Below are 56,734 nucleotides of genomic sequence, written 5' to 3' on the forward strand. Positions count from 1 at the left end.
CCCGGAATACACCATCGCCTACACCGGAAATTACACCACGAGCGCGGACGCTAACGACAATGCCCCCGAACCCCGATCGTCGGCGTGCAGCCTAGGACTGTAAGCGGGGCGGCAAAATTGCACCTTGGGAGGATGGGGCGGCACGCCCCTGACCTCCCCTTACTCCCCGTCACCCTGAACTTGTTTCAGGGTCTATCGGGCCGTTGCAACCGGAGGGGGCAGGTCACCAACCGCATGAGTGGTTTGCTGCCGCATCTCCCGTGGCAGGCGGCACAATGGACCCTGAAACAAGTTCAGGACGGTGTGTGGTGACGGGAGGGAAGTGCCTGCATCGCAACCGGTTCGGGGGGCGCCGGTCGCAGTCGGCACCCCCGTCCCCCTCCGGAACTTTACGAGGTCTGCGAGGCCAGCGCGGGTTTCCACTCGACGCCGTACCGCGCGAAGATCGCCTTCATGCGGCCGTCCTTCGCCATCGCGGCGAACTGTTCCTCGATGGCGAAGCCCAGGTTGCGGCTGTTTTCCTTCACCGCGATGCCGATGTCCCAGCCGGGCGAGAGCATTGCGGGCAGGAAACCCTTGCGGCGCGCGATGCCCGCGTCGGGCGCGTCGTGCAGGGCGGCCTCGATCTGCGCGGTGCTGGCGACGGCGGCGTCCGCTTCGCCCTTGCCGACGGCCATGACCGCCTCGTAGCCGGTGGGGACGTGGACCACGTCCTTCGACAAGGCCCCACCCGCATGGCCGAGCAGGTAGAAGTCTGGGATCGAATCGAGTTCCGCCGCGATGCGTTTGCCCTTCCAGCGCACCGGCATCGCCTCGCAGTCCGCTGCCTCACCGCAGGCGGCGCCGAAGCTCTCGCGGTAGTAGGGGGCGAGGAAGGTGACGTTGTCCTCGCGCGCCATCAGCTGGCGGTCGAAGGGGACGTGCAGCATCACGTCGCAGGGCTGGAAGCCGAGCAGCCCGCCGCGCCAGATGACGTTGCGCAAGTCGTCGGACAGATCCTCGTCCGCCGTGAACAGCGCGATATCGGCGCGCACGCCCAGCTTCTCGGCAAGGGCATGGGCGAGATCGACGTCGATGCCGGCCGGCTTGCCGCCATCCTCCCACGACCATGGGCGGTTGTCGGTGTAGAGGCCGACGCGCAGCACGCCCAGCGCCTTCACCTTCTCCAGCGGCGCGGCGAGAAGCGACGCGGGCCGCAGGGACGCTATCGCCCCTGCGGCCCCGAGACCCCTGAGGAGGGACCGGCGGTCCACCGCTTATTCGTCCGTGTGCTTGGATTCCAGCCAGGCGCGGATCGCCCAGCCGGCCTTCTGGCCCAGCACGTCGCCGAAGGGCGGCATGTAGACCTTGCCGTCATGCGCCGAGCCGTGGCGGAAACGCTCGACGAACCATTTCTGAAGCGCCTGCACGAAAAGGGCATTCTCAGCGACGAGGACTACACCGAGCTGCTCGCGCAGGAGCAGGCCGAAGCCTCCGCGCCCGCTCCGGCCTCGGCACCCGCCGCAGCCGCGCCCGCCGGTGACCCCGGCCTCTACGTCAAGCGTACCGAGAGCGGCATCGGCCTCGAAGTCGGCCCGGCGACCATCAAGTTCTCGGGCTCGGTCAACGGCTTCTACGTCCACGACAATCCGGCAACCGCATCGGCCTCCACCGCCGTCACCGGCGGCGTCGCCAGCGTCGGCACGCGCAATTCCAGCGCGGTGCGCAACGGCTTGCTGCCGGGCTTCCTCAAGGTCGAGGTCAGCACGAAGCAGGAGGGCTGGGACATCGGCGCCTTCTTCGGCATGTATCCGGGCATCAACTCGGCCGCATGGGGGGCGCTGGGCGCCAACAACGGCGGCCAGCCGACCGCGCTGGCGACTGCAGGCATCGACTTTCGCCAGACTTACCTGACTTTCGGCAAGCCCACCGTCGGCACCTTCAAGATCGGCCGCGACATCGGCCTGTTCGGGTCTGAGGCGATCCTCAACGACATCACGCTGCTCTCGTCCGGCACGCCGGGAGGCAACGTGGCGCCGGGCAACACGACGCTCGGCCGCATCGGCGTGGGCTATATCTACACCGACTTCCAGCCGCAGATCACCTATACCTCGCCCAGCTTCGGCGGCGTGCAGGCATCGGTGGGCGTGTTCCAGCCGCTGTCCTCGCTGACCGGACCGGCGCAGGAGAATTCGCAGCCCGGCTTTCAGGGCAAGATCACTTATGACGCGACGCTCGGCGGCGTGGCCCTGCGCGCCTGGGCAGGCGGCGTGACGCAGCGCCACAACGAGATCACCGGCCAGAGCTACACCGGGCAGGGTCTGGATTTCGGCGGCAAGGTCACGGCCGGGCCGATCACGGCGGTCGGTTACTACTACACCGCCAAGGGCCTCGGCACGACGGTACTGGGCCTGCACGACACCGATGGCTTCGGCAATGCCCGCAAGAGCGACGGCTTCTACCTTCAGGCGCTCGCCAGCTTCGGCAAGTTCGCGGTGGGCGGCAGCTATGGCGAAAGTTCGCTGCACTATGCCAACGCGGCCGATGCGCTGGCCAGCCCGAACCTCGTCGACACCAATTCCAGCTGGGTCGGGCAGGTCCGCTACAGCCTGACCAGCTGGGTCACGCTGATCGGCGAGTACACCCATTCGAAGGCCAAGGCGCATTCCGGCAACGAGGCGTCGAGCGACGCCCTCGCGCTGGGCGGCATCCTGTTCTTCTGATCCTTGCGTCGTCCCGGACCCGATCCGGGGCGACGCGCCACCATCACCGGAGTCGCAGCCATGATGGAATATCGTAAGTTACCTCCGGAACGCCCGCCCGAGGCGGGGCCGCACAGGAGGTCAGACCCATGAACACCATGAAGTACAACGCCGGTGCGCGCACGCTGCACTGGCTCATCGCGCTGCTCATCATCGGCAATCTTGCGAGCGGGCTGCTGCACTTCGCGATTCCCGTCCACAAAGCGATCGGGCTGACGGTGCTGGTGCTCTCGCTGGCGCGGCTCGGCTGGCGGATGGCCTGGAAGGCGCCGCCGTACCCGACCTCGATGAGCCGCGCCGAAGTCGGCCTCGCCCATGCGGTGCATGGGGTGCTGTACCTGTTCATGATCGCGATGCCGCTGTCGGGCTGGATCATCGCGTCGGCGGGCAAGTACCCGCTGTCGTGGTTCGGGGTGTTCGAGTGGCCCAAGCTCGCGGTCGTCAAGGGCAGCGCGATCTACGGCGCGGGGCACGAGTTCCACGAGATCGGCGGCTGGGTGCTGCTGGTGCTGGTGCTCGGCCACGTCGCGGCGGCGCTGCGCCATCATTTCATGCTGAAGGACGGCGTGCTGCGCCGGATGCTCTAGGCGCCATTCGAAGGGGGAGGGCGCCGCAAAGGCGCCGCGAGGGATGCGAAAGACAAGTCTTGTCATTGCCGGGCTGATGGCCTCGGCCTCGCCGGTTCTGGCCGAGGAAGCGCCCATCGTCGTCACCGCGCCGGGCGGCGCCATCGACCTCGACGAAGCGCGCGAGGTGGACCCGCAAGCGCTCGACATCGCCGGCAAGCGCGATCTGGCCCGTGCGCTGGAACGCACCGTGCCGGGCCTGACGCTGACCGAGTCCACCGGCAATCCGTGGCAGGCGGCGATCACCTGGCGCGGGTTCTCCGCCTCGGCGCTGCAGGGCGCGGAGCAGGGCATGGCGGTCTACCTCGACGGGGTGCGCTTCAACCAGCCATTCGGCGACGTGGTGCTGCTCGACGTGGTGCCCGAGATGGCGCTGGCCAATGCGCAGCTGAGCGACGCCAACCCGGTTCTGGGCCGCAACGCGCTGGCGGGCTCGCTGCTGCTGACCACGCATGACGGGTTAAGCCTCTCCGGCCTGCGCCTGCAGGCGGACGTGGACACGGTCGGCAGTGTGGGCGGCAGTGCCTCGCTGGGGCTGGGCGACAAGGCCGATAATCTCCTGATCGTCGCCGAGGCGCGGCATGACGACGGCTGGCGCGTCGCCTCGCCCTCGACGCTGAAGCGCGTGTTCGCCAAGGGTGTGCATGACGCCGGGACATGGGGGATCGAGGTGCAGGGCCTTGCCGCCGACACCGACCTCACCGGCAACGGCGTCGCCCCGGTCGAACTGCTCGATGCCAAGTGGAGCGCGGTGTTCACGACGCCGGACGTCACCCACACCCGCTTCGCGCGCATCGTCGTCGCACCGTGGATCGCGGCGGGCGAGACCGGCCGCATCGAACTGCGCGCCCACTGGCAGACCCTCACCCGCAAGAGCGCCAACGGCGACCTCGCCGACTTCGGGCCTTGCGAGGACGATGCGGGCTACCTCTGCCTCGGCGACGACGACGAGTTCGAGGAACCCCTGCTGGCCAATGGCGCCCGCGTGGTGAACGACCCTGCGGTGGACGACTACGCCGTGTTCAACCGCGGGCGAGAGCGCACCCGCAGCGGCGGCGCCATGCTGCAATGGCTCGACGAGCGCGAGACCGAGAACGGCACTCGCCGCTTCGCCGTGGGCGCTTCGTGGGAGCGCGCGCGCACCCGCTTCACCGCCACCACCGAACTGGGTGAATTGGAGGAGGACCGCTCGGTCGAGGGTCTCGGCCTGCTGCTGACCTCGGAAGAAGGGGGCATCACCCCGGTCGACGTCGTCACCCGCATGAGTGACCTGGCGCTTTTCGCCAGCGCCGAAGTTCCGCTGACCCCCGCGCTGACGGTCGAGGCCGGGGCGCGCTGGTCGCGCAACACGGTGAAACTGGACGACCGGCTGGGCGATGCGCTCGACGGCAGCCACCGGTTCAGCCGCCTCAATCCCTCGATCGAGTTCGACTATGCGCTGGGGGCGGACGTCCATGCGACGGTGGGCTTCGCGCTCACCAGCCGCAACCCGACGCCTGCGGAACTGTCCTGCGCCGATCCGGAATCGCCCTGCACGCTGGCGAACTTCTTCATCGCCGACCCGCCGCTCAAGGCCATGACCGCGCAGAACTGGCATGCCGGGCTGTCGGGCGGCGCCAATGCTTTTGGGGCAGCGCTGACATGGCGGGTGAACGGCTGGCGATCGGACACGAAGAACGACATTCGCATGATCGCCTCGGAAGTGCGCGGGCGGGCCTATTTCGCCAACCTCGGCGAATCACGGCGGCAAGGGATCGAGGCTTCGGCCGACTGGCGGCAGGGCGGCTGGCGGCTGTCGGGCAGCTACGCCTTCACGGATGCGAAGTTCCGGCAGGACTTCGCGGTTTCGAGCCCGTCCAACCCCGAGGCGGACGAGGACGGTCTGGTCGAAGTGCAGCGCGGAGATCGCCTGTCCGGCGTGCCGCGCCATTCGGTGAACCTCTATGCGGGGCGGGCAGGCAGAGGCTGGGAACTGGGCTTCGCGATGCGGGCGCGCTCCGGGCAGGTGTTGGTCGGCGACGAAGGCAACGACAACGCCAGGACCCCGGCCTACGCGGTGTTCGACATGATGGGCCGGGTGGAAGTCGCGCCCGGAATCGAACTGGCGGCGGAACTGCGCAACATGTTCGACCGGCACTACGTGACGATGGGCACGTTCTCCGAGATCGACGAGATCGAACTGGTCGAGGCGCCCGGCGCGGACAATCCGCGTGCTTATGCTCCGGGGGCGCCGCGCAGGCTGACGGTGTCGGTGCGGGCGCGGTTCTGAACCCGCGGCCAGCCTGCCTCGGCCCCTAATTCGTCATTGCGAGGGGTAAAAGCGCCCCCTCACAACCTCGGCAACAACCGCGCCTCAAGCCCCGGGTAGAGATGTGAGACGCTGCGCTGCAGTTCATAGCGCGCCGCCTTCAGCCCGGCGAACCGCGCGGGGATCGGCAGTTCCCCCGCCTCGGTCATGTCGACTCCCTCGGCGACGGCCTGCGTCAGCGTCGCCTCCAGCCAGTTGAGCCAGTCGCGCGTCTGGGCAATCGCGCCGCCGTCCCGGTCCAGCGGCCCGTGCCCCGGCAACAGCAGCCCATGCTGCACCGCCGTCAGCCGATCGAGCGCCGCCCGCCACTTCACCAGATCCGCATGCGGGGTCGAGGGCGCCCGGTCGTGGAACACGAGGTCGCCCGCCAGCAGCGTCCCCGTCGCCTCGTCGAGCAGCACCAGATCGCCCGCCGAATGCCCCTGCATCGCGAAGAGCCGGAACCTGCGCCCGCCGAACAGGGCCTCCCCTTCCGCCACATCGCCGAGCGGCAGGACCACATGGGTGCCCTTCATCCAGTCCGACAGCAGGCGGTACATGGCATCGGAAAAGCCCTCGCCGTCGCGCTCCAGATCGGCGCGGGTGGCGGGCAGGGCGTGGACGATGGCGGGGTCGAAGGCCGCCGCCCCCAGCGCATGATCGGGATGCAGGTGGCTGACGTAGACCCGCCCCACCGCCTTGCCCGTCACCGCCTGCGCCAGCGCGCCGAGCGCCTTGCCGTGCTCCAGCGCGACGCCCGGATCGAACAGCACCGCGCCTTCGTCGGTGGCGATGATGGCGCTGTTGGCAATCATCCCGCCATTCTCGAACAGGATCGGCGCATCGGCCCCGCGCACCATCCACACGCCCGCGGCGATGGGCTCGGCCTTCGGAGCATAGGTCCCGGCGAACGTCTCGGCGCGGGCGGCGACGGGCAGCGCCAGCGCGGCGCCGATCAGGCTGCGGCGGGTGAGGTTCACTTCGCCGCCAGCGCCGCGCTGCGCGGGGTGACCGTGCCGTCGAATTCCAGCCCCGAACTGTCGCGCGCGGCGATCGAGAGCGGCCCCTTCGCATCATCGACGATGAAGGTGAAGGCGGGGTCTTCGGCCACCGCTCCGAAGACCTGCAGGTCGGCGAGCGGGGTTCCGGCCGAGGAAGTCACCGTCACCCGCTCGATGTTGTAGGCGGGGATGTTCTCGACGAGGCCGGTGTCCATCGGGTGTCGCACTGTCACCCTGAGGCGCGTTTGAGTGCCGCTGAGTGCCCATGCCGCGCCGTGCATTTCGCCGAGGTGGTCGGCCCAGTCACCCTTGACCCGGCTGACCGGCGGGGCCGAGCAGCCTCCCCCGGCCGCGTCGATCCAGCTGCCCGAGACGTGCCACACCCCGTCCGCCGTCAGCACCGCCGCGCGCACCGGAGTGCGCTGGTCGAGCTTGATTCGCGTCGCCAGAAACGGCGCGGCGGCGCGGGGGGCATAGTCCACCGCGACCGGGATCGGGTTGAGGTCGGCGAAGATCAGGATGCGCTTCACGTCGGGGATGGCGCGCGCATCGACGGTGACGGGAAAGACGCGCTGATTCTCTGCGATTTCAGGTATTTCGACTTTCACGGCAGGGTCGAAGCGTACCGTGGCGCCACCGAACAGACGCTCGGCGTGATACTCCCACATCGGCGATTTCAGCGGGTCTGCGGGCAGCGCGAAAGCGGCCGGGACCGGCGCGGCGAGGGTGGCGATGAGGGCCAGCAGGATCTTCTTGCGGATCATACCAAGGGCCAATGTAGGCCGGGCCTCGGCCGGGTCATATTGGACCTTGGGAGGAGCCATGGAACGCATCGGACGAAGGCTGGCGATAGGGCTGATTCTCGCCGGAATCTGCGCTCCGTCAGCGCGCGCCACCGACGATTTCGACGCAGATGGCTACCGCACCGCCCGCTACCGCGCGCCGGTGGACCGGCTGCCCGCGCCCGCCTGCCGGATCGCGTTGGAGGACGCGCTCGGGCTGGACGAAGCACTGTTCATCGACGTGCTGCCGGTGGAGTCCGGCCACCGTGACCCCGCAACCGGCCAGTGGCGCCTCAGCCAGCCGCATGAGACGGTGCCCGGCGCGCTCTGGCATCCGGAGACGGGGCGCAGTCCGGTCGATCCGGTGCTCTGGCGCGGGCTGGAGCAGGCGGTCGCCACGGCGCGCCGGGGGAGGCCGCATCTGCCGGTCGTGCTGTTCTGCCGCACCGATTGCTGGATGGGCTGGAACGCCGCGCGGCGGCTGGCGAAAGGCGGCGTGCGTCACGTCTACTGGCTCGCCGAGGGGATCGAGGGCTGGCACGCCGCAGGCCGCGCACTGGTGCGGGCGGAGCCGGTGGTGGTGGCGCCCAACTGATCATCACCCATCATCGTCATTGCGAGCGCAGCGAAGCAACCCAGGGCGGTTTACGCTGCTCTGGATTGCTTCGCTGCGCTCGCAATGACGAATGAAGGATATGAAAAACCCGCCCGCCGCAGGGGTGCGACGGACGGGTCTCCTTGAGAGCTCGTTTGAAGGGTCAGCGCTGCTTCTTGAGGTAGTCGATGATTTCCTTGCGCTTCGCCGCGTCCTTGAGGCCGGGGAAGCTCATGCGGTTGCCGGGGACCAGCGCGCGCGGGTTTTCCAGCCACTTGTCGAGCGTGGCGTCGTCGAGCGTCAGGTTCGATTTCTTCACCGCGTCCGAGAAGGCGAACTTGCCCTGACCCATCTTGTGACCATACGTGCCGAACAGGTTCGGGCCGAGCTTGTTGGGCGCGCCCTTGGCGACGTTGTGGCACACCGCGCAGCGCGCGAAGGAGGCGGGCGGCGCGGCCGGAGCGGCGGGTGCGGCCTCTGCGGTCGAGGTCAGCGCGGCCTGTCCGCCGAAGCAGGCCACCAGCGCCAGCGCTCCCGCAGCGGCGAGGCCCATGCGCTTCTGCCTGATGTTCATGTCGTGTCTCCCGTTATGCCTGTCCTGTGGCCTGCCGCTTTCGCATGCGGGGTGACGGGTCGATATTGGACTTTGGACCGGGCCAGCCTTTGACCAAGGGGCATCGTACCAAGGGTCACTTGTCCGCCCCGGCCCCTGAGGCGCAGTCTGATGCCGGGCAAAGGGGGAGGCGGACTTGCTGAACGAGCACGAACTGCGCCGCATGGTGGTGAGCGAGATGCACTTGCGGCGCTGGCCTCTGGTTCGGGCGCCGGCCTCGATCGTGCAGTTCGTGCGGCTGCTCGATCCCGCCGACCGCGAGGAAGAACTGGCGGCGATGCGGGCGCTGCCCTCGGCCGGGCCGATCGAGCCGGGCAGCCGGCCGCGCCACCTTGCCGGGACGCTTGCGCCGGGGCTCGCCTTCACCTGGGAGCGGCACAGCGAGGCGAGCACGACGACGCTGTTCGTCACCGGCGGCGCGGCGGCCCGGCCTGCTCTCACCGATGCGTTGGCATGGGCGGGCAGCTTGCCGGGCAAGGTCATCCGCGCCTCGCGCGTGCAGCTGGTGGAGGACGAGGCGGCGGCGCTGGCGCTGCTGCCGGAACTGGGCTTCGCGGCGGACGACCTCGTCACCTGCTACATTGGCGATGCGCCCGGAGAGCGGCAGGCGCGGATCTGGTCGGACTTCCGGCTGCGCGAGGACGGCTTCGGGGTGATTCTCGCGGCGGCTTGCGGGATGGCTCCCGGTGCGCTCTCGCGCACTCTGCAGCGGCTGCAGGAACTGGGTAATTACCGTAATCTCGCGCTGCTCGGCCTGCCCGTTGCGCGTGAGGGCTGGCGCGCGCTCGACCGGATCGAGGCGATGCTGGGCGAAACCAACCGCGCCGTCGCCCGCCCCGAAGTCACCGACGACGATCTGCTGGAGGACGTCACCCGCCTGTCGATGGAACTGGTGGCGCAGGCCAGCGCCTCCGATTTCCGCATGAGCGCCACCGCCGCCTACGCCACCATCGTCGAGGAGCGGCTGGCCGAACTCAATATCGCCGCGATCCCGGGGCAGGTCTCGCTGGCTGACTTCACTCAGCGCCGCTTCCTGCCCGCCGTGCGGACCTGCGCCGCCCATCGCCGCCGGGCCGAGCAGCTGTCGCAGCGCACCTCGCAGGCGCTGGCATTGCTCAGGGTGCGAATCGAGACGCGAATCGAGAACCAGAATGGTCTGCTCCTCGCCTCGATGGAGCGCAGCGCCTCGCGTCAGTTGCGCCTGCAACAGCTGGTGGAAGGGCTCTCGGTCGTCGCGGTGAGCTACTACGCGCTCGGCCTGATCGCCAAGATGCTGGAAGGCGTGGAGGAACTGGCACCGCAGATTCACGCCCATGTGGCCACGGCAGTGCTGGCCCCGCTGGTCCTCGCGGGCGTGTGGCTGGCGATCCACCGGATGAAGCGGCGTATTCTCGGTCCAGAGGACGGAAAATGACGTTCGGTGAAAATAATCTGCAAGAGCCGCTTGCCGGGTCCGAATTCTTGCGCTAGTGGCGCGCTCCTGCCCCGGAGCGGATGCAAATCCTGCTCCAAGATTTAGCGGTCGTGGCGGAATTGGTAGACGCGCAACGTTGAGGTCGTTGTGGGCGAAAGCCCGTGGAAGTTCGAGTCTTCTCGACCGCACCAGGCAGTATTCGAACAGCACTGATCCTAGCCTTCGGGCTCCCCTCGCAAGAGGGGGGATCGGCTGTTCGCGTGCCGTTTCGGCGCACTTCAGATTATCCCAGCCTGTGCTCCGGAATCACCAGCGAGACCCGCAGGCCCGGTTTCGCATCGGCGAACTCCAGCGCCGCGCCGTGGGCGTGGGCGATCGCGGCGACCATGCTGAGGCCGAGTCCATCACCCGGCACGCCGCCCGAATCCCTGCCGCGATAGAACTGCTCGGTTACCCGCCTCGCTTCGTCCACCGCAAGGCCGGGGCCGTCGTCGCGCACGCTGAGGTCCAGCCCACCGGCCCGACGCGCCGCCGAGATTTCGATCCGACGCCCCGCCCCGGCATGCTTGAGCGCGTTGTCGAGCAGGTTCGACAGCGCCTGAAACACGAGGTCTAGGTCGAGATCGGCCACCAGCGGCCGCCGCGCCGAGAGCACCAGTTCGATTCCCAGCCGCTCGGCTTCGGGCTGGTAGAATTCGGCGAGGTCTTCCAGCAATTGCACCACATCGGTGCGCTGCAGTTCGAGCGGATGGCGCCCGTTCTCCAGCCGCGAGATGCGCATCAGCGCGGAGAGAATGCGCTGCAGCCGGTTCGCCTCGACGATCGCGTCGGAAGCCGCCACGCGCATCGTCAGGTCGTCACCCGCCGTCTGTTCCAGCCTTTCCAGCCGCCCGATCAGCCGCGCCAGCGGCGTGCGCAGTTCGTGCGCGGCATTGTCGGAGACGCGCTGGACCGCCTGGAACAGCGTCTCGATGCGCGAGAGCATGAGGTTTAGCGTCTCGCCCAGCCGGTCGAAGTCGTCGCCGCTGCCGCGCACCTGCACGCGGCCGGTGAGGTCGCCTTCCATCACCTGCCGCGCGGTCAGCGTCACCGCCTCGATGCGGCGGCCGATGGCAAGGCTCATCAGCCAGCCGATGCCGAGCCCCAGCACCAACGTCACCCCGAAGATCCAGATCGCGGCGAAGCGCAGGATTTCGGCCTCGCTGGTCAGTTCCTCGACGTCACGGCCGACCAGCAGGCGGGTGCCGTCGGACAGCATCCGGTCGAGTACCAGCGCATCGTAGTCGATCTCCACGCCATCGACGAAGGTGTCGGCCTCGATCAGCGACATGCGCTCGATCGACCGCGCGGGCCAGCCGGGCAGGTTGGAGGTGACGACATGACCACCGGGCGCGAGGAGGGCGTGGAACGCCTTGGCGCCGTCCGAATGCTGCGCGCGCCGGTCGAGAGCCTCGGCGGCCGCGCCGATCCCGTGGGCCTCCTCGATGGCGCGCAGGGTCTGCGCCTCGCGCTCGACCATGTGGCGGGTCCGGTCCATCGGCACCACCACGCGCAGCCAGTACCCGGCCCCCATCAGCAGCGCCACCGAGAGGCAGAACAGCCCCGCATAGATCAGCGTCAGCCGGAACGAGAGGCTGCGCAGCAGGCGGCTCATGCGGCTCTCAGGGTGTAGCCGACGCCGCGCACGGTATGGATCAGGTCGGCCTCGCCCTCGGCGGTGATCTTCTGGCGCAGCTTGCTGATGTGCTGGTCGATGATGTTGGTCTGCGGGTCGAAGTTGTAGTCCCACACGTTTTCCAGCAGCATCGTGCGCGTCACCACCCGCCCGGCATTGCGCGCGAGATAGGCGACGATGCGCAGTTCGCGCAGGGTGAGGGGGATGCGCCGCCCCGCGCGCGTCACCGTATGGGCGCCGAGGTCGATCTCCAGATCGGCGACGCGCAGCACGCTGGCGGTTTCCGCCACGGGCGCATTGCGGCGCGCCAGCGTCTCCAGCCGGGCGAGCAGTTCGGACATCGCGAAGGGCTTGGCCATGTAGTCGTCGCCGCCCGCGCGCAGGCCGCGCACGCGCTCGTCGACGTCGCCCAGCGCGGAGAGGATCAGCACCGGCGTGGCGTCGTCGGTAGCGCGCAGGGCGGCGAGCACCTTGAGCCCGTCGAGCGTGGGCAGCATGCGGTCGAGGATGATCGCGTCGTAGCACTCACACGTCGCCCGCACGAGCGCGTCGCGGCCGTCGGCGCAATGCTCGACCACGTGCCCGGCCTCGCGCACGCCCGCCATGATGTGCGCCGCCAGCGCGGCATCGTCCTCGACCAGAAGTATCTGCATGTGGGGTGAGCCTTATCCCGGAGAGGGCGCGGCGTCGAGTTGGGGTGCGTTTGGGGAGGGTGGTTTGGGCAAATTCCTGCGGTAGCTGGTTGCGCCTCAAAGTCGTCGTCCAAACATCATCGTCATCCCAGCGAAGGCTGGGACCGCTCTCGTCATCACACTGCTTCTCGGCGAGGCCGGGATGAAGTTCGCACTGCCCTGCCGACAGGGCACATCATGGTCACAACGGTCCCAGCCTTCGCTGGGATGACGGTCTATTTCTGGAGCGGCAACTTCCCACCCAAACCAGTCCTTTCAACGTCGCTCAGGCTGAGCTTGTCGAAGCCCCCGAGGCTGGGCGCTGCGTCCCCATGCTTCGACAAGCTCAGCATGAGCGGGTGGGTGGGGCTGCGGCAGTTTCCACCCAACATGGGCAAATCTACATGAAGGCTCCACGGTGGCTCCACCTCGCTGCGGCATTGGGGCGCGATGGATCTTCAGAGCCCCAGTTCCCGCATCCACGTTCTCGCCATCGGCGGCGCGCATCAGTTCGGTCATATCGTGCCGGTCGCCTGCGAGCTTGCCCGCCGCCACCCGGGGCAGGTGCGCCTGTTCGTCTCGACCGAGGCCGAAGTGGCCGCTGCCATGGCCTATGCGGGGCAGGACGCGGCGCCCGAAGTCGTGGTCATGCGCCTGCCTGCCGTGACCGCGCTGCTGCCCGCCTCGATGCACAAGGCTGCGCGCCTGACGCTCTGGGCCAGGCGGCTGCGCGATGCGGCGGTGATCCTCTGCGCCGAGCGGACCTCCACGATGCTCAAGCGCCTGCCGGGGGATTGCCCGTCGATCCTCCACATCCCCCATGGCGCGGGTGACCGCGCGGTCGGTTTCGAGCCGCGCTTCCGCCTGTTCGACCACGTCATGCTGGCCGGCCGCAAGGACCGCGACCGCCTCGTCGAAGCGGGCTTCCTGCGGGCGGAGGATTGCACCGTCACCGGCCCGGTGAAGCTGGCGACCGTGCTTGATAATGCGCAGGCAAGGCCGCCGCTGTTCGACAACGGGCGGCCGACGATCCTCTACAACCCGCACTTCTCGAAAAAGCTCTCCTCGATCGAGGCGTTCGGGCGGGGGCTGATCGCGGCGGTGGCGGCGGATGGGCGCTATAACCTCGTCGTCGCGCCGCACGTGCGGCTGGCGAAGCGCTGGTCGGCGGCGCAGCGGCGCGCGTGGGAGGCGCTGGCGATCCCGGGGCAGGTCACCGTCGATCTCGGCTCGGCGCGCTGCAACGACATGACCTATACCCTGGGCGCGGATCTCTATGTGGGCGACGTCAGCAGCCAAGTCTACGAATTCCTCGTTCGCCCGCGCCCGTGCCTGTTCGTCGATGCGAAGGGAGTCGACTGGCAGGACAGCGCGGACTACGCGATGTGGCACTTCGGCGAGGTGATCGCGCCCGACGCCGACCCAGTGGCCGCCATCGAGCGCGCCTTCGCCACGCACGGCGCCTACGTCCAGTGGCAGCGTGAGCGCATGGCCTATACCATCGACGGCATCTCGTGGCTGGCAGACGGCACTCCGACGTTCGGTGCGCACTGCCCGGTGCGCGAGGCCGCCGACACGGTGGAACAGTTCGCGGGATTAAGGGTGAAGCCACTCGCGGCGGTCGCTTGATCGCTTCTTCGTCATTGCTTCGCTACGCTCGCAATGACGAGGTGTAAGGGCGCTAGTTTGGGAAAGGTTCGAGAGGCTTCGAAGCACGGGTGTGGACCTGCCTCCAGAATAGGAACATAATAAGAACGAAATTCCCGATTCGTAAGGCCGTCCCATGTCCCGCCCTCAGGCCCCCGCCTGTATCGAAGATCCCCCCCCGGACACGCTCCCGTGCCTCGCCCGCGCGCAGTTGCATGAGGTCCATGCTGGCACCGAGGACTGGGCTTCGGCGCTGGCCTTCGCCTTCGGCATGGTGGAGGCGGAAAGGAGCCGCCCCGTCCTCCTCCTGCGCCCCCGCCGCAAGGGCGCTGCCATGGTGCCATGCGCGGAGGGCCTGCGTGCGCTCGGCGTGGATCCGGCGCGGCTGGTGATCGTCGATGCCCGTAACGACGCCGCCTTGCTCCGCGCGGGCCTGGACGCGGCGCGCAGCAGCGGTCCGGCGGCGGTGCTGATGGAAAGCTGGGGGGCGATGCGCGAGTATGATCTCGTCGCGAGCCGCCGCCTGATCCTTGCGGCCGAAGGCTCGCGCATCCCGGTGGTGATCCTGCGCGGCGACGCCGAGCCGCGCTCCAGCGCCGCGCATACCCGCTGGACCGTCTCCAGCGCCCCCTCGACCCCGCTGGAGATGCGCGCGCCGGGGACCACGACGCTGCTCGTCGAACTCGTACGCAGACGCGGCGGCCCGGCGGGGCAGCGCTGGCGGCTGGAATGGAATGAAGACCATGGCGGTTTCCGCGAACTCCCCCTCGATACCCAAACCTCCACCGAAGAGCGCGGGCCGCCGCTACCTGGCACTGTGGTTCCCCTTTCTGCCGTGCGAGCGCGCGCGCCGCTCCGGCGTACTGCCTGACACAGACGCGCCGCAGGCCCTAGTCGCGCGCGATGGACAGGCGCTGCGCCTCGCTGCGGTGGACGTGACGGCGATGCGGCAGGGCCTGTCCTACGGCATGACCCTCGCCGATGCGCGTGCGCGCTGTCCGGACCTCGCCACCGCGCGGCACGATCCCATCGCCGACGCGCGGGCGCTGGAGCAGCTGGCGGGGGCGATGATCGCCTTCACCCCGCTCGTCGCGCTCGATGCCCCCGATGGCCTGCTGCTCGACGTCACCGGCTGCGCGCATCTGTTCGGCGGGGAGGAGGCGCTGGTGCGCCGCGTGGTGAAGGATGTCGGTCCGACTACCCGCCACGCCCTCGCGCCCCATTCCGCCGCCGCCCGCGCGCTTGTGCGTTTCGGTGGAGGGGCTGACGTGCGCACCCTCCCGGTCGCCGCGTTGGAACTGGACGAGGGCGCGCTCTCCGGCCTGCGCCGTGCGGGCCTCGAGACGCTGGGCGACCTTGCCGCGCGGCCGATGGCGGGGCTGGCGGCGCGCTTCGGGGAGCTTGCGGTCAGCCGCCTGTGCGCCATTCTGGGAGAGACCGGCAGCCCGGTCATCCCCGTCCGCCTGACCGAGCCGATCCGGCTGGAGACGCGCTTTCCCGAACCGCTGGGCCGCACCGACGATGCGCTGGAGGTGGTCGAGGACATGCTGGCGCAGGCGGCCCGCACGATGGAGCAGCGCCAGCTCGGCGGGCGGCGCTGGGCGGTCACGCTCCACCGCAGCGACAACCAGCGGCGGCGGCTGGTGGTGGAGACGGGCCTTGCAGTGCGCGATCCCGCCGCCGTCATGCGCCTGCTGCGCGAGCGGATCGACACGCTTTCCGACCCGCTCGACCCCGGCTTCGGTTTCGATGCGATCACTCTGGCGGTGCTCCACGCCGATCATCTGCCCTCGCGCCAGATCCTGCTGGAAAGCCGCAAGGAGGAGAACGCCGACGACGTTTCCGCCCTCGTCGATCAACTCAGCGTGCGGTTGGGCGAGGACAGCGTGCGCCGCCTGATCCCGCGCGACCGGCACTTGCCCGAGAAGGCGCAGGCATTGGTCCCCGCACTGCGCCTGCGCGATGCCGCATGGCCGGAGCCGGAGGACATGCCGCCGCGCCCGCTGCTGCTGCTCGACCCGCCGCAACCGGTCGAGGTGATCGCCGGCGTGCCTGACAGTCCGCCCCAGCGCTTCCGCTGGAAAGGCCGCCTTCACGACGTCACGCTGGCCGAGGGGCCGGAGCGGATCGGTGCGGAATGGTGGCTGAAACGCGGCGGCCACATGCCGGGAGGTGCGGGCGAGACGCGGGATTACTACCGCATCGAGGACGGCGCGGGCCGCCGCTACTGGATCTTCCGTCACGGCCTGTTCAGCGAGAAGCCCGACCCGCGCTGGTACTTGCACGGCCTGTTCCCGTGAACTTCGCCGAACTCGTCACCGCCACCAATTTCAGCTTCCTGCGCGGCGCCTCGCCGGGGGAGGAGATGGTTGCGCGCGCGTTGGCGATGGGCATGACCGGCATCGGCATCGCCGACCGCAATACCGTGGCGGGCGTGGTCCGCGCCCACCGCGCATGGAAGGAGATGGGCAGGGCGAAAAGCGGGCTGCGCCTGCTGGTCGGCGCGCGGCTGGTCTTCGCGGACGGCACGCCGGACGTGGTCGCCTATCCAATGACCCGCCACGGCTGGGGCCGCCTGACGCGCCTGCTCACCGTGGGCAACCGGCGCGCGCACAAGGGCGAGTGCGAGCTGCATCTGAGCGACTTGGTCGAGCACGCGCAGGATCTGGCGCTGATCGCCATGCCGGGAAATGAGGATGCCGACGAAGCGCTGCTCGCCACCCTGCGCGGTTTGACGCCGAAGCTCTGGCTCGCCGCCACGATGCCGCGCGCGGGCCGCGATGCGCGGCGGCTGGCGCAGCGCATCGCGCTGGCCGCCCGCGCGGGCGTGCCGCTGATCGCGACCAACGACGTGCTCTACGCGACACCGGAGGACCGCCCGATGCAGGACGTCCTCACCTGTATCCGCGAGGGCCTCACCGTCCAGACCGCCGGCCGCCGCCTGGCCGCCAATGCCGAGCGCCACCTCAAGTTTCCTGAGGAGATGGCCCGCCTGTTCCGCGCCTGCCCCGATGCCCTGACCGCGACGCAGGACCTGATGGCCTGCGTGACATTCACCCTCGACGATCTGCGGTATGAATACCCGCACGAACCGGTGCCCGAAGGCTGGGAGCCACAGCCGTGGCTAGAACACCTTACTCTGGAAGGAGCGAAAAAACGCTTCCCTGCTGGATTGCCGCCTGAATATCGCGAGAAGCTGGACGAGGAATTCGGCCTGATCCGCGAACAGAAGATCGCCTACTACTTCCTCACCGTCCACGACATCGTACACTTCGCGCGCGGCCTGAAAAAGCCGATTCTGTGTCAGGGACGCGGCAGCGCGGCCAATTCGCTGGTGTGCTATTTCCTCGGCGTCACGCCCATCGACCCGGTGCGCGAAAAGCTGCTGTTCACGCGCTTCCTTTCCACCGAGCGCGACGAACCACCCGACATCGACGTCGATTTCGAGCACTCCCGCCGCGAGGAGGTGATGCAGTACATCTACCGCCGTTACGGCCGCGAGCGCGCCGGGATCGCCGCCACCACGATCTGCTACCGCCAGCGCAGCGCCATCCGCGAAGTCGGCAAGGTTCTGGGCATGAGCGAGGACGTCACCGCGCGGCTCTCGGGCACCGTCTGGGGCAGCTGGGGCGGCGATGAACTGCCTGAAACGCGGCTGACCGAGGCGGGCTTCGACCCCGCCAATCCGCAGGTGGAACGGCTGCGCGACATGGTCGGGCGGCTGCTGAACTATCCGCGCCACCTGTCGCAGCACGTCGGCGGCTTCGTATTGAGCGAGGGACGGCTCGACGAACTGGTGCCGATCCACAATGCGGCGATGGAGGACCGCACCTTCATCGAGTGGGACAAGAACGACCTCGAAACGCTCGGCCTGATGAAGGTCGACATTCTGGCGCTCGGCATGCTGACGGCGATCCGCAAGAGCTTCGACCTGCTGCGCGACCATGGCCTGCGCGATCTGGAACTGGCCACCGTCCCGCAGGAGGATGGGCCGACTTACGACATGCTCTGCACCGGTGACAGCATCGGCACCTTCCAGGTCGAGAGCCGCGCCCAGATCGCGATGCTGCCGCGCATGAAGCCGCGCATCCTTTACGATCTCGTGATTCAGGTGGCCATCGTGCGGCCCGGGCCGATTCAGGGCGGCATGGTTCATCCCTACCTGCGGCGGCGCACGGGGGAGGAGAAGGTGGTGTATCCGGGCCCACCCGGAGAGATGGAGGACCTGCTCCACAAGACCATGGGCGTGCCGCTGTTTCAGGAACAGGCGATGCGCCTCGCGATCGTCGCGGCGAAGTTCACCCCGGACGAGGCCGATCGCCTGCGCCGCTCGATGGCCACGTTCCGGCGCAACGGCACGATCCACACCCACCGCAACAAATTCGTGAGTGGCATGGTCGCGCGCGGTTATCCGGAAGATTTCGCCGGAGGGTGCTTCGATCAGATCGAGGGCTTCGGCGAATACGGCTTTCCCGAAAGCCATGCGCAGGCTTTCGGGCTGCTGGCCTATGTTTCGTCATGGCTGAAGTGCCATTATCCGGCGGTGTTCACCTGCGCGCTGCTCAACAGTCAGCCGATGGGATTCTATGCGCCCGCGCAGCTGGTCGCCGATGCGCGCCAGCACGGGGTGGAGGTGCGGCCGATCGATATTGCGGCGAGCGAATGGGACAACACGCTGGAAGGCGAGCGCATTCTGCGCCTTGGCCTGCGGCAGATCGGCGGTTTCAAGGAGGACTGGGCGGAGGCGCTGGAGGCGGCGCGCAAGGTTGCTCCGATAGCCAGCCTCGAAGACGCCGCGCGCCGGGCCGGGCTGCCTTCGCGCGCCTTGCGGCTGCTGGCGGATGCCGATGCGCTCGGCTCGCTGGGGCAGAGCCGGCGGCAGGCGGGGTGGGAGGCGCGGCGGGTTCCGGCGGTGCAACTGCCACTGTTTGCCGCGCTCGATGCGCCCGAACTGGCGACGGAGCCCGACGCCGCGCTCCCGGCGATGGCGCCGTCCGAGGAAGTCGTGGCGGATTACCAGACGCAGCGGCTGTCGCTGAAGGGCCACCCGATGCAGTTCCTGCGCGCGCATTTCGAAGGGCAGGGCGCGCTGACCTGCGCCGGGGTCAATGCGGCGCGCGACGGGCTCAAGGTGCGCGTCGCCGGGGTGGTGCTGATCCGCCAGCGGCCGGGCAAGGGCAATGCGATCTTCATCACCATCGAGGACGAGACCGGCGTGGTCAACGCGCTGCTGTGGGCGCGCGAGTTCGAGAAACAGCGCCGCGCGGTGATGGCCGCGCGGCTGATGGTGATCGATGGCGAAGTGCAGCACAGCAAGGAGGGCGTGGTGCACCTGATGGTCGAGCGCGTGACCGACGCCAGCGAGGCGCTGTCGCGGCTTTCCGCCCCGCCTGCGCTGAAGCCCGAACCGATGCCGGGCGACGCGGTGCGCCACCCGGTCTACGATCCCAACCGCCCGACTTCGGGGCACGCGACACGCGGCCACCCGCGCAACGTGCGCATCCTGCCGCGCTCCCGCGACTTCCACTGACGCTCAGTAGATGTCCCGCAGATAGCGGCCGCCCTCGGCCATTTCCTCCAGCAGCGCATCGCCGAGCACCGCCCGCAGCGCCGCATCGACGGCGGGCGCCATGCCCAGCAGGCTGCCGCAGACGAGCACCGTGGCCCCACCCTCGACCGCCTCGCGCAAGCCATCGGCGACTTGCGGGATCACCTCCTGCACATAGCGGCCGCAATCGGCATCGCGCGACCAGGTGCGCTCCAGTCGCGCCAGCGTGCCGTCGGCCAGCCAGCCTTGCAGCTCGGCGTCGAGGAAGGCATCGTGCTCCCGCGAACGCTCGCCCAGCAGCAGCCAGTGGCCGGCGCTTCCGGCAGCCGCCGCCTGCCACAGATGCCCGCGCAAACCCGCAAGGCCGGTGCCGTTGCCGATCAGGATCAGCTGCCGGTGCGCGTCCGAGGTGCGGAAGCCGGGGTTGGCGTGAAGCCGCAGCGCGATCTCGGTCCCCAGCGGGGCATGCGCGGTCAACCAGCCCGAACCGAGGCCGAGGCTGCCGTCCTCGCGCCGGACCTGCCGGACGATGAGTTCGATGCGCCTGTCGCTTGGGATCGAGGCGATCGAGTATTCGCGGTGCGGCAGTGGGCGTAGTGCGGCGACGATCTCCTCGGGCGTGCCTGAGAGTGTTTCAGGCAGTACGGATTCGCCGATGTGCGCGGCCAGGGTGCGGTTGTGTACCTCTTGAGTGCCGTTGAGTGCCGCTGTGTGCAGCAACGCCGAAACCGCCGCGGGATCGTTTGAAGGGCGGATTTCCGCGATGTCTCCGGCCTGCCAGTCCAGCGTCTCCCCATCGAGCGGCTCGAGCGCGATCAGGAACGCCGGACCGCCCTGACTGCCCGGATTGAGCAGTTCCCGCCCGGCCAGACGCCAACGCCCGTAGCTTGCCGGAGCGAAGTCCGCAGCCATTGGATCGGCGCCCAGCGCGGTCAGCTGCTGCTGCCACTGGCGCTCGGCATCGACGTCCTCGCCATCGACTTCGATGGTATCGAACAGGCGTCGTCCGCCGCCCGCGTGAAGCCAGCGATCGACTTCGTGCCCGAAGGCGCAGAACTGCGGATATTCGCGGTCCCCGAGCGCGAGGACGGCATAGTCGAGGTCCTGCGTGACGGGCGGCGAGGCCATGGTTTCCCGCGCGAAACGGCGGGCGCGATCGGGCGGCTCGCCCTCGCCATAAGTGCTGACGACGAAGAGCGCGCGGCGGGTTTCCGCCAGCACCGCGCCATCGACCGAGGACAGCGGCAGCACTTTTGCGCCGCCCAGAACCGCCGCCGTCTGCCGCGCCAGCCGCTCTGCGCCGCCGGTCTGGCTGGCGTAGGCGACCAGCATGTCGCCGGAATTGGCGGCATTCGCGGCCTCGTAGGCGACCAGCCCCTCGACTTGCGCCAGTGCGCGCTTGCGCCGCCGCCGGGCGATGTAGAGCAGCAGCCCGGTGACGGTGAACAGCGGCATGGCAAGGCTGGTCATGAAGATGACGATGCGACCGGGGAGGCCGAAAATGGCGCCGCGATGGACCTCGAACATGCTCGTCGCGACGACTTTGCCGAGTGCGCGGTCGGCATAGCGGTCGGCCTTGAGCAGGCGTCCATCGGCGAGGTCGATGCTGAGATTGTCGGTCATGCGGTCATGCCGCGCACCGGCCAGAAGCACGCGGAACGTCGCTTTTCTGCCGCTTTCGGGCAGGTTTACGGAAACCGAATCAAAGCGTCCGCCGGTCTCGCGCTCCACCGTCTGCCACGCTTTGCCGAGCAGCAGGGCAGGTTGCGGAGCCGCTTCCTCCTTGTCCGCACCGCCTTCACGCTCGCGCTCCGCCGAACCGGTGAGCACGATCTGTGCGCCTTCGCGATACCACTCGTAGGACCACCATAGCCCGGTGAGCGCACTGAGCAGGTAGGCGATCACCACCCAGCTGCCGATGATCACGTGCAGTTCGCGATAGAGATTGCGCCCGCTCTTGCGCCAGTCGAGCACCAGCCAGGCGCGCCAGTCCAGCGCGCGCCGGGGCCAGCGCAGATAGAGCCCGGAAAGGGCGAAGAAAATCAGCGCGATCGTCGAGAATCCGGTGATCTGGCGGCCCCAGCCCTTCGATCCGCCGGGCAGGGCGAGCCAGCGGTGGATGTCCTCTACGGTGCGGAAGAACCCGGCGCCGACCGGCTGGCCGAGCAGACGGCCGTTACGCGGATCAACGTAGCTGCGTTCGCCGCGCCGCTTGCCGGGTTCGGCTGCGAACTGCACCTGCCAGGCGCGTGTCGGGTCGGCTTCTATGGTGAGCCGCTCCACTTTCAGTCCCTGACGAAAGGTGGAGGCGCGGCCTATCACTTGGTCGGGCGAAAGTGCAGGATTACGGCCCGCTTCGAGAGTTACAATGCCCGGGCTGAGCACGCGCATGATCTCGTTCTCGAAGCTGAGGGTGGCTCCGGTAAGGCCCATTGCGGCCAGTACGAAGCCTGCGGTGATGCCCAGCAACCAATGAATCTGGAACAGAATTCTGCGCGTCACTTCGGCCATGCCCCCTATGCGGGGCACGCGGACCGGCGCTCCCCTTGGAGAAAGCACGTGCCGGTTGGCATTGCGGGCTTTCGCTTCCCTCTCGGGCGAGTTCGCTAATGCGACCTAGTCGCAACTGCAAGCGATTTCGACGCTCTTTTGCCGTTTTTCGGCCCGATGCCGGAAGACGCAGACCGGGGATCAGGTTTGTCGGCGGATGGGGCCGGAGAAGGACTTCGTTCGCCCGAGGAGCGCCTTGCGGCGTTCGAGATGGCGCAGCGGAACATACGCATCCTGCCGGGCAAGAGCGCGCCAGTGCTGGACCTTCAGCAGCAGCACCATGGCGCCAGCTGCCGCCACGCAAGCCCGCCAGCGTGCGTCGTCGAGGCTGCCGGTTTGCGTTGCGTGCATGCATTCCAGCAAGGTGACGAACACCAGCAGTGCACCGACGAGGTCGCCGGCCCGCGTCCTCGGCGCGCCCGTCAGCAGGACGCATGCGCTCACGACGAACCCGGTGGCGGCGCCGAAAGGTGAGCAGTCCATCCGGAGCGCCGCCCAGGCAAGGCTGCCAAGGCAAAGGGGCGTTGCCGCTCTTGCCGCGATTACCAGATGCCGGGGTGTCACTGCGAGAAAGCTCATGGCTTTCCCCTAGCGGCAAATCCTGAAGATCGGGTTTAGCGCCGCGAGGAGCCGGCATCGAGGAGCCGGTCGAGGCGGGCAGTCGCACGATGTTGAGCATTCGCTGTCCGATCTGCCGAACACTGCGGTCCTGATCGATGGATTGCAGCGTTGCAGGCTCTGCGTGGCTCGACCGCACGGCGGGGCCATGCTAGAAACGCAGCCGAATTCGTGGCTATCGGACTGGTATTACGACGTTGCATGGCGAGAATTGCTGATCATGACGGGGGATGACCCGAAGGACGAACGCGGCGTCGCAGAACAGTCGTCTGCCTCATCACATGTCCGGCCGAGGGTCGCACCCGTCGGTGCGACGCCGATCGTCTGGAAGTGGTGGTTGCTGGCCGGTTTGTTCAGTCTTGCGGTCTGGGCGGGGATTGTCGCGCTCGCCAACTGAGCAAAGGTGGCGGACTGTTCGATCCGTTCATGCAGGATGGCCTCCAGCCGATCGACCCAAACCTGCGGCGTCAAGGCGAGCGCGCGCGTCGAGGTGTAGGCCGCCTCGCTCATCACCCGTGTACCGGTGTCATCGTCCATCAGGCGGCGGATCGCGGCGGCAAAGTGCGGCGTGTCTCGCGGATCGGCGGAGATTCCGGCTCCGCAATCGACGATGTCCGCAGCGAGCAGCGCGGTTTCGGCCAGAATGACCGGCAGCCCGCTCCAGGCGGCCTCGATCGCGACGAGTCCAAACGGTTCCGGATAACGGCTCGGCATCACCAGCATCCTCGCCCGTGCCGCGATAGTGCTGATTTCCGCGGGAGAACGGCGCCCCAACAGACGTGCGCGCGGGTGCAGCGCGGCGACACGATCGGCAAGCGGGCCTTCACCCACCACTGTCAGCGGCGCACCGGCCCTCGCGGCCGCCCTCGCGGCAAGATCGACGCCCTTGGTGTCTTCCAGGCGCCCGACGAACAGGACTTCGCGGTTGTGTTCTGCCGAGATCCGTTCGCGGGAAAACGGTACGACGGGATTGGGGAGAGGGACGATCGCATCGTCCGGAATACCGCCTCGGGTGAGAAAATCGCTCATATCCGCATGAATTGCGAGTATCGGCGGTGAGGATTTTGGTCGAAATGCCTGCTTGTGAATGGCCTGGCGGGCGCTGCGCCATGCCTTGTGCAGCGCGCCGTCGCGGTCGCACGGCGTCGCGAGGCAGGAGCGGGACAGTGGCGTGTGCGGGCATATTTCTCCGGACTTGAGCCAGGCGAAAGCACCGTTGGGGCAGGCGAGGAAGAAGTCGTGCGCCGAAATGACCAGCCGATCCCGCACTGGATCGAGAGCCGCGAACACAGACGGAGACAGGATCTGCGCCCAGCCATGGAGATGGTACACGGTTCGCGGGGTGTCGTTGGCGGTGATCCAGCTCCTGACCATGGCATGAGCGGCCCGGTTCCACAGGCCGCTCGCCATTGCGCGCAGACGCCCGCCGGCTTTGAGCCGCTTCTGGCCCAGGGCCACGACATCCACTCCCGCGCTGGCCAATGCGGGGCTTGTCCCGTCGTCGCCGGTCATGAAGGTGACGCGATGGCCACGTGCCGCGAGCCCGGCGGCGGCCTCGACCGCGAGTTTGCTGGCCCCCCCTTTCGGATCGCTGAGATCGTTGATCTGGACGATGCGATCGATCATGGCCTGGCTCCCGATCCACGGCCCGCGCTGGCTTGCAGGCAGGCCGCGAAGGCGTCGACGTCCGCGCGTGCACGGGCGATGAGGGGGGAGGGATCGAACCGGTCGGCGATCGCGGCGGCGGTGCGGGCACCCAGTTCCCCGGCAGCGACTTTGGCTGGATCCAGCATATGCTCGTCGCGGCCGGCCAGTTGGAAGAAGCTGTCCAGCTTTTCGTCCCAGCGCAGCCCGATCGCGGGGACGCCGAAGGAATAGGCCGCGATGCATGCATGCATCCGGTGACCGACGATCGCGTTGCAACCCGACACCAGCGCGGCGAGATCGGCGGGGCTTTCGAAGGATCGACCGAACACGACCGGTCCCCTGGCGTGGCGGACCCAGTCATGAAGTCGGCGGTGCAGGTACTCACGGTCTTCCGGGCTGCCGTTGGTGAACAGGACGACCTCGAAGCCGTGCTCCACCAGTGACCGGAGGGCTGCCGGATACCACTGTTCCAGATTGGCGCTGCAGGCCGGGTCGCTGTGATAGCGCACGGCCAGCGGATCGGTGATGCACACGCCGACCTTGCGGGCACCGGGCCGGCGCAGGCTTTGCGGGTAGTGGCAACTGGCGAGCACTCCGGGATCGACCGCAAGCAGCGGGAGGAGGACTGCCCGACCGGCGAAGTGCCTTTGCCAGGCGCGCTGCGATGCCGCATCGCGTACCGAGGTCCAGATCGGCCCAGCCCGTTCCAGCGCCTGCGTGAAGACACGCAAACCCCGGCGCGACCATTTCGAGGATACGCCGACGGCATAGATCGCCACGGGCAATCCAAGACCGTTGGCCTGCGCCAGTGCTCGGGCAATCTTCATCGGGAAGTTGAGATCGGCGTCGGTCAGGAGGTTGCCTCCGCCCACGACGACCGCTTCGGCGCCTTTGAGACCAGCCCTGTAGTGCCGCTGCAGTCGCAGTGCGATTACGAGGCGAAGCATGATCCAGGCCGTGAAGCGGCGCAAGCTGGCCGGCATTCGTTCGAGGAAGGCAAGCGCGATCCCGCGCATCCGGCCATGTCCGGATGGATAAGCGGTGCGTCCCGCGAGATCCACGGAGACGACTTTGGAGCCCGGCAGTGCCCGCTCGAGTTCCCGTTCCAGGCATTCGCTCAAGAGCCCGTCGCCGAGATTGGGACTGTACTTCACGTTCAGCAGGACGACTCGCGAAAGCGCGCAGGCTTGCCCTTGCACACGGTCGTCCGGCGACGAGGCCGGGCGGATGGCGGTGGGCGAGGCGTACATGCGTCAGGGGCTCCATCGCCGGGACTAACAAAATTCAACCTTGGAGCGCGGCCTAACAGAACGCATCTGCACTGCGCAGATGGTGAATGCATTTTAACGATGATGTCGATGAGACCCGTCCTATCGTCGAGGCAAGGTAAAGTATTGGATCGGGCATCGAATGGAGTCCGGGGTCATTTTTCTGTGCGACTTCGGCGCTTGTCGAAATGAAATGCGAGGGATAGTCGGTTGCCCAGCATCCATGTCGTGATCGCAACCATAGGCCGCGCGCACGTGGTACGACAGACAGTCGATCTTCTGGCGGAACAGACGCGCCGCGCCGATGGTGTTCTTGTCGTTACCGTCGGACCGGATGACGTCGCCGGGCTCGACAAGGCGCGGGGTGAGGCCCGTGTGCTGTTCTCGGAAAAGGGGCTCTGTCGCCAGCGCAACCGTGCGCTGGAGGCATTGGAGGACGCCGCCGACATCGTCGTGTTCTTCGACGACGATTTCGTGCCTGCCGCCGATTACATCGCGCATGTCGAGGCGCTGTTCGGCGCGCATCCGGACATGGTTGGCATAACCGGCGAACTGTGCGCGGATGGCGTGCGGCATGGCGGTTTCACGGTCGAGGAGGCGAGGGCGATCCTGGCGAACCGCGCGGAGGTGTGCGCCCCGATGCGGCACCGGCATGAACTCTATGGTTGCAACATGGCCATCCGAATGAGCGCGGCGCGGGGCATGCGCTTCGACGAAAACCTGCCTCTCTATGGCTGGCAGGAAGATATCGACTTTACCAACCGGCTCGGGCGCAAGGGACGGCAGGTCTCGACCGGCGAGGTGACCGGCGTGCACCTCGGCGTCAGCGGGGGGCGCACGTCCGGCAAGCGGCTCGGCTATTCGCAGGTCGCAAACGTGGTCTACCTCCAGCGCAAGGGAACGATGCGACGCGCCTTCGGCAATCGCCTGATGGTCCAGAACCTCGTATCTAATGCATGGCGCAGTCTGTGGCCGGAGCCGTCGATCGATCGGCGTGGCCGCCTGCTGGGTAACATGATCGCGATCCTCGACTGTCTGCGTGGACGGGTCGATCCTCGCCGGATTCTCGAAATGTGAGCGCGCTGGCTTCATCCTCCGATACGGCGGGACTGGATACGACAGGCAAGCGGTCCCGCGATCGCGCGCGGCGGCAGGTGTTCGTCTGCGGCGACCTGCATAACCTGGGCGATCTGAAATTGCTGCTGCAGAACCTCGCCCTGACCGGTGGGCGCGGCGGGATCGTGCGCCGCTGGGCGCCGCTTCCGGCGCAAGTGGAGCGGCAGGTGGCTGAGGCCGGCGGTGAACTGGTTTCCGGGCGCACGCTGATGGGCTTCGCGGGCAGGGCTTTCGGATGCCAGGTTGTGCTCGGCGGCGGACAACTGGTGCGGGACAATGTCTCGATCGCGGGATTGGTCGGCCTGCTGCTTGCGGTCGTCAGCGCGCGGCTGGGCGGGGGCGGGCTCGTCACCCGCGGGCTTGGCGTGAGCACCATCCGCTCGCCGTTGAGACGGATCCTGTGGCGCGCGATTCTGGCGCAGTGTCCTCTGGTGAACCTGCGGGACGAGGGCTCCGGCGGCAATCTGGCACGGTTGCTTCCGGGCAAGGCGCAGGCGGTGCACGCCGACATGGTATTCCTGCCTACGGTCGGCGCGCATGCGATCACGCCGGGACAGGGGGAACGACGATGGATCGTCGTGGCACCTTGCGCCGATAGCAGCGAGGAGCGGTCGATCGAGGGCGCGGCCCTCGACGCCGTGGTAGCCGAGGCTTTCCATCGCCTGCCGCACGCAGGACTGGTCATCGCCTGTCACGATCCGCGCCCAAGCATGGACAAAGCCGCGGCTGCCCGTCTGGTCGCGCGTTGGCCGGATCGGGAAATCGTCGTGCTCGACGGTTACGACCTCGCCAAGCTGGTTGAGTTGTACCGGGAGGCGGCACTGGTGGTCACCAATCGCCTCCATGCGCTGATCTTCGCGATGCTGGCGGATGCTGCCGCGCTCGCGGTGGAGGACGGGACTGCCAAGGTGCGGGTGGTGGCCGACCATTTTGCCGTACCCATAGTGCCCAGAGAGGATCGAACGGGGGTGCCCGCATGTGTCGAGGCGGCGCTGGCGTTCGATCCCATTCTGCGCGCCCGAACCCGGCAGGAGCTTGCGTTGAAAGCCGCCCGCAACTTGTGACGGCGGTGGTTACAAACCGCTTTCCTACAGCGAATCGGATGGAACATAAGTCGAACATCGGTGCGTGACGAGTCGTGCCGGTTTCTGTCGACATCCAGCCGGAGCATGCCATGTCCGATCCTTTCGAGACCCAATCCGACGCCGCTTTCGCCCCTTCGCGCGCGCCTTACGCCATCGTGCCGAGCGATACCGAGCAACTGGCGCTGGTGCCCAAGGGCATCTACGTCGGCACCGGCGGCGACATCGTTCTGCGCGGCATCGACGGCACGAGCGACGTGACTTATCGCAACCTTCCCGATGCCAGCTTCGTTGCCGTGCGCGCCCTTTACGTGCGGGCGACGGGCACCACCGCCGCCGACCTCGTCGGGGAGGCATGAGCATGGTTCGTCTCGTTTCCGGCGGTCGCTCCGGCGGCGTCGTCAACCGCGCGCGGACCGTTTCCGGCAGCGGTGCGCTGCTGACGCTCGGGCGCTCCGCTTGGTGTCGATTCGACCTTCGCCTTGCGTTCGGGCAGTGATGCCAACCTTTCGCTTTCCGGGAACAGCCTGACCGCCGCTGTCGCCCTGTCGGCGGGAACGAGCCAGGTCGCGTTGATCCGGGAGAGTGCCGGACTGGGCCAGTCGGCGCGAGCGGTGGAGTACGCCGTCACGCTTACCGGCGCGGTGTCCGATCCTGTGGAGGGTGCCTGGCTTCCGGCCCATGCCGCGCTTGCTGGAGCTTACGGCCTTGGCAAGCTCATCGCCGGGTACGACGGCCCGGCCCTGCGGGTACGCCGCGCTTCGGATGGCGCTGAATTGGACATCGGCTTCGTTGGCCAGGCGCTCGATGCCGAGGCTGCGGCCGCTTTCAAGGGTACGTCCACGCTGGGCGTCGCGATCGTCTATGACCAGACCGGGCGGGGCCGTCACCTCACGCAGCCAAGCACGTCCGCGCAACCCTCCCTGTGGTTGGGCGAGGGCGGTCCGACCGTCACCAACTACGATACCGACTGTCCGATGTTGATCCCTGCGACTTTGGCCATACCCCGAGCGGACTGTGCGGTGTTCATGGCTGCGCGCACGCCGGGGCAGGCCGCGACCTGCGGTTACTGGGCGTTCGGTTCGACGACTACCGACTATGGCCTCACCAGTCCGCGCACTGCCGGGAATCTCGCGATGCAGCCGATGGTCGCCAGCGCTTCGATCCCGGCCACGGCCACTAATGCGCAGGCTTTGGGCGTAAACAACATGGCGGTGCTCGGTCTCGTGTCGAGCGCTTCCGGACAGGTCGTCCATCGGGATGAGCAGACCGCTACATATCCCCCCGCCGCCGCTGCGACGCTGAACGCCGGGGGTGAAGTGGGCGAGGCTATCGAATATGGCGGGCGCACCGACTGGCGCGGTTTCGTGGTCTACGGCGCGGCTCCGTCCGAAGCCGAAGTCACGGGCATCAAGGCCGTGCTCAAGGCGGTGTTCGGCACTTGCGAGCCTGCGACGCTATCCTTCCTCGGCGGCGGTGACAGCATCGTGTTCGGCACCGGGGGCGCGAACAACCGCACGATCACGGCGGCCATGCATCATCGCTCGGCGGCCTCGGTGCTGTTGCGCAATATCGGCATCGCCGGGCACCGGCTCGACCAGCATTACAACGATTTCGACACCGTCTCGGCGGCTTTCGTCACGCCGGGCGTGTCGAACGTCTACTTTGCGGATTACGGCCACAACGACATCAAGACATACGTGACCGACGCCGCGACCGCGATCTCGGCGGTGGAGGCGATGAAGGTCCAGGCGCGAAGCATGGCCGCGCGGCTGCGGACTTATGGCTTCTCGATGGTGGTATGGCAGGAAGCCTATGCGGACACCAGTTTCACCGCAGCGCAGGAAAGCGCGCGCGCTGCGTGGAATGCCTGGCTGCGCTCGAACCCGGTGGCCGACGACGGCCTGCCCTGCTTCGATGCGGTCGACCTCGTGGCGAGCGATGCGGGCTTCGTGCTGTCCGATGCGGAGACCGACGCAGGGCGCGGCATGGCGATGACTGCGAATTCCTCGGACGGGGTCCATCCGAACGAGGTCCATGCCGGTGCCCGCGCCGCGCATTTGCTGGCGGCTTACGAGGCGATCCCGTTCACGCTGAAATATGTCGCCCGGCCGGCGCAGCAGGGGCTCGTCTACGCGGGTTACGTTCCTCGGCTGGTGAAGGGGACAGGACCTTTCACGTTTTCGCTGGGATCGGCCTCCGCGCCGCTGCCGGCGGGGCTGTCGCTTGATAGTGGAACAGGCGTGATTTCGGGCACGCCGACAGTATCGGGCACGACGCCCGGCGTGATCCTGCACGTGATCGACAGCCTCGGCGCGGCGGCGCAGGCGAGCTTCGACCTGACCGTCGCGGCGTCGGCGACGATCGAGGTGGTTGATCAGACCGAGAGCTGGAACGCGGCCGATGCCACCGCCGTGACCGTCGCGATGCCCGCGACCGTCAATGCGGGGGACGTATTGGTCGCGGTGATGAGCGTGGACGGCACCGTCACCGTCGCATGGGACAACACGACGGCAGGCGCATGGACCCAGCGCGCCGCTTATGCGGCCAATTCCAACCAGCACCTCCTGGCGATCTTCACCAGGACGGCGGACGGGACCGAGGGGGGCAGGGTGCTCAACGTCGGGCTGTCAGGCTCGCAGCAGGCGGTGACGCGGGTGATGCGGGTGACGGGTGCGAACGGTGCGGTCGAAATCTCGACGTATGCGCGCGGCAATGCCGTCGCCGCCGACCCGCCCGCGCTGACACCGAACTGGAGCGGTGCGAGCCTGTACATCGCGGCGCTCGCGCTGGACGGGACGGCGACCATTGCGTCGGGGCCGGCCGGCTATTCCGGCTTCGCGTCGCGCGTATCGAGCGCGAGCGGCCAATCGACGAATGCGACCGCCTGGAAGCTGGCGTCGGGGACGGAGGATCCCGCCGCATACACGATCTCGGCGACTTCGAACTGGGTCGCGGCGACGCTGGCGTTGCAGGCCGGCTGACGAACGGATGGGGCGGGGCTGTCCTCAGGCGGTGTGCAGCGACCGCAACAGGGCGGCCCCGATCAACAGCGGCAGGCGGCGGAAGCGGGCGGAAGCGAGCGCAGCGGGCAACACGCCGCATAGGCTCACCAGCATGGCCGGCCGCATTGCCCGCGTCCTCTCCCGCGAGATCGCACGGTAGCGCCGGAATATCCGCAACCGTGTATAGGCATCCACCACCAGGCGAGGGGGGCGGACACCGCCGGTCCGCGTGATCGCGTCAAGTTCCGCACGGACGGCGGAGCGTTCCTGTTCCTCGACATTTCCCAGCGAGATCGCGCCCTGGTGGCGACGATAGAACAGAACGTCCACCGGCGGATTGTCGATACGGCCGAAGGCTCCGGCGCGAATGAACAGGTCATAGTCCTCGGCATGGCGGTAGCCGTTGCGGTATCCGCCCATGGCCTTGAGCGCTGCGGCCCGGATCATAATGAGCGGATGCATGGACACCGCGACGCGCGGAGGAAAGACGGACAGGTCGGTTATACCGTGGCGTCCGCCGCTGGTGCGCGTGCTGGACGAAGTGGGGTAGCGGTCCGCGACGGCCTGGCCGCCGACGATGACGGTCTGCGGGTTGTCGTCCAGCCAGGCGACCTGGAATGCGAGACGCTTTGGAAAGGATATGTCGTCCGCGTCCATGCGCGCGATGTATTCTCCGCGCGAATGGTCGATCGCGGTGTTGAGTGCCGCCACGATACCGCCATTGGGTTGACGCACCACCCGGATACGCTCGTCGCCCTGCGCCATGCGGGCTAGCAGGACCGGCGAAGCGTCAGTGCTGCCGTCATCGACGATGACGAGTTCGAAATCGGTGAACGTCTGGTCGAGGATTGATTGCACGGCTTCGCGCAGGAACGCCTCGCCATTGTAGCACGGCAGGATCACGGAGACGCGGGGGGGCAGCAACCTCATGCCGCTTCCCGCGATGACCGGTCGCTGAGAGCGAGGATGATGTCGAGCAGTTCGGCCCCGGCGCGGGCCCAGGTGAACTGGCGCGCCCGGATATACCCCGCCTCGACCTTGCTCGTGAACAGAGGGCCGGTCGGATCAAGCGCGGCGATTGCCTGTGCCCACGATGCCGGATCGTCGACGTCGGCATAGAGCGCGGCGTCGCGGCATACTTCGGGGAGCGCGCCTGCAGGCGCCACCACGGCAGGCGTGCCGCAGAGCATCGCCTCCAGCGGCGGCAGGCCGAAGCCTTCCGTGCGCGAGGGGCACAGCACGCACCGTGCACCGGCATAGAGTGCGCGCAGGGCCCGATCGTCGCACGGGCCGACGAACACGACATCGTCAGGCACCGTCAGCCCCGCAGCGAGCAACGCATTGCGCGACGCACCCACGACGACCAGCGGCACGCCCGCCGGTGCCCTCTGCGCATAGGCAGCAAGGACCACCGCATTGTTCTTGTAGGCCTTGGGGCTCCCGAACATCAGCGCATAGCCGCGCGCGGCGAGGCCATGCATGGCAAGCACCGCGTCGTCTGCCGCGTTCTTGCCATGCATGGCAAGCACCGCGTCGTCTGCCGCGTTCTGCAGGATGTGGTCCACGCCGTTGTAGAGCACTTGCGTGCGGCTGGCCGGGGAGACGCCCATGACGCCAAGCATGCGCCGCGAGTAATCGCTGACGGTCAGCACGGCGCTGCTCGAACGGGCCATGCGCGGGGCCAGCAACCGGTAGCCAAGGCGCTGGCGCAACGGATAGGAACTGTCGGGGAACAGGAACTGCGCATCGTGGATCAGCGTCACCTTGCGGCGATGGCGCAGCGGCGCGAGGTTGGCGAGGTTCACCAGAACTCCGTCGGCGGCAAGCGTGGGCAGCCTTGTCTGTTCCCAGACTTGCGAAGGTCTTTCATCCAGTTCGCGCACCGTGATGTTGCGCAGCAATGGCTTCCAGTCGCCACTGTGGCGCGTTGGCAGCAGCAGGGTCACCCGGGGGGCGCCGGGAACGCCCAGACGTGCATCGATCTCCCGGACGAGCCTGTCGGCGACGCGGTGAACGCCATTGAGACCGCCTGCGTAGAACTTCCCGTTGATGTATACCGGCAGCATCGAAATTCCCGACCAATCGAGCCGCAACATAATATTGCGTTGCAGCGAACTCGACGGCCGATCCTCGGCCTTGCCAAGTTTTAACGGTCGCCCGGCGCCGGCCCATCTTCCCCGAACCGGCGAGGCAGGCCATTCACGGCGGAGCGAAGGGGGCTTCGATGTCGCAGCCTGATGATGCGATACTGATCAATGGGCGGTTCCTCATGCAGCCGGTGACGGGCGTGCAACGGGTTGCGCGCGCACTCGTGGCCGAGATGGACCGGCTGGTGGGGGCCGGGGAGACGCCGCTGCGCTTGGCGCTTGCCTGCGAACGGGACGCGGACACCTCGAGCCTGGACTTGCGCCACATCCGGGTGGAGCGACGCGGCGGGGTGAGCGGGCATGCCTGGGAGCAATTCGTATTGCCGCGCATGGTCGCCGGTCGCCGCCTGTTGTGCCTGGGCAATACCGCGCCGCTTGCGTCTGCGCTGAGCGGCCAGCGCCTGTCGGTGATGATCCACGACGTGTCGTACCTGTCCCTGCCGCGCGCTTATTCCCTGCGCTATCGTGCAGCGCATCGCGCCCTCCTGCCGATACTCCTGCGGCGTTCCGCCCCCCTCTTCACCGTCTGCGATGCCGAGGCGGAACGGCTGCGTCGCCTGCATCGCCGCACGCGCGTCATCGCGTTGCAGAACGGCGCCTGGACCCGCGACAAGGTTGACCGGACTGCAGGGCATGAGCGGGAGCGCATGGTCCTTTATGTCGGGTCGCTGTCACGCAGGAAGAACGTGGAACGTGTGATCGAGGTCGCCCAGCACCTCGCGCGGGAAGACGGCGTGCGGACCGTGCTGGTGGGTTCGAGCCACGACATCCTCGCGCCCATTCGTGCCGGCGTGGCTCCCGATGTGGCGCACATGCTCGACTTCATCGGACAGGTCCCTGATCTGGAGACCCTCGCGGGCTATTATCGCCGCGCCGCCTGCCTGCTTTTCCCGTCGCTTTACGAGGCATCGCCGCTGCCGCCGCTGGAAGCGATGAGCCATGGCTGCCCGGTGATCGCCTCGGCGATCCCATCGATGACGGAACGCTGCGGTCCCGCCGCGCTCTATTGCGACCCGCTCGACAGCGCGAACATCGTTGATGCGGTGCGCCGTGTCCTTTACAATTCCGGGCAAGCCGACGCCTTGCGCCAGGCCGGTTTCGAGCGCGTTGCCCGTTATTCCTGGCGCGATCAGGCTCATGCTCTCTTGGCAGCGATGACCGGGAGTTAATTTGTCCCGGCAAGGGAGCCCGGCGATGTGTGCGTCATGAGCGAAGCGCGTGCTATCGATGCCAACCGCAAACAACCCGTCTACGGACTGGACATCGTGCGCTTTGCTGCGGCGAGCCTCGTCGTGTTCTATCACCTCGGTTTCAAGGCCTGGGCGCTGGAAGGCAGCAGCCTGCATGCGGTTCTTGGCCGTCAACAGGAATTTCCCGCAGGCTATGCGTTGAACTGGTGCGGCTGGATCGGTGTGCAGGTGTTCTTCGTCGTTTCCGGGGCGGTCATCGCCTATTCCACACGCGGGGTCAGCGCACGGGGCTTCGCGCGCCGCCGCGCAGCCCGGTTGCTGCCTGCCGTGCTCATCGCCGTGGCCATCGCGCTGCCGATTGCGGTTTTCCTGTTCGGCACTGCTCCGGCCCAGGCTATTTTGCTGACGCTGAAGACGATGGTTTTCGTACCGTTCGGGCCGTGGATAATCGGCCAGTTCTGGACGATCCCGATAGAACTGGCTTTTTACGCCCTTGTCTGGACGATCCTCGCATCGGGAGCGCCCGCGCGCGCAATGGACGTGTTGAGCTGGCTGCTGGGCGTTGTCAGCGTAAGTTACTGGGCGGCCGTGGCATCCGGTGTCATGGACGCCGGTGGGCGACTCAGCGAGCTCCTGCTTCTGCAACATGGCATATACTTTACCCTCGGAATGCTCTGCGCGCGGCTAGGCGGGAGCGGCCTCGGGTTACGTGACCTCGGCCTGTCGATAGCCTGCGTCATTGCCGCAGCGATGCAGGTGCGGACGGCGGCACGATGGGAGATGGGCGCACGCATCGATCTGTCGGCCGACTGGCTCTGGGCCTATGCGCTTTGGCTTTGCGTAGCTGCTGCGATCGCGGCGGCGTTCCGGTGGCAGGTGCAGGTTGCGGCCATCCTAGGGCGCTTCGGCAAGGCATTGCGCCTTGCAGGGCTGGCGACCTATCCGCTCTATCTCGTGCATATCCACGTCGGCGGTGCGATCCTGATGGCAACGGCGCGACTGGGCGTCGTTCCGGCACTCATTCTCGCATCTGCAGGTTCGGTGGCGGTTGCGCTCGCCATCGCCGGATGGTTCGAGCCGCCGCTTCACGCTGCAGTCGATATGGCACTGCGCCGACTGGGGCAACGAATACCGCGCTATCGGCGGACAGGGTAGCGTCCTGTCATATCGATCCAGCGAGGCAGACGGCTCGGATCGTGATCATGTTCAAATTTCGTATGGTTTGAGCGGAACCCGATGAGCCAGGCGCATCGGGTTCCAGTATCAGGCCGCCACCTGCCCGGCGCTTGCCGAGCGTGCCCAGGCGACTGCTTCGTCTATGCCCTCCGCGCGGTGCACCAGCGAAGATTCTTGCGTGAACGCATCGAGGAAGCGGGCGATCTTTCCGTAGCGGTTGTCCAGCACGGCATGGGGGCGGCCGAGAAGCAACGAAAGAATATGGACATGGAGCCGGTCGGTGAAGATCGCGCGTCCCCGTGCCAGTTGGCGAAATCCGCGTTCGACCCGGTGGCGCGCCGCTGCCTCGTAGGCGGACGCACGCGCGCTTGCGGGGGAAAGCGAGGTCCACGCGCGCATCACGCCACCCGCCTTGGCGCGGCGCACGGCTGCGGTATCGTCGATCAGCCAGTCTTCGACCGTAACATGATCGGGAAGCCCGTGGGTTTGCGCGCGTTCCTTGTCGGTGCGCAGCATGGCGAGTACGTCGATGGAGGGAGCCGCGCCGGATCGCGTGCCCATGGCGAAGGCGCTGTCGGGGCAGAGTTCCACCGTGCAGTCGAAATGGCGGCGAGCCAGTTCAAGGGAGGGAACGTCGCGCACCAGCAGGGTGAAGTCGGGGTGCGCGGCGATGATGCGGGCGGTCCGGTCTATCCTTGCCGGGTCGCCATAATGGATCGACTGCGGCAGCTGGACGATCCGGCGATCCGGCAACCGCGCGATCACATCCTCGCGGAACGTCTGGTGGTGGTTCCAGATGTCGCCGAAGTTGCCGCCGCCGTGCAGGAATACGGTGCCCTCAGGCACCGCTTCACGCATGGCCTGTTCGTCGAAATTGTGGAAGGCGCAGACGTAGCCGGGGCTTGTCCCGCCGAGCGCTTTCAGCAGTTGCACTTCGCCCAGCCAGATGGCGGAATCTCCCACATTGGCGTGGTTTGGGAAGTCAAGGAGCGCAAATCTTGAAGAAACGTAAGGGGAGATCGTCGAGGATAGTCTCGTTATGAGATGATCCATCGACGGATTAAAAGAATTTAATCGAGTATTCACGCGATTCAAATCCCAATTACATGAACTCGGTATTGTATCTCATCTGCGGCAATTCTATTCAAGTCCGGTATGGCAAGGCATCCGGAAATTGCAGGCGGCACCCGTTTGAGCCGGCGTGCCGCCGGTGCCGTGGGGTGGAGCATCGTCCGTTTCGGCGGAGATCAGGTGTTCGGCTTCGTGGTCTTCGCCGCGTTGGCGCATCGGCTGGATCCGGCGACCTTTGGTATCTTCATCGTCGGCCTGGCCGTGGCGGAAGTGGGCAAGATAGTCGCGCAGGGCGGATTGGTGAGCAGCCTTTACCGCGCGCCCGAGATCACGCCGCGCCTTGCGGACACGGTGTTCTGGGGGAACCTCGGCATGGGCGTGCTGGTCGCGATCGCCTGTTTCCTGCTGCGCCATCCACTTGCCGATGCCATGGGCAGCCCCGCGGCTGCGCCCGTCATTGCGGCGCTTGGCTGTGTTGTGCCGGTTTCTGCGGCAGGCGCCTCGCACATGAGCCGGACATTGCGCGCCTTCGGCCATCGTGCGCTGGCGATCCGTTCCTTCGGTGCGGGCGTGATCGGTGGTGCGCTCGCGCTGCTGGCGGCGCAGGCGGGGTGGGGTGTCTGGGCACTGGTAGTGCAGCGTTTCGCAAGCGAGGTGATCGGCACGCTCGTCGCCTGGCATGCGTTCCGCTGGCGGCCGGGGCTGGACGTATCGTGGACGACGCTGCGGTCACAATGGCGGCTGGGGGCGGGCGTTGCCGGCTCTCAATTGCTGCTCGTGGCGCTCAACCGCACGCAGGACCTGATCCTGGGGCGGGTGATCGGACCCGGAGGCGTGGGCGTCTATCGCACGGCTTGGAAGTCGATCGAAGTCGTCGCGCAGGGTGTGATCAACCCTTTCGCCACTGTCGCAGTGCCGACGCTGGCCAAACTGCGGCATGATATGCTGGCATTCCGGCGCGGCTACGTGCGGATGGTTTCGGCCAGCGCGATGATCGCGTTTCCCGCCATAGCCGGGATAGGCGTCCTCGCCGACGCGCTGATACCCCTGCTTTTCGGCCCACAGTGGGACGAAAGCGTGCCGGTGGTGCGGGTCCTGTGCCTGCTGGCACCGCCGTTCGCATTGAATTTCTTCGCGGATCCGGCGCTGACAGTTCTCGGCAAGGCCGGGGTCATGGTCAGGCTGGCCGGCATCCAACTCGCCCTGACCCTGCTGTTCTGCTTTTTCGCGGCGCCATACGGGCTTGTCTGGTTCGCGGTCGCCTACGTCGTGCGGGCTTATGTGACGCTCGCGCTGCAACTGGCGCTGCTGCAACGCGCGACCGGCGTGCTTGCGCGAGAGGTTCTGGGCGGGATCGCTCCTGCTCTGGGAGCCGCGCTGGTCATGGGCATCGTCGTGTGGGGGACCGGCGACACGATGCCGGTGCAGGGCGGCCCCCGGAGCCCGGGCGCATTTGCCCGCATCGCGTTCCTGGTGACGCAGGGCGGGCTTGTCTACGTGGCCGTCGTTCTGGCGCTCATGGGACGTTCGCGGCGCATGGACCTCGTAACCTTCCTGCGGGGACTGCGGCCGAAGCCGCAACCGACCTGACGCTTCAGGCCGCAGCAGCCGGGTAAGGCGATGGGCCGGGGATGGCATCTTGTCCAGGATGATGCCGGTCCCCGGGCCTGGCCCCTGCACGTAGCGCGATCGCACTGCCGGACAGAACAGCAAAGGCGAGCCCGGGATCGCAGCTTGGCGAAGACACCGAAGCGACGCCGATACCCACGACGACCGACCATGTCGCGGCGGCTGCGACGTCGCGATCGCGATCCCCGCTGCGGCTCCATGTCGATGCAACGAGCGGGGCGACGGCCCGGACTGTGTGGAGTACGAACGCGCTGGAGCCGACGATACCGGTCGAGCCCAGGATCGCCGTGGCGAGGCTCGATGAGCGGAATGAGCCCGGGCCGATGCCCAGCCCATGCGAAGCGACGAACGCGGTTATCCCTTGCCCCGCCCAGAACAGCCGCTGCCTGCCGGAGAAGGAATCGGCCTTGTCCAGCGTCATGTGCTCCAGCAGCCGGCGCATTGCTGCCGCAAGCGCAGGTTCGAGCAGCAGCAGCGCGCTCGCGGCGATGACGGCGCCGATGCCCGCGAGCGAGAGCCACGCCAGCCGATCGAGAGGCAGCACGCGCGGGGTCGTGAGGATGCGCAGCGCCATGAGCGCGCCGAACAGCACGAGCCCGACGTATGCCGTGGACGAAGTGCTTATGATCAGGGCGGCGGCGAGAAGCAACGCAGCCGCTCCGGTCCATCGGGGTTCGACGCGGCGCAGCCAGCACTCGAAGGTGAAGACGAACCAGACCACCGCGAAGCTCGCAAAGGAGGACGCTTCGGGCCACAGGCCGTTCATCCGCACGAAACCGCCCCATTCGTGATCAAGCTGCGCGTAATTGTTGTTGCGGAAGAAATGGAAAGCAGCTTCCGCAGGCGTCCCGCGCAGGACGACACCGGCAAAGCCGGACAGCGCATGGACGATGCCGATCACGGCGCCGGTGCGAGCCAGCATGCGCCCGCCATCCGGCCTGTGACGCAGCACCGCGTGGGTCGCCAGGGCCATCGTCATCGTGCCGACCATGTATGCCGCGGTCGTCAGATTCTGTGCCGTGAAGCGCAAGGGTTCGGCGGCGAGGATCCGGGCGAGCTGGGTTCCGTATCGGGCGCGGATCTGACCGCGCAGCGGGGTCACGTCGATCTCGCCGGCAAAGATATGCGGCAGCAGCAGCGCGGCAAGGACGCCGTAAGCAACGAAGACTATCAGCCAGACATTGCCGCGCAGCGCCGAGCCGAGACTGGCCGCACCGACCCCTCCCGGAGCCAGACAGCGCAGCAGCAGGAAACCCAGCGCGAAGTGTGCGGGCGAGACCGACGATCCTCCCAGCGCCGTGAGGTTGATCGCTGCCGAGCCGCCCAGCAGCGTGGCGCCCATCACCAGCACGAACAACGCGCGTAGCGATCCCAGGGTGAACAGGGCGAGCGCGATGAGCAGTTCGATCGCCCCGATGACTGTCAGTTCCATGTCCGCCTTTCCGTCACATCAACGATCGCAGTATTCCGGCGTCGAAGGCGGCGGGGGCAAAGCGACGGGCCTGCAGCATGGCGAGTTCGGGCTCGAAGGAAGGCAGCCAGTCCTCGAACCTTGACACCGCTTCGATCAGTGCCTCGACGGTCTGCTCGTTGAAGAACAGCCCGGTCTGGCGATCGACGACCGTGTCGAGAGCGCCGCCTTTCCCGAAGGCCAGCACCGGCCGTCCCGACGCCATGACCTCTACCGGGACGATCCCGAAATCCTCCTCGGCGGTGAAGATGAATCCGCGACAGCGCGCGTAATGCCGGCGCAGGTTCGCGAAATCGAGCCTCGGGATGATCGTCACCGTGGGGCCTGCCATGCGGCGCAGGCTCGTGGCCATGGGTCCGTCTCCCACGACGGTCAGTGGCAGGCCGAGGCGGTTGAAGGCTTCGACTGCAAGGTCCGGGCGCTTGTAGGGCACCAGTTGGCCCACCCACAGGTAGGTGTCGTCGACTTCGCGGGAAGAGGCGAACAGGTCCACGTCGACCGGAGGGTGCACCACGGTCGAGGGCATTCGCCAGGCGCGTTCGATACGGCGCTGGATGAAGTGCGAGTTGGCGACGTAGCGATCGACGCGCGACGCGGACGCCACGTCCCAGGTGCGCAGGCGATGGAACAGGAAGGGCATCACCGCCCGGTTCAACGGTCCGGTCCCCTCGCGATACTGATGGTAGTGGTCCCACAAGTATCGCATCGGTGAATGAACGTAGCACAAGTGCAGGGCGTCAGGATCGGTTATGACGCCCTTGGCCGGTCCGCTCTCGCTGCTGATGACCAGATCGTATCCGCGCAGGTCCATTTCCTCGAGCGCCATGGGCATGAGTGGCAGATACTTCTGGTAGTGCCTGCGCGCTCCGGGCAGCTTCTGGATGAAGCTGGTGGTCACCTTGCGTCCGGCGATCGTGCGCGAGACGCGCGCGGGATCGTAGACGTGGGTGAAGATGTCGGCTTCGGGGAAAAGGCGCAGCAGCCGTTCGATCACCCGCTCCCCGCCGCGCATCGTGACCAGCCAGTAGTGCACGATCGCCACCTTGCGGAAGCGCTGGCGGACATGGTGGAGCAGGCTGTCGTCGCCGTCCTCCGAAACCGGGCGCAGGTTAAGCATAGTAGTCCTTATACGCCTTGTAGAATGCGTTCTCATCGAGGCCGAAGGCGGCCTGCTTGCGCACGTCGACGCGGGTGAGGATCACCCCGGCAAGGCCGACCGCGCCTTCCGGAAGCAGCCGGAGCAGCGAGCGGAGCGCGGCTTCCGGGGTCCGGCGCCAGCGCGCCGCGATGACGGCGGCGTCGGCCTTCCCCAGCAGCAGCCGGGCATCGGCCATCGGCAGCACCGGCGCGGTGTCCATGATGACGGCATCGAAACCCTGTGCGGCCGTGGCGAGCAGGGCGTCCATCGCGGGACCGGTCAGCAGCGCGTGGTCTTCTTCGCGTGCGGCGCTCAGCGGCAGGATGGACAGCCCGGTGTGCGGGTCGGTGACGATCGCGTCTTCCAGCCGGGCATCGCCGCGCAGCACTTCCAGCAACCCGATTTCGCGCGTGCCGCCGACCCACCGGCTGACGCCGCGCCGTCGGACATCGCAGTCGATGAGCAGGATCGCATCCGAGGCCTTGGACCCGTCGCCCGCCATCGACCGGGCGAGGCACAGGGCCACGGTCGTCTTGCCCTCGGCGGGCAAGGCGGAAGTCACCGCGATGATCCGTGGGTTCTCGACTGCGAAGGCGATCGAGGCACGCAAGTTTCGGAATGCCTCTGCGAAGGCCGAGCGTGGCTGATCGACGACCGCCTCGACAGGGTCGGCCTGCGCCCTGCGACCCGTGACCGAAGCGAGTTCGGGGATCGAGCACAAGTAGCGCAGTCCCAGGCGTGCCTCGATCTCCTCGCCGGTGGCAAAACCGCTGAACATCAGTTCCGCCGCGATGGCGCAGGCAAGGCCGAGGCCGAGGCCGATCGCGCCGGCCAGCACCATGTTTAGCAGGACGTCGGGGCGGGCCGGCCTGCCGCTGGGCTGCGCCGGATGGAGCACCCGGGCTTCGGGCTGACGGATGCCGATGCGGGCGGCGAGTTCCCTGTAGCGGCCGAGGTAGCTTTCGTAGAGCTGGCGCGAGGCTTGTGCCCGTTGATCGAGGTCCTGGAGTCCGACCATGGCCACATTGTCCCGCCGCAGGGCGCCTTCGGATGCGTGCAGCGAACCAGAGAGCGAGGCCAGGCGACGCTCGGAAACCGCCGCACGGGCGGAGAGGTTCGACACCACGCGACCAATCTCCTCGGCGATTCGGGCATCCACCGATGCGAGTTGATTGCGCGCGCGCGCGAGGTCGGGGTGGCGAGGGCCGTACTTTCCGGAAAGCGCTGCGATCTCGGCGGCATAGGCGGCCTGCTGCTGCCGCAAGGACGCGATCACCGGCGAGCCGAGCGATTCGCCCACGTCCTCGCCGCTCGATCCCGAACCGAGTTGCTGGCGCGCGGTCGCCAGCCGGGCGGCATCTTCCGCCGCCTGTGCGCGAGCTGAGGTGACTTCCTGGTTGTAGGCGGAGATTTCCTGTTCGGTGAGCGAGCGGTCGCTGCTGCTCGGCAGGTCGTGCGCGAGGCGGTAGCGGGAAAGCGCGTCGGCGTCGGCGGAGGCCTGTGCGCTTGCCTTGTCCATCCGTGCGCCGATTTCGCGCAGGGCACGAGTGTCGGCAGCATCCTTCTCGGTGACGCTGCCTTGCGTGTACTGCGCAGCGAAGGCGTTGGCGATGCGCGCGGCTTCCCGGGCATCCTCACTCTCGAAGCTGACCGAGAGCGTGTAGGTCGCGCCGGAGCGGAAAGCGGAGACGCCGTCTGCGACATAGTCGATCGCGGCCTGCCGCGCTTCGGCGGCGCTGCGCCCGTCGGTGGCGAAGCGGCGGGCAAGAGCCAGGCGATCGACCACGGCCGCCACGTTGGCGCTGGATGTGATCACCTCCACTTGCGTGTCGATCCAGGTCTCCCCCATGCCGCCCTGGGCAGCGAGGCGGTCTTCGTCAGTAAGGGGGGCGATCGGTTCGACTTTCGGGTCGAGCGTGACCTCGGCGGTCGAAAGGTAGGTGGGCGTCTGGGTCGTGGTTACGGCAAAACCGGCGGCGAGCGATGTGAGGAGCGCTCCCAGCAAGATCGGCCAGCGGCGGCGCAGAAAGGCCGCCAAGGCGCCGGGGTCGATCCGGTCGGGCGAGTCGGCGACGGTCGCTGGACGTGACGCGGCAACGAGGGCGCCGGGCGGCGGCGCAAGGACGATAGGTTGATTCACGCTGATACCACCCCTGTTTTCCGGCGGCGCTGCAATGGCCTGCTGGAATCGGGTGCAATTTCGGCCGGTTTAGGTCGGGCGCGCAAGGATCAGTTGCATGATTTCAAAAATGTAACGGTTTCAAATTTGAAATTAGTTAAAGTTATTTGAGTGAGTATTTCTTTATTATGAGAATTTCATTTTTGTAATTGGAGTATTTTCTGCGATCCGGTTCTCATCGCTTTACTCGGTACACGACATGGCGAAATGGAGATTCGGGCAAGTGACGAAGGTCTGCAATCCGCATCGGCGCATCATCGGTGCCGTCGTGGCGAGCATGTTGGCCGTGCTCGTACAGGGATGCGCCACCTCGGGCGCCGTGCCCTTGAGTGCGGCTGAAGCACGCATGGGGCTGGAGGCGTACCGCCTTGGCGCGGGCGACAAGGTGCGCGTCACCGTCTACAACGAGCCCAACCTTTCCGGTGAGTACGCTTTGTCCAGCGCGGGCAGGATCGCCTTTCCGCTGGTCGGGACTGTCGATGCCAACGGACGGACGGTCGAGGACTTGTCGCGCATTCTGACGGACCGGATCGCGGATGGCTACATGACCGACCCCAAAGTCAGCGTCGAAGTCCTCAACTACCGGCCCTACTATATTCTGGGTGAAGTCCAGAGGCCCGGCCAATATCCTTATGTCGCAGGCATGTCGATCGAACAGGCAGTGGCGGCGGCGGGTGGGTTCAGCTACCGCGCCAATGCGCGCCGTGTGAACCTTCGTCGCACGCCTGAGCCGGCCGAAAAGTCGGTCGAACTCAACGCACGGCAGGTCGTCGTGATCATGCCGGGCGATACAATACGTGTTCTGGAGCGGTACTTCTGACCCGGTGAATGGGTCCTTCGGGTAAGCAAGAAAAAATTGCGTGAATTGCACGGGCTTGGTCGCAATGGACAGGTTCGCACCGCTTTCGACGGTCGCCTTAGAGGCGGACCAGCCTGTCGTCCAACGCCTGACTTGCCGGGCGGTGGGTGATCAGCAGCACCGTGCGGCCGCCAAGTATCCGGGGACATGTCTTTGCGAAGCCTCGCGGGTCGATCGTCGGCACTGGGCTTGAAAAGCGCGGCGCATTCATAGCGTGTACTTCAGCGACACCGAAAGGCGCCTGCGATCGAATTTCCGTCCGCCGACGCCGTCGCTGCGGGTGCGCTGCAGGCCCGCCTGTGCTGCAAGCCGCAACTTGCGGCCAAGGAGCCAGTCCGTGCCGAGGGAGCCGGAGAGATCGTTCTGCCTGCGCTCGGTCCCCGCATATTCGCTGGCGGTACGATCGAGGCGACCCCACAGGATCAGGTTGCGCCGCGCTTCGTAGTCGAGGCGAGCGCCGTAGCGGCTTCGCCGGATGCCGGCGACGCCGATGATCGGGGAGCGCTGGATCGACCGGCGTGCCTCGATCGTCCAGGTCATCAGGCGGGTCGGGCTCCATTCGAGACCGGCGTTGAAGTCGAGCCCCTTGATACGGGGGAAGGCCGGGTCGTCGTAGCGCTGGTCCTGATAGCCGATCGCGACGCGGCCCCGGATCAGGCGCGTGACCCCGAAGGCGAGGCCGCCGCGAAGCGACCAGCCTCCGGAGCTGCGGTCGAACGCGCTCGTATCGTCCGGATAGTGCGCCTGATTGTAGCTGCCCTCTACGAATGTCGCGATGCCGGGCGCCACGGCATAGCCCGCACTCGCACCGAGGTTCCAGGTACGGTAGTCGCGGTCGCCGCGGCCGATTTGTACGCTGTCGGTGCGATAGGGCGCGTAGCGGTAGGAATCGAGCCCTGCCTGCGCTCCGAGGAGCAGGCGTCCTGCGGTGTGCTCGGCCTCCAGGCCGAGTTCCAGCGCGTTGTACGCGATGCGCGGGCCGCGCAATGTGGTGTCACCGATCGTGCCGCGCGCTTCGTAGGCGCGCGAATAGCCCGCGCGGGCGGAGACGCGGGTCCGGGTGCCCAGATCGAGGCGGCCGCCGAGCCGGGTGCGGTAGGTTTCGGTATCCTCGTTGGTTTGAGACAATCCGCGAGCCAGCGCGGCATCGGCGTCCAGCGAGAAGGCGTGGCGGCTCCAGGTGGAGCGCACGGATAAGCTGCCTGACACTGTCGATAGCGCATCGTCCACCTTGTCGCCGTGGGTGGCGTAGATGTTATTGTCCCAGGCGATACGCGCTTCGGCAGAGGCCAGGCCTTCTAAGCCGCCGAAGCGGATGGGTGCGGGATCGAACTCGGGACGGGCGCGCTTCTAGACGGAGATCACCGTGTCGGGGGAAAGAGTGTCCGCAGTGGCGTCCTGCGCCTGCGCGTTCGGTGCTGCACAGGCGCCGAACAGGCCCAGCAGGCACGGCATCAGCGCCGCTCCCGTTCCGGCTCGGCCCAGCCGGCTTTCCGCTCTTCGTCTCAAGGTCGCCCGCGCTTCAAGATTCGTGCCCCCGTGAGGGTTAATGCCCTCTTGACGGTGTTTGCGGGCATGGCGCGCGCGCGGCAAATGAACCATTTGTCACGGTTGATGCATTCGTCACGGGCCAAGCGCGTCCTCCTGAAGGAAGGACGTTCAGGTCAGTCGGGCTTCCAGCCGATCTCGGCAGCGGACGCGGACTTGGGGATGTCGGTCAGCGCTTCGTTGACGGTGATCGTCTCGCCCGGTGCGAGACTGGTCTTCGCGGGAACCACTTCCTTGGCATAGACGATGGTTTCGCGCCGGTCTCGCAGGACGACCAGCAGCGAGGGAACCTTGCGGGTCTCGGAGCCTATGTTGGTGATCGTGCCGCTGACGCTGAAGAACTCGGTGCCATCGGGCAGCGGCTTGCGATCCTGGCGGCCGCGCGGGAAATCAAGCTTGAGGTCGGGCTGGGCCTGACTGAAGGTTGCGCGCGGGATCGGTAGCCAGTCGGGCAGGCCGCCGACCGCAACGGCGACGGCAAGGCCCAGCGTCGCCACGGCAAAGGCGATCGCGGCGTAAGTGCCGATACGCGACCAGTTGCGGCGCGGACGGAACGGGGGCGAGAAGTCGAAGCTTGACCGGCCTTCGTCCGCGTAAGCCTTGCTGGAGGTGTCGTCGTAATAGACTGGGCCTGGCCGCCGCGAAGGTGTCGGTGGCGGCATGGTCTCGGCAAGGCCAGCTTCGGCAGCCGGCTCGGGTGCACGCGGGACCACCACGGCGGGGCGCGGCGTTAGTCGCACGGTGGCCGGGGAAACGGGTTGAACGGCAGCCTGAGCCGCAGGTTGCGACACCGGTTGTGAGGGAGGCGGTGGCGGGGAAGTCGGCGCGACGCCGGCCTCTGCCTCGACCGGAGCGACCATGGCGCCTTCGCTCTCCAGTTCCGGGCCTTCCTGGAACCAGCTGTGGCGGCACTTGGCGCAGCGCACAGTCCGGCCTTCCACGCCGATGGCGCTGTCGGGAACAGCGTAGCGGGTGGAACAGGCAGGACAGGCGATGATCATGATCGCATCCATAAGCACGCCTTGCTCGCGCGCGACAAGCACCCCGCCTGTGGGTTCGCGCCATGACGCTCTTTTTTCCACATGCATGGATGGCTATAGGCATGGAAGTCGCCCGTTCGGCCCGACTGGAACACAGTAGTTCTGCAACACGATCCTTGACGAGCATGACCAGCGACGGGGAAATCATCCACTTCGACAATGTCGGCCTGCGCTACGGCACCGATCGCGAGGTGCTGAGCGACCTGACGTTCACGCTTTATGCCGGGCGGTTCTATTTCCTCACCGGGGCGAGCGGCGCGGGCAAGACGTCGCTGCTGCGGCTGCTCTATCTGGCGCAGCGGCCGTCGCGCGGGGCGATCCGCATGTTCGGGACCGACGCGATCACGCTGCCGCGCGCAAGCCTGCCGGTGATGCGCCGCCGGATCGGCGTGGTGTTCCAGGACTTCCGCCTGATCGAGCACTTGTCCGCCTTCGACAACGTGGCGCTGCCGCTGCGCGTGGCGGGCCATGCCGAAAAGGACATCGCCGGGCCCGTGCGCGACATCCTCGAATGGGTGGGCCTGACCGACCGTATCGATGCCAGCCCCGCCACGCTTTCGGGCGGTGAGCAGCAGCGCGTCGCCATCGCCCGCGCCGTCATCGCCCGCCCCGCCATGCTGGTGGCGGACGAGCCGACCGGCAACGTCGACCCGGACATGGCCGCCAAGCTGATCCGTCTGTTCGAGATGCTCAACCGGCAGGGGACGACCGTGGTGGTCGCGACGCACGATCTCGACCTGCTACGCAAGGTGCCCGACAGCCTGATCATGCGGCTTGACAAAGGGCGCCTCTCGGACCCGACCGGCGCGCTGCGCTATCCGCCGAGGAAGCTGACGTGAGCTTGCGTAGATGGTTCACCGCCGGAAGCCGGGTCGAACTGATCCCGCAGGGCCGCATGTCCGGGCCGATGCCCTGGGTCATCGCGATCATGGTGGCGATGACCGCGATCGCGCTCGCGGCGGGCCTGGCGCTGGGCAATGCGGTTTCGGCGGCCAAGGCCGAGATCGACGGCGGCGTCACCGTCCAGATCATCGAGCCGCGGGCTGACGTGCGTGAAGCGCAAGCCGCGCGCGCGGTTGAGGCGATCAAGACGATGCCCGGCGTCGCGGGGCTGCGGCAGGTTCCGCAGGCGGAATTGGACGCGCTGATCGAACCCTGGCTGGGCACCGGCATCGCGGCGGCGACCGGCTCGGCGATACCCGTTCCGGCGCTCATCGACGTGCGCCTGAACGGCCCGGCGAGCGCGGCGCAACTGGCGGCGATCGGCAAGCGGGTGACGCCGGTGGCGCCGTCCGCCCGGATCGATGCGCAGTCGAACTGGCTGCGGCCGGTGTTCGACGCGATGGTGTCGCTGCAGGTCTTGGCGATGGTGATCGTCGCGCTGCTGGCGGGCGCGCTGGCGGCGGCGGTGCTGCTGGCGGCGCGCTCGGCGCTGGGGGCGAACCGCGACACGATCGAGATCGTCCATCTGCTCGGCGGCACCGACGCGCAAGTGGCGCGGGTGTTCCAGCGCTCGATCGGCTATGACGCAGCTGGCGGCGGCGCGGTGGGGCTGGCGCTGGCGCTGGTGGTGATCCTGACGCTGGGGCGGCGGTTCGAGGGACTGGGCGCGGGGCTGGTCGACAGCGGCGCGCTGGTGTGGAGCGACTGGCTGATCCTTGCGGTCGTGCCGGTGCTGGCGACGCTGCTCGCCATGCTGACGGCGCGGCTCACCGTGCTGCACGCGCTGCGAAAGATGCTGTAACCGGCGCAAACCCCTATATAGCTATTCACCTATGTTCCGCCGCTTCACCGCCTCTGTCGTGCTGCTCTGGGCCTTCGGGTTCCTGTGGTTTGCCGTCTCGCTGCCCGGGCCTCTGCCTGCGAGCGTGAAGACCGACGCGATCATCGTCCTCACCGGCAGCCAGGGGCGCATCGAACATGCGGTCAAGGTGCTGGAGGCGGGCAAGGCGCCCGACATGCTGGTCTCCGGCGTCGACCGCGAAGTGCGCCCGCGCGAATTCGCGGTGCAGTTCCGGGTGCCCGCGCGTCTGATGCGCTGCTGCGTGACGCTGGGTTACCGGGCCTACGATACCCGCTCCAACGCCGTGGAGGCGGTGCAGTGGGTGACCGAGCATAACGCCAAGTCGGTGCGGCTGGTGACCGCCGACTGGCACATGCGCCGCGCCGCACTGGAGATCGCGCGCGAATTTCCCGACGACGTGCGGCTGGAACTGGACGGCGTGCCCTCGCATCCGAGCCTGAGCACGCTGTTCCTCGAATATCACAAGCTGCTGGCGCGTGCCGCGCTCAACCTCTGGGAAGCCCTGCGATGAATTCCGAAAGGGCGAACCCGCTCGACGTTGTACGTTCTCTGTTGTTCTATGTCGTGTTCTATCCGGGCACGATCGTGATGGTGACCGCCTGTTTCGTGGGGTCGCTGTTCGGCGAGGAGCCGCTGCGCCGCGCCGTGCGGGGCTGGGGCCTGTTCCACCGCTGGTGCGCCCGCTGGCTGCTCGGCATCCGCCTTGTCATCGAAGGGGAACTGCCGAACGAGGGCGTCCTCGTCGCGATCAAGCATGAGAGCTTCTACGAGGCGATAGACCTGCCCGCGCAGATGCAGCGTCCGGCGCCCTTTCCCAAGGCGGAACTGGCCGAAATCCCCGGCTGGGGATGGGCCTTGCGCCGCTATGGCGCGGTCGTGGTGGAGCGTGGCGAGGGCGCCAAGGCTCTGCGCACCATGGTGTCGAGCGCGCGCGGTCTCGCCGCACAGGGGCGTCCGCTGGCGATCTTCCCCGAAGGCACGCGGGTGAAGACGGGAGAGCGGCCGCCGCTGCAGTCCGGTTTCGCGGGGCTCTACAAGCTGCTGGCGCTGCCAGTAGTGCCGGTGGCGGTGAACAGCGGGCGGCTCTATCACCGCCGCTGGAAGAAGCCGGGCACGATCACCCTGCGCGTCGGCGAACGCATTGCCCCCGGCCTCCCGCGCGAGGAGGTGGAGGCGCGCGTCCACGCCGCGATCAACGCGCTGAACGTCTAGGTTACGGCGCTGACCTCGACGGTCTGCGAGAGCATTTCCACGTCGCCGAAGCTGGAGAGGAACGAGACGTCGGCGGCATCGCGCCCGACGCCGATCTTGGCGACGCGGTCGGGCGTGGTCATCCCCGTCGCATCGACGAGGTGCCAGGCGCCGTCGAGGAAGACTTCGGCGATGGCGTGGAAGTCCTGCGGCTCCACGCCGATGCCGTAGGCGCTGGCGAAGCGGGCCGGAATGGCGCTGGCGCGGACCAGTGCGATCATCAGGTGCGCGAAGTCGCGGCAGACGCCCTTGCGGCTCTCGAACGTGTCGGCGGCGGTGGTGAAAGCGTCGCTGGAGCCGGGCTCGTACGTCAGCGTGCCCGCGATCCAGTCGCGGATGGCGCCGACCCGCGCGCCGCCCTGCAGTCCGGCGAACTCGCTTTCGACGAAGTCGTGGAACGTGTCCGAGGTGCAGTAGCGTGAGGGCATGAGGTAATCGACCGTCTCGCCCGGCAGCAGGTGCGGCGGCACGGCGGGAAGCACGTCCACCGGCGCGAGGAAGCGGTCGACTTCCACCGTGGCCTCGTAGCGCACGGTCAGCGGCGCGGCGGTGCGCAGCCAGATGCGTTCGCCGATGCAGGCTTGCGCGGGCACGCGGGCGAAGTGGTCGAGCGGCGGCAGTTCGATGTGCGCGTGCAGGACGCGCTGTTCCGGGATCATCGCGGCCTCGATCTGGAGCAGGACGTCGACCGGGCCGGGCACGGCGTATTCAAGCGTTGTCTGGATGGAAAGCTGCATGGGATCGGGCTTTCGAGCAGGAGGTTCGGCCGCTCAAAGCGCGAAATGGCGGGAGGCTCCAAGGCCCGAAAAACAAACTGCCCGTCATCCCAGCGAAGGCTGGGACCGCTATCGGTCTTTAGACGCGAGTTCGCAGAACCACTCTCTAGCGAGAGTTGGGCTTTACACGGCCAGCGGTCCCAGCCTTCGCTGGGATGACGGGGGCTTTACCGCCCCTCGTGGTCCCCGCGTCCGAAGTCCGGCCGGGCGTCGTCCTGGCCTTCCTCGATGATCGAGCGGCGGATAGTGCGCGTGCGGGCGAACTGGTCGAACAGTTGCTCGCCGTCGCCGACGCGGATCGCGCGCTGGAGGGCGGTGAGGTCCTCGGTGAAGCGCTGGAGCATCGTCAGCACCGCGTCCTTGTTGGACAGGAACACGTCGCGCCACATCGTCGGGTCGGAGGCGGCGATGCGGGTGAAGTCGCGGAAGCCGCCGGCCGAATACTTGATGACCTCGCTCTGCGTCACGTCTTCCAGATCGGAGGCCGTGCCGACGATGGTGTAGGCGATGAGGTGCGGCAAGTGGCTGGTGACTGCGAGCACGAGGTCGTGGTGCTCCGCCGTCATGATCTCGACGTTGGCGCCCAGTGCTTCCCAGAAGCCGACGAGCTGGGAGAGCTTGACCATGTCCACCTTGGCAGGCGGGGTGACGATGCACCAGCGGTTGCGGAACAAGTGCGCGAAGCCTGCGTCGGGGCCGGAGTTCTCGGTGCCGGCGACGGGGTGCGCGGGGATGACGACGTGATCGGGCAGGGCCTCGCCAAGCGCCCTGGCGATGGCCTGCTTCGATGAGCCGACGTCGCTGACCAGCGCGGTCGCGGGCAGGGCGTCACGCACCTGCTCGGCGGCGATGCCCATGGCACCCGGAGGCACACAGAAGATCACTAAGTCGGCATTACGCACCGCTTCGCTGGCAGTGGTGCAGACCTTGTCGACCAGCCCGCGCTCGGCGGCGCGGGCGCGGTGGTCGGGGCTGAGATCGAAGCCGGTGGTGTGCGCTTCGGGCAGGAATTCACGCACGGCAAGACCGATCGAGCCGCCCTGCAGGCCGAGCCCGATGATGGCGATGTTCGCAAAGCTCATTTTGCGGCTTCCGCCATTTCGCGAAGAGCCTCGGCGATCGCGTCCATGTCGGCGCTCTTGCCGATGGTGATGCGCAGCGCCTGCGGCAGGCCCTGTCCGGGCAGCCAACGCACGATGTAGCCGCGATCGGCAAGGCCCTCGAACGCGGCCTCGGCGGTGAGGGCGCCTTCGAACAGGGTCAGCACGAAGTTCGCCTGGCTCGGCAGCGGGCGCAACCCGTGGTTGCCCAGCGCCTCCAGCTTCGCGACGAAGCGGGCGCGCTCGTCGCGGTTGTGGACGCGGCTCGCCTCGACGAACGCGGTGTCGGCCAGCGCCGCCTCGGCCATCGCCTGCCCGGTGGAGGAGACGTTGAACGGCCCGCGGATGCGGTTGAGCGTGGCGACGATCCCCGGCGCGCCGGTGGCCCAGCCGATGCGCTCTCCGGCAAGGCCGAAGATCTTGGAGAACGTGCGCGTCACCAGCACGTTGTCGTGCGCGGCGGCGAGCGTCAGCGCGCCGTCCTCGTCCTCGGGCGCGACATATTCGCCGTAAGCCTGATCGAGCACCAGCAGCACGTCGGAGGGCAGGGCGGCGTGGAGGCGCGCGATCTCGCCCCTGGGCAAGTAAGAGCCGGTCGGGTTGTTGGGGTTGGCGACGAAGACCACGCGGGTCATGTCGGTCACCAGCGCCAGCAGCGCATCGACGTCGGTGCCGTAATCGGCATCGGGCGCGACTACCGGCGTGGCTCCGCAGCGTCGCGCCGCGATGTCGTAGACCGAGAAGCCGTAGCGCACGTAGATCACCTCGTCGCCGAGGCCTGCATAGCCCTGCGCCGCAAGGTTGAGCAGTTCGTCGGAGCCGGTGCCCATCACCACGCGCGCCGGATCGATGCCGTGGCGCGCGCCGATCGCGGTGCGCAAGGCGGTGCTGTCCGGGTCCGGATAGAGCGCGGGCGCGGCGGCCTTCGCAGAGAGCGCGGCCTCGCTGGTGCCCAGCGGGTTCTCGTTGGCGGAGAGCTTGATGAGCGGGCGGCCGTCCTTGCCTTTCGACTTGCCGGGCACATAGGCGTGGATCGCCTCGATCCAGGGCTTAGGAGTCGGGGCTTTCGGAGTGGTGATCGTTTCGCTCATGACGGCCGGCCCCATAACGCACCATGGCGGCTAATGACAGAGCCCGATTGAGCCTCTATTGGGGCTCGGATCATGGCAACCGTGCTCAATCCCCCAATCGAGAACCGCCACCTCGACCTCGACATGCCGCTGCTGCTCGACGGCGGGCAGATGCTGCCCTGCGCGCGCATCGCCTACGAGACCTGCGGCACGCTGAATGCGGCCAAGGACAATGCGATCCTGATCTGCCACGCGCTGACCGGCGATCAGCATGTCGTCTCCAACCACCCCAAGACCGGCAAGCCCGGCTGGTGGGTGCGCATGGTCGGACCGGGCAAGCCGATCGACACCGACCGCTTCTTCGTGATCTGCGCCAACGTCATCGGCTCGTGCATGGGCTCGACCGGACCCGCCAGCGCCATGCCTGCCGATCTTTCTCCGGACGGTACGCCCTGGGGGATGCGCTTTCCTGTCATCACCATTCGCGACATGGTGCGGGGGCACATCGCCGTGCTGGATTCGCTGGGGATCGACAGTCTCCATGCGCTCGTCGGCGGATCGATGGGCGGGATGCAGGTGCTGAGCCTCGCCGCCAACTTCCCCGAGCGCACGCGCGCAGTGCTGGTGCTGGCCTCGACCGCGCGGCATTCGGCGCAGAACATCGCGTTTCACGAAGTGGGCCGTCAGGCGATCATGGCCGACCCGGAGTGGCGTGAGGGTAATTACTATGCCTTCGGGAAGGGGCCTGAGAAGGGCCTTTCCGTCGCGCGCATGGCCGCGCACATCACCTATCTGTCGGAAGCGGGCCTGACCGAGAAGTTCGGCCGCCGCCTGCAGAACCGCGAGGAAAAGACCTTCGGCTTCGACGCGGATTTCCAGATCGAATCGTACCTGCGCTATCAGGGGCTGTCGTTCACCGACCGCTTCGATGCGAACTCGTACCTCTACATTACCCGCGCGATGGACTACTTCGACCTTGCCGAAGAGCATGGCGGCATGTTGGCCAATGCCTTCGCGAAGTCGAAGGCGCGCTACTGCCTCGTCAGCTTCGATACCGACTGGCTCTATCCCACGGCGGAATCGCGCAATGTCGTCCATGCGCTGAATGCAGCGGGCCTGCCGGTGAGCTTCGTGGAACTGTCGGCGCCGTTCGGGCACGACTCGTTCCTGCTCGACGTGCCCGCGCTCGACCGCGTGGTGCAGGGGTTCATCGGATGATCCAGCTTTCCGACGACAAGATCCGCCTCGACGTTGCGCGCGTGCATGGCTGGCTGGCTTCGAGCTACTGGACGCCCGGCATCGCGCGCGAGCAAATCGAGCGCCAGATCGCCGGCTCGCACTGCCTCGGCGCCTATCACCCCGAGCAGGGCCAGGTCGGCTTCGCGCGCATGATCACCGACCACGCCAGCTTCGCATGGCTCGCCGACGTCTGGGTGGACGAGCCTGCGCGCGGGGCTGGCCTCGGTCGCCGCATGGTGCAGTGGTTCCTCGACCATACGGACTATCAGACGGTGCGCCGCTTCGCGCTGACGACGGCGGACGCGCACGGCGTCTATGCCGCGCTGGGCTTCAATCCGTTGATGCGGCCCGAGCGGCTGATGGAGCGCCTTTCGCCCCAGTTCGCCGAGCAGTTGCAGGTGGCGTCATGACCCCGGCGATGAAGACCGGCCTGCGCCCGGACCTTGCGATCATCGCCGAGAACGTCGCGCTGGATTCCAGCGTGCTCGACGTCGGCTGCGGCGACGGCACCCTGATGCAGGCCCTGCGCGACGGCTCGGGCTGCGCCACGCGCGGCATGGAGATCGACGCGCTGAACGTGGGCGCCTGCGTGGCCAAGGGCCTCTCGGTGATCCAGGGCGATGCCGACCGGGACCTGGCGTTCTATCCCGACAAGTCGGTGGACTACGCGATCCTGTCGCAGACGCTGCAGACGACGATGCGCCCCGACATGGTGCTGGAGGAACTGCTGCGCATCGGCCGCAAGGCCTTCGTCAGCTTCCCGAACTTCGCGCACTGGCGGGTCCGCACCTCTTTGCTGTGGAACGGCCGCATGCCGGTGACGCGCCTGCTGCCGATCGCCTGGTACGAGACGCCCAACATCCACCACCTGACGGTGAACGATTTCCGCGCGCTGCTGCAGGAACGCGGGATCACGGTGGAGGGACGCTGGTTCCTCTCGGGCGATACCCAGTGCAGCGCGGCGGCGGCCAACTTCCGCGCCGAGCACGCGGTGTTCCTGCTCTCGCGCGGCGGCTGAGACTCAGTTCGGCCGCGCTTTCAGCAGCGCCAGTCCGAAGCCGATGAAGAACACACCGGTCACGCGGTTGAACGCCTGCTTGATCGCCGGGCGGCTAAGGTAGCGGGCGAGGCCCCGGCCGCCGAGCGCATAAGTGCAGTACCACGCGGTCTCGATGACGGTGAAAGTGCCGAACAGGATCGCGAACTGCGGCGCCTTGGGCAGCGCGGGGTCGATGAACTGCGGGAAGAAGGCGGCTGCGAAAAGGATCGCCTTGGGATTGCTGATGGCGATCGTGAAGCCGCCCCGGAACACCGCGAGGCTCGAGGGGGCGGGCGGGAGTTCGCTCTCGGTCGGGTCGAGCGGTGCCACGGGCGAGCGCCAGGACTTGATGCCCAGGTAGACCAGATAAGCGACGCCCGCGTAGCGCAGCACCTCGAACGAGCCGGGTAGCGCCAGCAGCAGCGTCGTCAGCCCGGCGGCGGAGGAGCCCATCAGCAGGAAGATCGCGCACAGGCACCCCGCCATGGCGATCGTGCTGCGCCGCGCGCCCATCTCGACGCTGCGCGACAGCACGTGGAGCATGTTCGGCCCCGGCGTGCCGGAAACCACGAAGACGGCGGCGACGAACAGCCACCAGGTATGAAGCGTCACGGTGCGAGGGTCCTTGCACGGGATCGAGGAACGCGCGGCTTATGCCCGAGGTGCGAACAAGGCAACACCAGTGGCATTTCCCGCAAGACAATCGCCGCGCTTTCGCTTGACCCGGGCCTGCCCGGCTGCGAGGTGCGCCGCCTTCTGCCGGGCGCCTCGCCGCGTCCGCAGCTGACAGACCGGCCAAGGGTGCAGCATTGCCCCCGTCCATGCCGAGCCGGTCGTCCATCCGTGGAGACGATTCCCGACCAGGCCGACGGCCGCGCGCTCCATTCGTATCTGGGCGTGCGTCCGGCGACCGTGACCCGAATCGACGAGTATGACATGACCCTGACGACTACGCCCGCGCGCCACGCGGTGCAGCTTATCGACGCCGTGTTTCCCGGCGACACCAATCACCACGGCACCCTGTTCGGCGGCGTCGCGCTGGCGCACATGGACAAGATCGCCTTCCTCGTCGCCGCCCGCCATGCCCGCGCGCCTTTCGTCACCGCGCGGACCGAGCGCATCGACTTCGAGAACCCCGGCCGCATCGGCGACCTGATCGAGGCGACCGGCCTGATCACCCGCGTCGGCACCCGATCGGTCGATGTCGAAGTGGAACTGGTCGCCGAAAACCCGCTCACCGGCGAGCGGCGCCTGTGCACGCGCGGCCTCTTCGTGCTCGTCGCGCCCAAGGGACCGGACACGAAACTGCCGTTCCCGCCGATGCCTGAGCCCGCGCCCTCGGTGGAGACCGGGCGGCTGCACATGGTCGACATGGTCTTCCCGGCGCAGACCAACCACTACGGCTCGCTGTTCGGCGGCGATGCGCTCAAGATGATGGGCCGCGCGGCGTTCATCGCTTCGAGCCGCCACATGCGCCGCCCGATGATCATGGGCACGTCCGACCGCATCGATTTCAAGTCCCCCATCCGCGAGGGCGAGATGATCGAGCTGATCTCCGAGGTCGTGATGGCGGGCGCCGATTCGGTGCTCATCCGCGTCGAACTCTGGGCCGAGAACCTGATGAACGGCGAGCGCCGCCATTCGGCGACCTCGACCTTCACGATGGTGGTGGTGGACCGGGCGGCCTGAGCCGCCCTTACCCCATGCTCAGGCCGGAATAGACGCCGAGCTTGTTGCCGTCGGGGTCGCGCAAGTAGGCCCCGAAGGCGCCGCGTGCCTGGGGCTTGGCCTCGGGCGCGCCTTCGTCGGTTCCGCCGCTGGCAAGGCCCGCCGCGTGCCACGCCCTGACCGCAGCCTCGTCCGGCGCGTCGAACAGGATCGTGCCGCCGTTGCCATGGGTGCAGGCCTCTCCATCACGCGCCGGGCCGAGCAGGAAGCGCACGCCGCCAAGATCCCACATCACGATGGGGTACTGTTCGGGCGTCGAGCAGGGGGCGAGGCCCAGCGCGCCGAACGTGGCGTCATAGAACGCGCGGGTCTTCCCAAGGTCGTTCGACCCCAGGCGGATGGACTTGAGCAGCACGATTTCCTCTCCCTCTCTCCGTTCGCCGGCAGACTGTC

The 56,734-nt window shown here is 67.5% G+C and carries 48 protein-coding genes, 1 tRNA gene and 2 pseudogenes; 27 read left to right on the forward strand and 24 right to left on the reverse strand.

The window, feature by feature from the left end; all coding sequences use genetic code 11:
• Positions 1-389 precede the first annotated feature (389 nt).
• A complete protein-coding gene (locus tag ACODRZ_RS19495; RefSeq protein WP_488972271.1) occupies positions 390-1,253 on the reverse strand; it encodes a substrate-binding periplasmic protein in 864 nt (287 codons plus the stop codon).
• Between the two features lie 3 nt (positions 1,254-1,256).
• Positions 1,257-1,391, reverse strand: a pseudogene (locus ACODRZ_RS19500) (cytochrome c-550 PedF); the annotation flags it as partial.
• Between ACODRZ_RS19500 and ACODRZ_RS19505 the strand changes: the two are divergent.
• The 3 genes from ACODRZ_RS19505 to ACODRZ_RS19515 all read left to right on the forward strand — a co-directional run bounded on the left by ACODRZ_RS19505 (position 1,356) and on the right by ACODRZ_RS19515 (position 5,636).
• Positions 1,356-2,702 (forward strand): porin, encoded by a 1,347-nt coding sequence (locus ACODRZ_RS19505; protein WP_488972272.1) that lies wholly within the window; start codon positions 1,356-1,358, stop codon positions 2,700-2,702. The pseudogene ACODRZ_RS19500 and the gene ACODRZ_RS19505 overlap by 36 nt on opposite strands.
• A gap of 128 nt (positions 2,703-2,830) precedes the next feature.
• Positions 2,831-3,328, forward strand: a complete 498-nt coding sequence (locus ACODRZ_RS19510) for a cytochrome b (protein WP_488972273.1) — start codon at positions 2,831-2,833, stop codon at positions 3,326-3,328.
• Between the two features lie 43 nt (positions 3,329-3,371).
• The gene (locus ACODRZ_RS19515; RefSeq protein WP_488972274.1) at positions 3,372-5,636 is read left to right on the forward strand and encodes a TonB-dependent receptor; all 2,265 of its coding nucleotides are present in this window, start codon (positions 3,372-3,374) and stop codon (positions 5,634-5,636) included.
• Between the two features lie 59 nt (positions 5,637-5,695).
• On the opposite strand, the gene ACODRZ_RS19520 is transcribed toward ACODRZ_RS19515, so the two are convergent.
• Positions 5,696-6,634, reverse strand: a complete 939-nt coding sequence (locus ACODRZ_RS19520) for a quinoprotein relay system zinc metallohydrolase 1 (protein WP_488972275.1) — start codon at positions 6,632-6,634, stop codon at positions 5,696-5,698.
• Entirely contained in the window at positions 6,631-7,419 is a 789-nt protein-coding gene (locus ACODRZ_RS19525) for a quinoprotein dehydrogenase-associated SoxYZ-like carrier (protein WP_488972276.1), read from the reverse strand. The genes ACODRZ_RS19520 and ACODRZ_RS19525 overlap by 4 nt, the downstream gene beginning before the upstream one ends.
• A 58-nt stretch (positions 7,420-7,477) precedes the next feature.
• On the opposite strand from ACODRZ_RS19525, the gene ACODRZ_RS19530 reads away from it, so the two are divergent.
• Positions 7,478-8,032, forward strand: coding sequence for a rhodanese-like domain-containing protein (locus tag ACODRZ_RS19530; protein ID WP_488972277.1), 555 nt, complete (start codon positions 7,478-7,480; stop codon positions 8,030-8,032).
• Between the two features lie 163 nt (positions 8,033-8,195).
• On the opposite strand, the gene ACODRZ_RS19535 is transcribed toward ACODRZ_RS19530, so the two are convergent.
• On the reverse strand, positions 8,196-8,606 hold the full coding sequence (locus ACODRZ_RS19535; protein ID WP_488972278.1) for a c-type cytochrome: 411 nt from the start codon (positions 8,604-8,606) through the stop codon (positions 8,196-8,198).
• Positions 8,607-8,781: 175 nt separating this feature from the next.
• Between ACODRZ_RS19535 and ACODRZ_RS19540 the strand changes: the two genes are divergently transcribed.
• Together ACODRZ_RS19540 and ACODRZ_RS19545 are read left to right on the forward strand one after the other, a co-directional pair.
• Positions 8,782-10,059, forward strand: a complete 1,278-nt coding sequence (locus tag ACODRZ_RS19540) for a DUF3422 family protein (protein WP_488972279.1) — start codon at positions 8,782-8,784, stop codon at positions 10,057-10,059.
• Between the two features lie 104 nt (positions 10,060-10,163).
• Positions 10,164-10,250 (forward strand) — tRNA-Leu (locus ACODRZ_RS19545).
• A 92-nt stretch (positions 10,251-10,342) separates the two neighbouring features.
• On the opposite strand, the gene ACODRZ_RS19550 is transcribed toward ACODRZ_RS19545, so the two are convergent.
• Both ACODRZ_RS19550 and ACODRZ_RS19555 read right to left on the reverse strand, forming a co-directional pair.
• Positions 10,343-11,713: a sensor histidine kinase gene (locus tag ACODRZ_RS19550; RefSeq protein ID WP_488972280.1), complete on the reverse strand. Its 1,371-nt coding sequence runs from the start codon at positions 11,711-11,713 to the stop codon at positions 10,343-10,345.
• Positions 11,710-12,387, reverse strand: a complete 678-nt coding sequence (locus ACODRZ_RS19555) for a response regulator transcription factor (RefSeq protein WP_488972281.1) — start codon at positions 12,385-12,387, stop codon at positions 11,710-11,712. The genes ACODRZ_RS19550 and ACODRZ_RS19555 overlap by 4 nt, the downstream gene beginning before the upstream one ends.
• 468 nt (positions 12,388-12,855) lie before the next feature.
• Here ACODRZ_RS19555 and ACODRZ_RS19560 point away from each other — a divergent pair, with 468 nt between their 5' ends.
• The 4 genes from ACODRZ_RS19560 to ACODRZ_RS19575 all read left to right on the forward strand — a co-directional run bounded on the left by ACODRZ_RS19560 (position 12,856) and on the right by ACODRZ_RS19575 (position 19,582).
• The gene (locus tag ACODRZ_RS19560; protein WP_488972282.1) at positions 12,856-14,034 is read left to right on the forward strand and encodes a glycosyl transferase; all 1,179 of its coding nucleotides are present in this window, start codon (positions 12,856-12,858) and stop codon (positions 14,032-14,034) included.
• A 154-nt stretch (positions 14,035-14,188) separates the two neighbouring features.
• Positions 14,189-14,923: an ImuA family protein gene (locus tag ACODRZ_RS19565; protein ID WP_488972283.1), complete on the forward strand. Its 735-nt coding sequence runs from the start codon at positions 14,189-14,191 to the stop codon at positions 14,921-14,923.
• Positions 14,916-16,352, forward strand: coding sequence for a Y-family DNA polymerase (locus ACODRZ_RS19570; RefSeq protein ID WP_488972320.1), 1,437 nt, complete (start codon positions 14,916-14,918; stop codon positions 16,350-16,352). The genes ACODRZ_RS19565 and ACODRZ_RS19570 overlap by 8 nt, the downstream gene beginning before the upstream one ends.
• Positions 16,349-19,582: an error-prone DNA polymerase gene (locus tag ACODRZ_RS19575; protein WP_488972284.1), complete on the forward strand. Its 3,234-nt coding sequence runs from the start codon at positions 16,349-16,351 to the stop codon at positions 19,580-19,582. The genes ACODRZ_RS19570 and ACODRZ_RS19575 overlap by 4 nt, the downstream gene beginning before the upstream one ends.
• A gap of 3 nt (positions 19,583-19,585) precedes the next feature.
• Here the strand turns inward: ACODRZ_RS19575 and ACODRZ_RS19580 are convergent, their stop codons facing one another.
• The 4 genes from ACODRZ_RS19580 to ACODRZ_RS19595 all read right to left on the reverse strand — a co-directional run bounded on the left by ACODRZ_RS19580 (position 19,586) and on the right by ACODRZ_RS19595 (position 25,665).
• A complete protein-coding gene (locus ACODRZ_RS19580) occupies positions 19,586-22,129 on the reverse strand; it encodes a PepSY domain-containing protein (protein ID WP_488972285.1) in 2,544 nt (847 codons plus the stop codon).
• A gap of 162 nt (positions 22,130-22,291) precedes the next feature.
• The gene (locus ACODRZ_RS19585) at positions 22,292-22,729 is read right to left on the reverse strand and encodes a hypothetical protein (RefSeq protein WP_488972286.1); all 438 of its coding nucleotides are present in this window, start codon (positions 22,727-22,729) and stop codon (positions 22,292-22,294) included.
• A gap of 228 nt (positions 22,730-22,957) precedes the next feature.
• On the reverse strand, positions 22,958-24,394 hold the full coding sequence (locus ACODRZ_RS19590; RefSeq protein ID WP_488972287.1) for a glycosyltransferase family 4 protein: 1,437 nt from the start codon (positions 24,392-24,394) through the stop codon (positions 22,958-22,960).
• Entirely contained in the window at positions 24,391-25,665 is a 1,275-nt protein-coding gene (locus ACODRZ_RS19595; RefSeq protein ID WP_488972288.1) for a polysaccharide pyruvyl transferase family protein, read from the reverse strand. Before ACODRZ_RS19595 ends, ACODRZ_RS19590 begins: the two co-directional genes overlap by 4 nt.
• 228 nt (positions 25,666-25,893) lie before the next feature.
• Between ACODRZ_RS19595 and ACODRZ_RS19600 the strand changes: the two genes are divergently transcribed.
• From ACODRZ_RS19600 to ACODRZ_RS19620, 5 genes are all read left to right on the forward strand, one after another.
• A complete protein-coding gene (locus tag ACODRZ_RS19600; RefSeq protein ID WP_488972289.1) occupies positions 25,894-26,760 on the forward strand; it encodes a glycosyltransferase family 2 protein in 867 nt (288 codons plus the stop codon).
• On the forward strand, positions 26,757-27,863 hold the full coding sequence (locus tag ACODRZ_RS19605; protein ID WP_488972290.1) for a polysaccharide pyruvyl transferase family protein: 1,107 nt from the start codon (positions 26,757-26,759) through the stop codon (positions 27,861-27,863). The genes ACODRZ_RS19600 and ACODRZ_RS19605 overlap by 4 nt, the downstream gene beginning before the upstream one ends.
• 110 nt (positions 27,864-27,973) lie before the next feature.
• Positions 27,974-28,240 carry a spike base protein, RCAP_Rcc01079 family gene (locus ACODRZ_RS19610; RefSeq protein WP_488972291.1) on the forward strand — a complete coding sequence of 89 codons (267 nt, stop codon included), beginning with the start codon at positions 27,974-27,976 and terminating at the stop codon, positions 28,238-28,240.
• A 2-nt stretch (positions 28,241-28,242) separates the two neighbouring features.
• Positions 28,243-28,380 (forward strand): hypothetical protein, encoded by a 138-nt coding sequence (locus ACODRZ_RS19615; RefSeq protein WP_488972292.1) that lies wholly within the window; start codon positions 28,243-28,245, stop codon positions 28,378-28,380.
• Positions 28,364-30,865 (forward strand): putative Ig domain-containing protein, encoded by a 2,502-nt coding sequence (locus tag ACODRZ_RS19620; protein ID WP_488972293.1) that lies wholly within the window; start codon positions 28,364-28,366, stop codon positions 30,863-30,865. Before ACODRZ_RS19615 ends, ACODRZ_RS19620 begins: the two co-directional genes overlap by 17 nt.
• A gap of 24 nt (positions 30,866-30,889) precedes the next feature.
• Here ACODRZ_RS19620 and ACODRZ_RS19625 read toward each other — a convergent pair whose 3' ends face one another.
• Positions 30,890-31,816, reverse strand: coding sequence for a glycosyltransferase family 2 protein (locus ACODRZ_RS19625; protein WP_488972294.1), 927 nt, complete (start codon positions 31,814-31,816; stop codon positions 30,890-30,892).
• The gene (locus tag ACODRZ_RS19630) at positions 31,813-32,952 is read right to left on the reverse strand and encodes a glycosyltransferase family 4 protein (protein ID WP_488972295.1); all 1,140 of its coding nucleotides are present in this window, start codon (positions 32,950-32,952) and stop codon (positions 31,813-31,815) included. The genes ACODRZ_RS19625 and ACODRZ_RS19630 overlap by 4 nt, the downstream gene beginning before the upstream one ends.
• 158 nt (positions 32,953-33,110) lie before the next feature.
• Between ACODRZ_RS19630 and ACODRZ_RS19635 the strand changes: the two genes are divergently transcribed.
• Both ACODRZ_RS19635 and ACODRZ_RS19640 read left to right on the forward strand, forming a co-directional pair.
• Positions 33,111-34,202 carry a glycosyltransferase family 4 protein gene (locus ACODRZ_RS19635; RefSeq protein ID WP_488972296.1) on the forward strand — a complete coding sequence of 364 codons (1,092 nt, stop codon included), beginning with the start codon at positions 33,111-33,113 and terminating at the stop codon, positions 34,200-34,202.
• Positions 34,203-34,238: 36 nt separating this feature from the next.
• Complete coding sequence (locus ACODRZ_RS19640; protein ID WP_488972297.1) at positions 34,239-35,378, forward strand: acyltransferase family protein; 1,140 nt, start codon at positions 34,239-34,241, stop codon at positions 35,376-35,378.
• Positions 35,379-35,486: 108 nt separating this feature from the next.
• Here ACODRZ_RS19640 and ACODRZ_RS19645 read toward each other — a convergent pair whose 3' ends face one another.
• Complete coding sequence (locus ACODRZ_RS19645) at positions 35,487-36,362, reverse strand: polysaccharide pyruvyl transferase family protein (RefSeq protein ID WP_488972298.1); 876 nt, start codon at positions 36,360-36,362, stop codon at positions 35,487-35,489.
• 228 nt (positions 36,363-36,590) lie between these two features.
• Between ACODRZ_RS19645 and ACODRZ_RS19650 the strand changes: the two genes are divergently transcribed.
• Positions 36,591-38,060, forward strand: a complete 1,470-nt coding sequence (locus ACODRZ_RS19650; RefSeq protein ID WP_488972299.1) for a lipopolysaccharide biosynthesis protein — start codon at positions 36,591-36,593, stop codon at positions 38,058-38,060.
• 4 nt (positions 38,061-38,064) lie between these two features.
• Here the strand turns inward: ACODRZ_RS19650 and ACODRZ_RS19655 are convergent, their stop codons facing one another.
• The 3 genes from ACODRZ_RS19655 to ACODRZ_RS19665 are packed head-to-tail and all read right to left on the reverse strand — an operon-like array spanning position 38,065 to position 42,848.
• Entirely contained in the window at positions 38,065-39,531 is a 1,467-nt protein-coding gene (locus tag ACODRZ_RS19655; protein WP_488972300.1) for a hypothetical protein, read from the reverse strand.
• Positions 39,532-39,544: 13 nt separating this feature from the next.
• Positions 39,545-40,687, reverse strand: a complete 1,143-nt coding sequence (locus ACODRZ_RS19660; RefSeq protein WP_488972301.1) for a glycosyltransferase — start codon at positions 40,685-40,687, stop codon at positions 39,545-39,547.
• Positions 40,680-42,848, reverse strand: a complete 2,169-nt coding sequence (locus ACODRZ_RS19665; RefSeq protein ID WP_488972302.1) for a GumC family protein — start codon at positions 42,846-42,848, stop codon at positions 40,680-40,682. The genes ACODRZ_RS19660 and ACODRZ_RS19665 overlap by 8 nt, the downstream gene beginning before the upstream one ends.
• A 262-nt stretch (positions 42,849-43,110) precedes the next feature.
• On the opposite strand from ACODRZ_RS19665, the gene ACODRZ_RS19670 reads away from it, so the two are divergent.
• Positions 43,111-43,707: a polysaccharide biosynthesis/export family protein gene (locus ACODRZ_RS19670; RefSeq protein ID WP_488972303.1), complete on the forward strand. Its 597-nt coding sequence runs from the start codon at positions 43,111-43,113 to the stop codon at positions 43,705-43,707.
• Positions 43,708-43,953: 246 nt separating this feature from the next.
• Here the strand turns inward: ACODRZ_RS19670 and ACODRZ_RS19675 are convergent.
• Together ACODRZ_RS19675 and ACODRZ_RS19680 are read right to left on the reverse strand one after the other, a co-directional pair.
• Positions 43,954-45,075 (reverse strand): annotated as a pseudogene (locus ACODRZ_RS19675) (outer membrane beta-barrel protein); the annotation flags it as partial.
• Positions 45,076-45,410: 335 nt separating this feature from the next.
• On the reverse strand, positions 45,411-46,295 hold the full coding sequence (locus tag ACODRZ_RS19680) for a zinc-ribbon domain-containing protein (RefSeq protein WP_488972304.1): 885 nt from the start codon (positions 46,293-46,295) through the stop codon (positions 45,411-45,413).
• Positions 46,296-46,459: 164 nt separating this feature from the next.
• Between ACODRZ_RS19680 and ftsE the strand changes: the two genes are divergently transcribed.
• The 4 genes from ftsE to ACODRZ_RS19700 are packed head-to-tail and all read left to right on the forward strand — an operon-like array spanning position 46,460 to position 49,350.
• Positions 46,460-47,173, forward strand: coding sequence for a cell division ATP-binding protein FtsE (gene ftsE / locus ACODRZ_RS19685; protein WP_488972305.1), 714 nt, complete (start codon positions 46,460-46,462; stop codon positions 47,171-47,173).
• A gap of 56 nt (positions 47,174-47,229) precedes the next feature.
• Positions 47,230-48,078, forward strand: a complete 849-nt coding sequence (locus ACODRZ_RS19690; protein WP_488972321.1) for a cell division protein FtsX — start codon at positions 47,230-47,232, stop codon at positions 48,076-48,078.
• A 31-nt stretch (positions 48,079-48,109) separates the two neighbouring features.
• Positions 48,110-48,649, forward strand: coding sequence for a YdcF family protein (locus tag ACODRZ_RS19695; RefSeq protein WP_488972306.1), 540 nt, complete (start codon positions 48,110-48,112; stop codon positions 48,647-48,649).
• A complete protein-coding gene (locus ACODRZ_RS19700) occupies positions 48,646-49,350 on the forward strand; it encodes a lysophospholipid acyltransferase family protein (RefSeq protein ID WP_488972307.1) in 705 nt (234 codons plus the stop codon). The genes ACODRZ_RS19695 and ACODRZ_RS19700 overlap by 4 nt, the downstream gene beginning before the upstream one ends.
• On the opposite strand, the gene ACODRZ_RS19705 is transcribed toward ACODRZ_RS19700, so the two are convergent.
• The 3 genes from ACODRZ_RS19705 to hisC form a co-directional block, all read right to left on the reverse strand.
• Positions 49,347-50,126: a transglutaminase-like domain-containing protein gene (locus ACODRZ_RS19705; protein WP_488972308.1), complete on the reverse strand. Its 780-nt coding sequence runs from the start codon at positions 50,124-50,126 to the stop codon at positions 49,347-49,349. The genes ACODRZ_RS19700 and ACODRZ_RS19705 overlap by 4 nt on opposite strands.
• 206 nt (positions 50,127-50,332) lie before the next feature.
• Positions 50,333-51,247 (reverse strand): prephenate/arogenate dehydrogenase family protein, encoded by a 915-nt coding sequence (locus ACODRZ_RS19710; RefSeq protein ID WP_488972309.1) that lies wholly within the window; start codon positions 51,245-51,247, stop codon positions 50,333-50,335.
• Positions 51,244-52,371, reverse strand: coding sequence for a histidinol-phosphate transaminase (gene hisC / locus ACODRZ_RS19715; protein ID WP_488972310.1), 1,128 nt, complete (start codon positions 52,369-52,371; stop codon positions 51,244-51,246). The genes ACODRZ_RS19710 and hisC overlap by 4 nt, the downstream gene beginning before the upstream one ends.
• Before the next feature lie 57 nt (positions 52,372-52,428).
• On the opposite strand from hisC, the gene metX reads away from it, so the two are divergent.
• From metX to metW, 3 genes are read left to right on the forward strand one after another with little or no spacing between them, the layout of a single operon-like run.
• Complete coding sequence (metX, locus tag ACODRZ_RS19720) at positions 52,429-53,553, forward strand: homoserine O-acetyltransferase MetX (protein WP_488972311.1); 1,125 nt, start codon at positions 52,429-52,431, stop codon at positions 53,551-53,553.
• Positions 53,550-53,984, forward strand: a complete 435-nt coding sequence (locus ACODRZ_RS19725; protein ID WP_488972312.1) for a GNAT family N-acetyltransferase — start codon at positions 53,550-53,552, stop codon at positions 53,982-53,984. The genes metX and ACODRZ_RS19725 overlap by 4 nt, the downstream gene beginning before the upstream one ends.
• Complete coding sequence (gene metW, locus ACODRZ_RS19730; RefSeq protein ID WP_488972313.1) at positions 53,981-54,592, forward strand: methionine biosynthesis protein MetW; 612 nt, start codon at positions 53,981-53,983, stop codon at positions 54,590-54,592. The genes ACODRZ_RS19725 and metW overlap by 4 nt, the downstream gene beginning before the upstream one ends.
• Positions 54,593-54,595: 3 nt before the next feature.
• Here the strand turns inward: metW and ACODRZ_RS19735 are convergent, their stop codons facing one another.
• The gene (locus tag ACODRZ_RS19735) at positions 54,596-55,225 is read right to left on the reverse strand and encodes a LysE family translocator (RefSeq protein ID WP_488972314.1); all 630 of its coding nucleotides are present in this window, start codon (positions 55,223-55,225) and stop codon (positions 54,596-54,598) included.
• Positions 55,226-55,456: 231 nt separating this feature from the next.
• Here ACODRZ_RS19735 and ACODRZ_RS19740 point away from each other — a divergent pair, with 231 nt between their 5' ends.
• Positions 55,457-56,302, forward strand: coding sequence for an acyl-CoA thioesterase (locus ACODRZ_RS19740; RefSeq protein WP_488972315.1), 846 nt, complete (start codon positions 55,457-55,459; stop codon positions 56,300-56,302).
• Positions 56,303-56,309: 7 nt separating this feature from the next.
• Here ACODRZ_RS19740 and ACODRZ_RS19745 read toward each other — a convergent pair whose 3' ends face one another.
• Complete coding sequence (locus tag ACODRZ_RS19745; RefSeq protein ID WP_488972316.1) at positions 56,310-56,696, reverse strand: VOC family protein; 387 nt, start codon at positions 56,694-56,696, stop codon at positions 56,310-56,312.
• Positions 56,697-56,734 lie beyond the last annotated feature (38 nt).

This window comes from Novosphingobium sp. FG90 (assembly GCF_057808725.1).

What these genes read in the sequence shown, in the direction of transcription:
- ACODRZ_RS19505 (WP_488972272.1), top strand. Translation starts at nt 1,356, where the DNA reads ATGCGCCGAGCCGTGGCGGAAACGCTCGACGAACCATTTCTGAAGCGC.
- ACODRZ_RS19510 (WP_488972273.1), top strand. Translation starts at nt 2,831, where the DNA reads ATGAACACCATGAAGTACAACGCCGGTGCGCGCACGCTGCACTGGCTC.
- ACODRZ_RS19515 (WP_488972274.1), top strand. Translation starts at nt 3,372, where the DNA reads ATGCGAAAGACAAGTCTTGTCATTGCCGGGCTGATGGCCTCGGCCTCG.
- ACODRZ_RS19525 (WP_488972276.1), bottom strand. Translation starts at nt 7,419, where the DNA reads ATGATCCGCAAGAAGATCCTGCTGGCCCTCATCGCCACCCTCGCCGCG.
- ACODRZ_RS19530 (WP_488972277.1), top strand. Translation starts at nt 7,478, where the DNA reads ATGGAACGCATCGGACGAAGGCTGGCGATAGGGCTGATTCTCGCCGGA.
- ACODRZ_RS19535 (WP_488972278.1), bottom strand. Translation starts at nt 8,606, where the DNA reads ATGAACATCAGGCAGAAGCGCATGGGCCTCGCCGCTGCGGGAGCGCTG.
- ACODRZ_RS19550 (WP_488972280.1), bottom strand. Translation starts at nt 11,713, where the DNA reads ATGAGCCGCCTGCTGCGCAGCCTCTCGTTCCGGCTGACGCTGATCTAT.
- ACODRZ_RS19555 (WP_488972281.1), bottom strand. Translation starts at nt 12,387, where the DNA reads ATGCAGATACTTCTGGTCGAGGACGATGCCGCGCTGGCGGCGCACATC.
- ACODRZ_RS19560 (WP_488972282.1), top strand. Translation starts at nt 12,856, where the DNA reads ATGGATCTTCAGAGCCCCAGTTCCCGCATCCACGTTCTCGCCATCGGC.
- ACODRZ_RS19565 (WP_488972283.1), top strand. Translation starts at nt 14,189, where the DNA reads ATGTCCCGCCCTCAGGCCCCCGCCTGTATCGAAGATCCCCCCCCGGAC.
- ACODRZ_RS19585 (WP_488972286.1), bottom strand. Translation starts at nt 22,729, where the DNA reads ATGAGCTTTCTCGCAGTGACACCCCGGCATCTGGTAATCGCGGCAAGA.
- ACODRZ_RS19590 (WP_488972287.1), bottom strand. Translation starts at nt 24,394, where the DNA reads ATGATCGATCGCATCGTCCAGATCAACGATCTCAGCGATCCGAAAGGG.
- ACODRZ_RS19595 (WP_488972288.1), bottom strand. Translation starts at nt 25,665, where the DNA reads ATGTACGCCTCGCCCACCGCCATCCGCCCGGCCTCGTCGCCGGACGAC.
- ACODRZ_RS19610 (WP_488972291.1), top strand. Translation starts at nt 27,974, where the DNA reads ATGTCCGATCCTTTCGAGACCCAATCCGACGCCGCTTTCGCCCCTTCG.
- ACODRZ_RS19615 (WP_488972292.1), top strand. Translation starts at nt 28,243, where the DNA reads ATGGTTCGTCTCGTTTCCGGCGGTCGCTCCGGCGGCGTCGTCAACCGC.
- ACODRZ_RS19625 (WP_488972294.1), bottom strand. Translation starts at nt 31,816, where the DNA reads ATGAGGTTGCTGCCCCCCCGCGTCTCCGTGATCCTGCCGTGCTACAAT.
- ACODRZ_RS19630 (WP_488972295.1), bottom strand. Translation starts at nt 32,952, where the DNA reads ATGCTGCCGGTATACATCAACGGGAAGTTCTACGCAGGCGGTCTCAAT.
- ACODRZ_RS19635 (WP_488972296.1), top strand. Translation starts at nt 33,111, where the DNA reads ATGTCGCAGCCTGATGATGCGATACTGATCAATGGGCGGTTCCTCATG.
- ACODRZ_RS19640 (WP_488972297.1), top strand. Translation starts at nt 34,239, where the DNA reads ATGAGCGAAGCGCGTGCTATCGATGCCAACCGCAAACAACCCGTCTAC.
- ACODRZ_RS19655 (WP_488972300.1), bottom strand. Translation starts at nt 39,531, where the DNA reads ATGGAACTGACAGTCATCGGGGCGATCGAACTGCTCATCGCGCTCGCC.
- ACODRZ_RS19660 (WP_488972301.1), bottom strand. Translation starts at nt 40,687, where the DNA reads ATGCTTAACCTGCGCCCGGTTTCGGAGGACGGCGACGACAGCCTGCTC.
- ACODRZ_RS19680 (WP_488972304.1), bottom strand. Translation starts at nt 46,295, where the DNA reads ATGATCATCGCCTGTCCTGCCTGTTCCACCCGCTACGCTGTTCCCGAC.
- ftsE (WP_488972305.1), top strand. Translation starts at nt 46,460, where the DNA reads ATGACCAGCGACGGGGAAATCATCCACTTCGACAATGTCGGCCTGCGC.
- ACODRZ_RS19690 (WP_488972321.1), top strand. Translation starts at nt 47,230, where the DNA reads ATGTCCGGGCCGATGCCCTGGGTCATCGCGATCATGGTGGCGATGACC.
- ACODRZ_RS19695 (WP_488972306.1), top strand. Translation starts at nt 48,110, where the DNA reads ATGTTCCGCCGCTTCACCGCCTCTGTCGTGCTGCTCTGGGCCTTCGGG.
- ACODRZ_RS19700 (WP_488972307.1), top strand. Translation starts at nt 48,646, where the DNA reads ATGAATTCCGAAAGGGCGAACCCGCTCGACGTTGTACGTTCTCTGTTG.
- ACODRZ_RS19705 (WP_488972308.1), bottom strand. Translation starts at nt 50,126, where the DNA reads ATGCAGCTTTCCATCCAGACAACGCTTGAATACGCCGTGCCCGGCCCG.
- ACODRZ_RS19710 (WP_488972309.1), bottom strand. Translation starts at nt 51,247, where the DNA reads ATGAGCTTTGCGAACATCGCCATCATCGGGCTCGGCCTGCAGGGCGGC.
- hisC (WP_488972310.1), bottom strand. Translation starts at nt 52,371, where the DNA reads ATGGGGCCGGCCGTCATGAGCGAAACGATCACCACTCCGAAAGCCCCG.
- metX (WP_488972311.1), top strand. Translation starts at nt 52,429, where the DNA reads ATGGCAACCGTGCTCAATCCCCCAATCGAGAACCGCCACCTCGACCTC.
- ACODRZ_RS19725 (WP_488972312.1), top strand. Translation starts at nt 53,550, where the DNA reads ATGATCCAGCTTTCCGACGACAAGATCCGCCTCGACGTTGCGCGCGTG.
- metW (WP_488972313.1), top strand. Translation starts at nt 53,981, where the DNA reads ATGACCCCGGCGATGAAGACCGGCCTGCGCCCGGACCTTGCGATCATC.